The following is a 48317-nucleotide window of genomic DNA, read 5'->3' as shown; positions in this document are numbered from 1 at the left end:
AGAAAATATTCAGAAAACTTGTAATAGTTTAAATGCACAGATTTCCAGTTTGTCTGGCATAAAAAGCTTTGAAGAAAAAATTGCTCCAGAATATAGAAAGTTTAGACATGAAGCTGTAACAGTATCTGTAAAGTCTGAAATTGCTGTAAAAGGTCTTTATTCCAATATTGTTCCCTACATCAAACAAGATGCGGATGATTCTCTATATCCCACCTCAGGTGAAGGACGCAAGAAATTATTAGTGTATTCTATTTTTGATTTGCTTTCTAAAGAGGAAGAAGATAAGAAAATCAATTTGTTTTTAATAGAAGAGCCTGAAAACCATTTGCATCGCTCTATGCAAATTGCATTATCGCATGTATTATTTTCTGAAAACAAGTATCAGTATTTATTTATAACAACACATTCACCGTATGTACTGGCAGAAATGGATCAGGTGAATCTAGTTCGCATATACAATGCTGATAAAATCGTAAGCCGCAGTGTTCTCTATGTTGTTCCCGAAGAATTCAAAGATCAGCGCAAGATGCTAAATCGTGGATTGACAGAAGCTATTTTTGCCGATAAAGTTTTGCTCGTTGAAGGACCTTCTGAAATGGTTTTATTCGGAAAAGTTCTTTCTGAAAAGAATCCATTTTATGAAGCTGATGGAATTTATATACTCTCAGTGGGTGGATTTGGATTCAAGCCTTATCAATCAATATTGAATGCATTAAAAATTTATAATGTTGTGAAAACAGATAACGACTTAAGAAAGCCGCGTAACAAAGAGACATATAGCGTGTTAGGTTTTATGCGATTAAATGGTCTTATTGGTGAAACTATTCTTCCAGAAGATCCTGTAAGTGAAAAGAGTGTTGCGGTAAAGCGCGAACTATACGATAAGAATAGAGAAACACTGGATCGAATTAGAAGCAATTATTCACTCTATTTGTCGAGATGCAGTTTGGAAGAAGATTTGGATGAAGTTATTCATGATAAAATGGTTGAATACCTTCCATCAGCCGATGGAAATGTGATTGGCTATCTGCAGGAAGCAAAGAACAATCACATGGTTGAACTTGCCGAAAAACTCACCAAAAACGACTGTGAACTTATTTTTGAACACTACAATTTTGCTTGTCTAAAGAGGATTGCCGAATGATGTTATCGCCGATACAAAAAGAAATTGTTGAAACATCTGGGAACTTAATTGTTCGCGCGAGTGCTGGAACGGGAAAGACACATACCATGGTTTCTAAAATCATGCACGACATAGAAGAAAATCACACTCACAAGGTAGTAGCTGCAATTACGTTTACAATTAAGGCCGCTGCCGAAATTAAAGAACGTCTAAATATTGATGTAAGCAATCATTTCATCGGAACCAACAATAGTTTTGCCATCGAAGAAATCATCAAGCCATTTATGAAAGATGTCTATGGTAAAGACTATAAACTCGATATGAGTACAGACTACTCTGTGAAAGTGGGTACTCTTGATGAGGGAATAGAAAAAATAAGAACGGAGCAAATCTTATGCTCATATATAAACAGCAAGAAAAATTTTATATTTCAACTGGCACTTGAAATTCTGAAAAATTCAAGTGCGTGCCAGTTATATTTGAAATCCAAATATTTCAAAATTTATGTAGATGAATATCAGGACTGCGATAAAGACATGCACGCACTGTTTATGTATCTATGTGAAACTCTGAAAATAGATACTTTCGTTGTTGGCGATGAAAAGCAGTCGATTTATATGTGGAGAGGTGCATATCCTGAAGCGTTTATGAGTATTTGGACTAGAGGTGATTTCTCTAAAAAAGTTATGACGGATAATTATAGATCCTGTCAGCAGATACAAAACTATTCTAATTTGCTTTGCGATGAGACAAGACCTCTTTATAAAAAGGTCAATGATTTGTCTTCGGTAGTTATGCTATGTACTACAACTGCAAATTGGGTTTCGGCTGTAGTACCTTATTTAGACAAGAACAAAAGATGTGCTCTGTTAAGATACAGCAACGCAAATTCTGAGATTGGTGCAAAAGAACTAACAGAAAAAGGAGTAGAATTCACATATGTTCCTCAAACTCCAATCTCGGATATTACTACTGAAGCAGCATGGCTTTATAACGCTATTGCAAAGCACTTTATTCTCCCCACATATTCGGCCTACGACCTTAGAGATGAAAACCCTAATGAGGTAGTAGGAAACAAACATATTTTGCAGACCATTAAAATTTCGTTGAAGCATTTGGATGAATATCTTAAGCAAGCGGATAAGGATAGCTTTGCCAAAGAAGTTGAGCAATTAGCAAATTCTTTGGGTTACTCTACGAAAGATGAGCATTGTAAAAAAGTGTATGAAACCATTTGCGACAAAAAATTTCATCCGGCATTTAATATAGATGGACTACAACGAATTGCGATTACGTTTCATTCCTCTAAAGGGTTGGAATTTGATCAGGTTGTTTTATTTACATCGGATTATCGATTGGCAACGGAACAAGATATTTGCAACCACTATGTTGCGGCTACACGAGCGAAATCAAAACTAATTTTAATCTATATTTCTGACGATAAAAATGCTGAGATATATGCTAAGAACATTATCAGTCTTCTGGCTAAATCACATTTAAAAATGAGAGATATTGCAACTGTCGTCAATTGTAAGAACTGTTTGAAGGTCTAAAATCAAAAACGCAACATCCATTTGATTAAAATAGATGTTGCGTTTTTTCGCAGAGATATTTGGATTTTCATTCAATACACTGTCTAAGAACATTGCAGAATGCCATATCATCATCTACGGCAGCGATTGCGGCGTTAATCAAGGTTTCCCGGTCAGTGTTGCCCCAGTTAATATGCAGACCATATTCCAACGCCATGCAGCGAATCAATTCACGGGTGCTACGGCCATTTCCCTCGCGGAAGGGATGGATGATGTTCAGCTCTGCCATCGTCTGCGACAGATTTTGAATCTGCTTTTCTTCATCTTGTTCGGCAAGCAGCTTCTTGGAGTGAATAGTTTTGAACACCCGCTCTAATTCTCGGTCAATCAGGTCTGGCGGGTAGAACATCGTGTCGCCCTTGCTGATTTGTTCCTTGCGGATATGTCCTGCAAAGGGGTACACATCTTCAAAAAGGAAACGGTGAATCCGAAACAGGTGAGTTTTGGTAAAACGTCCCTTGATTGGCTCCTGCAACAGAGCCATCTGCTTGACTGCAGTAAATTCTTCTTCGGCCTGTTTAAGTTCTGCTTTGTCACGGATGTCCAGCTTGTTGATCAGAACATCCGTATCCGGGTAGCAGTACATGGACTGCACTGTGGTGTAGACATCATACTTCGTGAACATAATCAGCCCTTCTTCGCGTACTTTGCGCGCAGTTCATTCACAACCTGCTGATAGCTGACCTGACCGCTGCCAATGCGGTCAAGGTTGCTGCGCGTATCTTTGCTGATGGTCATGCCCTCGATGGCGAAGGTGCCGTACACATTGCGGAGGTTGCTTTTGTGCTGGGCAGGGGTGGTGTGCTTGGCGCTCATGGTTTGGCCTCCTTCTGATTTACAGGATACTATATAAAGTTTATCGTGTATGAGTCCTATTGTCAATCTACAACTTGTTGTCAAATGTAAAAAGCGCAGCTTCCATTCATTCAAAGTTGAAGTTGCGCTTTTACGGTATATCGTATTTTATTGTGAATTGGGATGCGATACATCTGAACCCCATGTGAGCTATATCTCAAGGGCCTGTAGCTCACTTGTCCGCCAACCACATTACATCCCAAATCGCTTCATCCTGAAAATCAGCGGCTTGGTGGTCGTACTTACAGTCAGGAAAGTCCATTGGGATGGCAGGGCATTTTATATGGACGAATATACGTTGATTTTTCTTTTCTCGCAGTGCATAAGGTGTGCACAAAAGCGATATTGCTGGGAGTGCAAGCGTATCGCTTTTGTGCCCCACAGAGTTGTGGGCATTCAAATGGGGAGTATGTCGGTTGGTCGCCCAACCGAGTCACGCCCCTAAATATGGGCCTATAGCTCAGCTGGGAGCGCAGGTGTCCACCAACAAATCTACGATCTGATAGATGGTGTCCTCATCATCCGGGCAGAGCCGGAGCAGAAGGTCTATCTCCAAAGACTGAGAAAAATATTCTTCCAGTTGGGTGCGTTTGCTCATCCCATCCGCTTCTTCAGAATAGAATGGATCAGTCTCACTCATTTCAGTATCATTCTCTTTAGTCTTATTACATCGTGATTTTGAAGGGTCTTGACTTGCGTTTTTGAAGCCTCCAGAATCGTGAAAATCACGATTCTGGAATATTGATCTTGACGATTCTGCTGAAAAGTTCTTCACATACACCAAGCTTGGCTTTCCCAGACCTCTGCGTTTTCGTTCAATCAGACCAAACTTTTCGAGTTCCCGGAGCAGCTTGGTCGCTTTGTTGTCTGCGCAACACAACGCCCTCTTGACATCCTCTATCGTGAAGATAATGAACACCCGGTTCTGCTCGTCCAGCCAGCCGTTTTTCACGGACAGGCTCATGCGGTCCAGCAGGATACCGTACAGGGTCTTGGCATCGGTTGACAGGCTCTGGAACCGTGGCTCCTGAAACAGAGCCTTTGGAATGCGGTAGAAGGAGAACAGCTCTCCGGCTTGTCCGTAGAAGTAGTCAAGGGTCATGTGGCTTTTTCAACGTTTTGCTCCAGCTTGTGTTCAAAAAATCGACCGCCTTTCGTTTGAAAATAAAAAGCGCACTCTTTTCTTGTTGAAAAGTAGTGCGCTATGTAATATAATGGCTGTATAATTTAGCTATCCAAAAGATAGTCGATGAGATATTCTTTCGGAATCATGAAAGATCGTCCGACTTTCAGGCAGCGAATTCTATGTTGATGGATTCTTCTGATGATGGCAGTCTGGCTTTTGAAACCGAGTAAAGTTGTTGCTTCTTCGACAGACAGCACATCAGGATAGTTCACAAATAATTTTTCATAATACTCTTTTGCTTGATTTTGATTCATTATCCTTGACTTTCCTTTCGTTTTGTGCCTAAGCAGAGGAGCGTTTTGCCCTGCATCCCTCCTGAACATCCCTCCAATTTCCATTTGGGCGGTCCAAACCGAAAAAACAGAGTAGAGGAAAAACGTATCGAAAAATCGTGGATATTTCAAATTATTGTTCGTTGATGCGTGAATTTTGCCTTTGCACAGTGGGGACCAGATATCACTAGATATCACTGGATGACACCAGATGGAAGATGAGGATAAAAACTCAAAATCCCTTGTGCTAATAACACGTGTGGGTTCGACCCCCACCACCGGCATTGAAAAGCAGCTTAGAATCGGAAGATTTTAGGCTGTTTTCTTCATATAGAAAACCACAAGCTATGCTTGTGGAAGAATAGAGCCGTAGCGTTGAAACGGTAGAAAAAGAACCTCCTTTTGCTATAATTAGAAGCGGGTAACGCCAACCGCATACTAAAGCAAAAGGAGGTTCATCCATATGGACGAGAAAAGTTTATCACATACGAGCTGGAATTGCAAACCTAAAATACAAATACGGAAGGAGAGTGTTCTGGGCGAAAGGATATTACGTAAATACAGTAGGTGGAAATGAAACCAAGATCCGCAAATACATTCAGGAACAAGAGTTCAACGATCAGATGTGCGACCAGTTGAGCTTCAAGGAATACGAAGATCCATTCAAGAATGTAGCTGACTTCGATGACGACGATTCGCCAGAAGTGCCTGCAGATAGTATGAGAAAGTAAAAGCGACGTCAGTGTGCGGTTGACATCGCTCATTGTGCGCCTTTAGGCGCGGCTGGTATTATGGCCCCTATGGGGCCGTTCTGCAAACCCCGCGTTTTCACGCGGGGTTATGATATCCTGTGTTATAATGAAAGCAGAAAATGCTGCGAGGTGACATTTATGCCTTTGAACGATCCCATTACCCCGGCCCTTCTGGCCGACCCAGAAATTTTTCAGCAGAACCGCCTGCCTTTCCATGCCCATTTTGCGGACCAGACAAGCCCGGAAATGCCCTTGACTGTCAGCTTGGACGGCAAATGGGCTTTCCGCTATGCGGAGAACCTGACTGCACCCTTTACGGATTGGGATACCCTGACTGTGCCCGGCTTCATCCAGATGCAGAGCCTGCAAAAGCCCGGCCATCCCTATGGCACGCCCCATTATGTCAACACCCAGTACCCGTGGGACGGCCACGAAAAGCTGCACCCCGGCGAGATTCCGCAGGACTATAACCCCATCGGGGAGTATCAGCGCAATTTTACCCTGCCGGAAAACTGGGCAAGCTGCTACCTGCGCCTGAACGGTGCCGACAGTGCCGCCGCCGTCTGGTGCAACGGCGTTTACATCGGCTACACCGAGGATACCTTTACCCCGGCGGAATTTGATATGACCGCCGCTGTCCATCCCGGCGAAAATACCCTGACCGTGCAGGTGTACCGCTTTTCCTCCGGCAGCTGGCTGGAAGATCAGGATTTCTGGCGCATGAGCGGCTTATTCCGCTCGGTGGAGCTGTTTACGAAGCCTGAACTGCATCTGGAAGATGCCTTTGTGAAGCAGGAGTTTGCCCCGGACTTTTCCAGCGCTACTGTCACCTTTGATTGCAGGGTCAGCGGCGCGGGCACCATCTCGGTGGTGTTTGACGGGCAGCAGCAGTCTGCTGAGGTGGGCGAGCCTGCCGAGTACGACAGCGGCGTGGTGTTCGGCAAGGGCGAGGCTGACCCGGACGTGGAAGAGGACGTGCAGGATGTCTCCTTCACCTTTACGGTGGAGCATCCCGCTCTGTGGAGCGCCGAGCAGCCGAACCTGTACGAGGCAGAAATTGCCCTGCTGCGCGAGGGTGATTTGGCAGAGCGCACCAGCCTGAAAGTCGGTCTGCGCAAATTTGAACTGAAGGATCGCCAGATGCTTTTGAACGGCAAGCGCATCGTGTTCAAGGGCGTCAACCGCCACGAGTGGAGCTGCCGCACCGGCCGCACCGTTAGCCGGGAAGAGATGCTGTGGGACGTGAAAAACCTGAAAGCCCACAACGTGAACGCCGTGCGCACCAGCCACTACCCGGACGACCCGTATTTTTTGCAGCTCTGCGATGAATACGGCCTGTATGTCATCGGGGAGACCAATCTGGAGACCCACGGCACATGGCAGAAGCTGGGCGCAGATGGCTCGGACGAGTGGACCCTGCCCGGTGCCCGCCCGGAGTGGCGGGAGAATGTGCTGGCCCGTGCCGAAGCCATGCTGGAGCGGGACAAAAATCATCCTGCCATCCTGATTTGGTCTTGCGGCAACGAGAGCTACGGCGGCAAGACCCTGTGGGAGATGAGCGAATATTTCCGCCGCACCGACCCCAGCCGCCTTGTGCACTATGAGGGCATTTTCTGGAACCGGGAATACCCCGCCACCTCCGATATGGAAAGCCAGATGTACACCCCGGTGGCAGATATCAAAAAGTTTCTGGCAGAGCACCCGGAAAAGCCTTTTATTATGTGTGAGTACAGCCACGCTATGGGTAACTCCAACGGCGGCATTACCGACTACACCGAGTATGCCTACGAAGAGCCGCTGTATCAGGGCGGGTTTATCTGGGAGTACATGGACCACGGCATCGCGGTGACTGACCCGGATGGCAAGCCCGGCTTTGCCTACGGCGGTGACTTTGGCGACCGCCCCACCGACCGGGAATTCTGCGTGGACGGCCTTGTGCTGCCCGACCGCCGCAACACCCCCAAAATGGACGCAGTCAAGGCGGCCTACGCACCCCTGAAGATCACCCTGACCGACACCGAAGCCGTCATCGAGAACCGGAACCTCTTTACCGACCTGAACGCCTATGACCTTGTGTTTGCGTCCTCGGTCAACGGCAAACCGGAACGCCGTGCGGTGCTGCGGGCAGACTGCAAGCCGGGTGAGACGGTGCACATCGCGTTCCCGTTTGCTCTGCCGGAAGCAGGGCTTGCCTGCATGACTGTTGCCGCTGTGCAGCGGGCTGTGCTGCCCGGCATCCCGGCGGGCTATGAAGCTGCTTTTGGGCAGATATGGTACAAATACGCCGAAGCACGGCTCACCGCTGCCGCGCCGGAATTGGTGGAAATGGACTGCAACATCGGCGTAAAGGGCAAAGGCTTCGAGTATATTTTCGGCCGCGGCAAGGGGCTTGTGTCCATCCGCTATAACGGCGTGCAGCTGCTGGACGATACCGTGCGCCCCAACTTCTGGCGGGCCCCCACCAACAACGACGAGGGCTGCGCAGAACCTTTTGCATTTGCCTTCTGGAAAACCGCCGGACTGTATGCCCGCTGCGATAATCTGACTGCTGAAACAAAGGGTGGCTTCGTCACCGTCCGCGCAAACTACACCCTGCCGGATGGGCAGACGCTGCCCATTGATTTTGCCATCGACTGCGCAGGCCGCTGCGACATTACGATGACATGGCAGGGCGAAAGGGCAGAAGTACCGGAGTTCGGGTTGCTCTTCCCGCTGCGCCGGGAGCTGACCGAGGTCTCCTATCAGGGTCTTGGCCCCCGGGAGACCACCGCCGACCGCACCGCAGGCGGCAAGATGGGGGTGTGGAACTACAATGTCCGGCAGGATTTTGCCCAGAACAGCCCGGTCTACCCGCAGGATTGCGGCAGCCGCACCGGCGTGTACAGTGCAACTGTCACCGGCAGCATCCCGGGCATCTGCTTTGCAGGGAACGGAATGACCTTCTCGGCGCTGCCCTATACGCCGCATGAACTGGAAAATGCCCGCCATCTCTACGAACTGCCCCGCGATGACAATAAGACCATCGTGCGCTGCGCTGCCTTCCAGCGCGGCGTGGGCGGCGACAACAGCTGGGGCGCAAAGCCCCATGCGGATGCCTGCTTTGCGGTGGAGAAGGGCATGACGTTCTCGTTCTCCATCCAAAAGCAGAATGGATAATTTATAAAGACCAAAGAGGATGCTGCACTGGTTTCTACCCTTGTGCAACAGCCCCTTTTGACTTCAACTGTATGATGAGCCTGTTCTGCCGACGATAGGTAAATTTGCGTTTGCGCAGCGGCGTTGACGGAAAGTCGGTATCACGTTTGGGCGGCTCATGGGAATTTCAAGATGAATACGCAATCACCGCTCTGCTGATACACCTCTTTCAGATGGGCGGAAAGCTTCATGTTTTCGCTGTAATCCACCGGCACCACAATGACGCTGGGTACCGTCTGCCGGAAGGCTTCCTCGAGGGTGGGGATGAGATCGGCTGCCTTTTCCACCCGGTAGCCCTTGCAGTGCATGGCCTCGGCCAACAGCTTGAAGTCGGGGTTCGTGAAGTCTACGTAGCAGTGCTCGCCGCCGAACTGCTCCTGCTCCTTCCATTTGATGAGGCCGTAGCTGGAGTCCTCCCAGATCAGGGTGACGAAGGGCACCTTCTCGCGCACGGCGGTCTCCAGCTCCTGACTGTTCATCATAAAACCGCCGTCACCGCAGACGGCCAGCACTTTTTTGTCCGGGTTCAGCAGCTTGGCCGCAAAGGCACCCGGAATGGAAAAGCCCATGCTGGCAAAGCCGTTGGAGATCAGACAGGTGTTGGGGGTGTAGCAGTCGTAGTGGCGTGCAATCCACATTTTGTGGGCACCCACATCGCTCACAAGGATATCTTCCCGGCCCATGACCTTGCGCACATCGGCAAGGATGCGGGCAGGCTTCATGGGGCAGCTGTCATCGTCTGCCATGGCGGCGTGCTCGGCCACCATGGTCTCGCGCAGCCGGAGTGCGAATTCCGGTTCGCTGTCCCGGTGGGCGCAGCGCAGGATCTCGTAGATGCTCTCTGAGATATCGCCCACCACTTCCACAGCGGGCTGATACCGCTTGTTGACATCTGCCGGGGCATTGTCGATGTGCAGGATGGTCATATCCGGCCGTGCGCCCCACTTGGCGGGGGCACATTCCACGATGTCGTAGCCGATGGCAATGACCAGGTCGGCCCGGTCGAACAGCTGGTTCACATAGTCTTTCTGGGGGATGCCGATGGTCCACAGGCTGTATTTGTCGTCCATGGGGATGATGCCCTTGGCCATCATGGTGTTCACAACCGGAATGTGCAGCCGGTCTGCCAGCTCGGTGACATCGGCGGCGGTATCAGCGCAGCGGAGGCTCTGCTGCCTGCGATTCAGGCCGAGTTGGATTGGCTGTTTGAGCGCTGCACAGTCATGCCGACGGTCAAGCCGGAGCTGGTGCGCTGCCGCTATGGCAACGATGCCAACCTGATCGGTGCCCTGAAGCTGTTCTTTGAACAGAACCCCGCCTGAACCAGAACAAAATAGGATAGGAGTAGAAACTTATGAGCGTTTTCCGTGATGATTTCCTATGGGGCGGTGCTTGTGCAGCCAACCAGTTCGAGGGCGCATGGGACGTGGATGGCAAAGGCCCCAGTATCCCTGACCTGTGCACCAATGGCTCTCACACCAGCCCGAAATGGGTGACAACTGCTGTCCGCTCCGACCGGCTGTATCCCAGCCATGAGGCCATCGACTTCTACCACCACTACGAGGAGGACATTGCTCTCTTTGCCGAGATGGGCTTCAAGACCTTCCGCACCTCCATCAACTGGACCCGCATTTTCCCCACCGGTATGGAGACCGAGCCGAACGAGAAGGGCCTTGAATTCTATGACAAGGTCTTTGACTGCTGCAAGAAACACGGCATCGAGCCGCTGGTCACCATCAGCCACTATGAGCTGCCCTATGCGCTGGTGGAAAAATACAACGGCTGGGCCAGCCGGGAACTCATCGAGTTCTATATGAACTACTGCAAGGCTATTTTTGAGCGGTACAAGGATAAGGTCAAGTACTGGCTGACCTTCAACGAGATCAACTGCGGCACCATGCCCATGGGTGCGATCCTGGAAACAGGCACCATCCGGGGCTTTGAAGGCCCTACCGACAAGGTGCCGGACAACAAGCAGGAGCGCTTTCAGGCGCTGCATCACCAGTTTGTGGCCAGTGCAGAGGCTGTTCGGTATGCCCACGACCACTACCCTCAGTTCAAGATGGGCTGCATGATCTGCTTTATCACCAGCTACGCACTGACCTGCGACCCGGCCGACGAGATCGCCAACCAGAAGGCCATGCAGATCAGCAACTGGTTCTGCTCTGATATGCATGTCCGCGGCGAGTATCCTTCTTACATGAAGCGCTATTTTGCCGAGAATAACATCACCATCCGGCAGGAGCCGGAGGATGCTGCCATCCTGAAGGCCGGTACTGTCGATTTCTACACCTTCAGCTACTATATGTCCAACTGCATCACCACCCACAAGGATGCCGATGATGTGGGCGGCAACATCATTGCTGGTAAGAAGAATCCTTACCTGAAAGCCTCCGACTGGGGCTGGCAGATCGATCCCGTTGGTCTGCGCTACACCCTCAACGCGATCTACGACCGCTACCGCATTCCCCTGATGGTGGTGGAAAACGGCCTGGGCGCTTACGACAAGAAGGATGCAGACGGAAAGATCCACGACAGCTACCGCATCGACTACCTGCGGGCACACATCGAGCAGATGGCTGAGGCTGTAAAGGACGGTGTAGACCTGATGGGCTACACCCCCTGGGGCTGCATCGATCTGGTGAGTGCCTCCACCGGTGAGATGGCAAAGCGCTACGGCTTCATCTACGTCAACAAGTTTGACGACGGCACGGGTGATCTGAGCCGCGAAAAGAAGGACAGCTTCTACTGGTATCAGAAGGTCATTGCCACCAACGGCGAAGATTTAGGATAACAAAAACAGACCTCCGGGTGCCATGTTTGCAGTACCGGGGGTCGGTCTTTTTGAAAGAAGGAGGTCATTTATGGAAAAGGCATTTTGCTGTGCGCCGGATTTCCCGGTGGTTCAGACAAATTATGGTCCGGTGCGGGGATATCGCTTCCGGGAGATCAGCAGCTTCAAGGGCATCCCGTATGGGCGGGCGGTGCGCTTCCATGCACCCCAGCCGCCCCAGCCTTGGACAGAGCCGCTGGACGCTTCCAGTTACGGCTGCGTCTGCCCTCTGCTGAGCATCGACAAGCCCAGCGGCGAACTGCGTGTGCCCCACCGCTACTGGGTGCAGGATGAGGACTGCCTGAACCTGAACATCTGGACCCCGGCCTGCGATGCCCAAAAGCGGCCGGTGCTGGTCTGGCTCCATGGCGGCGGATTTTTTGCCGGCTCGTCCATTGAGCAGGTGGCCTACGAGGGCGGAAACATGGCGCGGGAAGGGGACTGCGTGGTGGTGTCACTGAACCACCGGCTGAACATCCTGGGCTACTTGGATCTCTCCGATTTTGGGGAGGAGTACGCAAACTCCGGCAATGCGGGTGGGGATGATATCATCCTGGCACTGCGGTGGGTGCGGGACAATATTGCAGCGTTTGGCGGCGATCCCGGCTGCGTGACGGTATTCGGCCAGTCCGGCGGCGGTGCCAAAGTGACAACGCTGCTGCAGACCCCGGCAGCAGATGGCCTGTACCACAGGGCGATGATAATGAGTGGTGTGCTGGAAGGTTTGCTGAACGACAGTGTCGGCAGCGGCAGGGACTGCGTGCAGGCACTGATGCAGGAGCTTGGCGTGCAGACAGCACAGCAGCTGGAAACCGTGCCCTACCACCAGCTGGCGCAGGCTTACCGGAACGTCAGCCCGGCTCTGAAAGCAAAAGGCGCGAATGTGGGCCAAAGTCCCCACCCGAACCGCTTCTATCTTGGAGATCCGCTCCACAACGGCAGTGGGTTTCGGCCCGAGACTGCGGACATTCCGGTGCTGATCGGTACGGTTTATTCGGAGTTCTACGGTTTCTTTGATGGTCTGAAAGGAGTCGGCCCGGAGGAAGCAGTGGGCCTGTCTGCCGCAGAGACCCTGCGGGAGCAGTTCCGCACTGCCTACCCGCACCGCCCGGAGGAAGACCTGCTGCTGGCAGATACCAGCTTCCGCGCCCCCACGATCAAATATGTCCGGGAGCGTGCCAAGGCGGGCGGAAAGGTGTACAGTTATCTGTTTGATCAGGACTTCCCTCTGATGGGAAAAAGTACCCCGTGGCACTGTGCGGATATCCCATTTGTGTTCCACAACACAGAGCTTGTGCCAGTGTGTGCCTTTGAGGGAGCAAAGCAGCTGGAAGCGGAAATTTTTGGCGCTGTGATGCAGTTTGCCCGTACCGGTGCGCCGGGCTGGGCTGCCAGTACGGAGGATGTGGAACAGACCATGCTTTTCGGCCCCCAAAGCCGTCTGGTGCAGAACCACGATCACGCACTGATCGAAGCATTGGCACCCTTCACAGATTTACGGATGAAAAAAGCGACCCGGGCAGGCGGACAGATCCAGCATTAAAAGCGCCGATCAATACGCGGGAATTCCGGGAAACAGAAAGCAGAACAGGCATCCTGCGTTACCGCTTGGCGGTATCGGGCAGGATGCCTGTTCTGCTATGATGATCTTCATTGCATTTTCTATATCCGCAACAGCCTGACGAGATTTCTGGCAGAGTTCATAGCAGATAAAAACAGCGTGCAGCTTTTCTGCATTTTTGCTTGCTGCCTTATCTGTGCGGAATGGATGCTGCACGCGGCATTCAAGGGTCAAACCGGTCTGCATTCTGTAATTGCCACTTGACCCAACCCGTGGTATAATGAAAGAATCGAATACTATGGGAACAAAGGACAGGGGTCAGAACAGAAAATGGCAAAACGAAAGCGAAAAACAACTGCAAAGCGCGCGTCTGCACGCAGAAAAAGCCGGGCCGAGGAGCGGATGCCGGCGGGGCTGGGCACCCTGTTTGTGGGGCTGCTGCTCATCGTGCTGGCGTTCGTGGAGGGGGACTCCGTCTGGAAGAGCGCCCACCAGATCCTATTCGGGCTGTTCGGCTGCGGCAGCTTTGTGCTGGGCGCGGCGGTGTGCTATCTGGCCATCCTCTACACCCGGGGGCAGGACCTGCTGATGCAGGTGTTCAAGCTGTTGCTGGGGCTGATCTTTGCCAGCGGCACGGTCATCGTGTTTTCGGATATCCCCGCCGACCTGACCGCTGCCCAGATGATCGCTGCCTGCTACCAGAACGGCGCAAACGCCTGGCTGGGCGGCGGCGTGCTGGGCACTCTGCTGGGCGGCAACCTGCTCCTGCTCTGCGGGCGGCCTGCGGCCAATCTGGTCATGGCGGTGCTGGCCCTGTGCGCCAGCCTGTATATTTTTGATATCACCCCTGCCGAGTGCTGGCAGTGGCTCTGCAATGTGGGCGGCGGTGTGCATGAAAAAGGCGTGGCGGTCTATGAACAGAACGCCGCCCGCCGTGCTGAGCGCCTTGCGGCCCGGCAGGCGGAAGAGGAGTACTGCGCCGAGGAGCCTGCGGACGATTACGATGACAGTTCCGATGAGGAAGACGTGCCCGGCGGCATTCCGGTGCCCGGGTGGCTGTCCGGCGTGTTCAGCTGGGGCCACAAGGTGACCAAGGAGATGGAGGGCGAAGCGGAACCTGCTCCCGTGGACGATTCTCTGGGCTACGAGCCGCCTGCGCCGGTGGAGCCGGAACCGGCTCCCGCCCAGCCTGCCCCAGCCTTTGAGCCGGTCAAGGTGACCTCCAACCATCCCCGCGCGGCGTTTGATATTGATCTTGGGCCGGATACCTCTGTTTCCGAGGGCGGCAGCGAGCCCATTGAGCCCATCATCATCGGGCCGGGCGGGACCTTTGGGCAGGACCCGCTCCAAAAGGCCCCGCCCCGGGCCATCGTCAAACCGGTGGTGCCGGATGCCGTGGAGACTGCCGCCGAGGATTTCTTCGCGCCCGCCGGATCGCCTGCTCCGGCCCCGGTGGTGAATCCCACCGTGCCGCCTGCGGCCCCGGAAGCCCCTGCGGCTGCACCGGCAGAGCCCGTGCAGCCTGAGATGCCGGTGTTCCAGACCCCCACCCTGCCCACTACGGATGAGCCGGTGGTGCCGGTGCGGGTCAGCGCGGAAAACGCGGTGGCCATGCGCAGTGAACCGGACGAGGACGGCTGGATCAGCATTACCAGCGAACCGGTGGAGGAAAAAGACCTGAACACGCTGGTGGCGGCTGCCATGGAAAAACCCGCCGCAGGCGAGCAGGCTGCCGCCACCGCCCCGGCCGAGGAGCCGGAGGTGGTGGAGACCTTCCAGTATCAGTACCCCAGCATCGAGCTGTTTGAAAAGTCTGCCGAGGAGGGTGACCCCGGTGCCCAGGACGAGCTGAAGGCCAACGCCCAGAAGCTGGTGGACACGCTGGAAAGCTTCGGCGTGCGCACCCGGGTGCTGGATATCTCGCGGGGTCCCTCTGTTACCCGATACGAGGTCCAGCCCATGGCGGGCGTGAAGATCAGCCGCATCACCTCGCTGGCCGATGATATCGCCCTGAACCTTGCCGTGGCCGATGTCCGCATGGAAGCACCCATCCCCGGCAAGCCTGCCGTGGGCATCGAGGTGCCCAACCACAAAAAGACCCCCGTTTTTATCCGCAGTGTCTTTGAAAGCCAGGCCTTCCTGCGGATGACTTCGCCCTTGGGCGTGGCGCTGGGCAAGGACATTGCCGGTGTGGCTCAGGTGGCCGACCTGTGCAAGATGCCCCATCTGCTCATCGCGGGCAGCACCGGCAGTGGTAAATCTGTTTGTGTGAACAGCATCATCATCAGCATCCTGTTCCGCTCCAGCCCCGAGGACGTGAAGCTCATGCTCATTGACCCCAAGGTGGTGGAGCTGGCTGAATACAACGGCATCCCCCACCTGCTGATGCCTGTCATCACCGAGCCGAAAAAGGCAGCGGGTGCTCTGAGCAGCGCGGTGCAGGAGATGGAGCGCCGCTACCACCTGTTTGCGGAAAACAATGTCCGTGACATCAAATCCTTCAACAAGCTGGCGGCCACCGACCCCATGCTGGAAAAGATGCCCTATATCGCCATCATCATCGACGAGCTGGCCGATCTGATGATGGTCGTGGGCAAGGACGTGGAGGATTCCATCTGCCGGATTGCCCAGAAGGCCCGTGCCGCCGGAATGCACCTCATCGTTGCCACCCAGCGCCCCAGCGTGGATGTCATCACCGGCCTGATCAAAGCCAACATCCCCAGCCGCATTGCCTTTGCCGTGTCCAGCCAGGTGGACAGCCGCACCATTCTGGATGGTGCCGGTGCCGAGAAGCTGCTGGGCCAGGGCGATATGCTCTTTATGCCTGTGGGCGCGCCCAAGCCGGTGCGTATCCAGGGCACCTTTGTGCGGGATGAGGAGATCAGCCGCGTGCTGGACTTCATCAAGCAGAGCGCCACCGTCCAGTACGACGAGGCCATGATCGAAGCCATGGAAAAGCACGCCATTCAGGATGGCAAGAAGGGCGCATCCTCTGCAGATGCGGATGAGGAGACCGGCAGCGACCCGATGCTCAAGCAGGCCGTTGAGGTGGTCATTGATGCCGGGCAGGCATCCACCAGCCTGCTGCAGCGCCGCTGTAAGCTGGGTTATGCCCGCGCCGCCCGCATCATGGATGAGATGGAGCAGAAGGGCATCATCGGCCCCTATGAGGGTGCCAAACCCCGCGCAGTTCTCATCAGCCGCCAGCAGTGGCTGGAAATGCAGATGAATCAGCCGGAGGAATAAGAACACAAGCAACACTTCTCTTGGCTCCCTGTCAGGGGAGCAGGCAGAGAGGTTTAACCAGTGAGGAACACTATGGACAACTCTTCCCCAATCTACACCGAATTTCTTCCTATCAGCCGGGCGGACATGGAAGCCCGGGGCTGGGATCAGCTGGACTTTGTGGTGGTGGGCGGCGATGCCTACGTTGACCACCCCAGCTTTGGCACCGCCATCATCAGCCGCCTGCTGGAGGCCGAGGGCTATAAGGTCGGCGTGCTGGCCCAGCCCCGTTATTCCGACTGCGAGGACTTCAAGCGGTTCGGCAGGCCGAAGTACGGCTTTTTCATCGGCGGCGGCAACGTGGACAGCATGGTGAGCCACTACTCCGTGGCAAAAATTCCGCGTGCCGAGGACGAATACTCTCCCGGCGGCATCGGCGGCGCGCGGCCTGACCGCAGCGCCACCGTTTACACCAGGCTGGCCAAGGAGGCCTACCCCGACCTGCCTGTGATCCTGGGCGGTCTGGAGGCTTCTCTGCGCCGGTTTGCCCACTACGATTACTGGCTGGACACCGTTCTGCCCAGCATTGCGGAGGACTCCGGAGCCGATCTCATCAGCTTTGGCATGGGCGAGCACCAGACCGTGGAGATCGCCCGGCGGCTGGCGGCAGGGGAGCCGGTGGAGTCCATCACCGATGTGGACGGCACCTGCTACCTGACCGACTTCGACCACCTGCCTGAAAAGTATGTGGAGTGCGCCGGTTTCCGGAAAGTGGCCTCCGATAAGGTGGCCTACGCCAAAGCCTGCCGCATCCAGATGGACAATCAGGATGTGGTCAGCGGCCAGATCATTGTCCAGAAGCAGAGTGAAAAGTATCTTGTGCAGAACATCCCGGCAAAGCCGCTGGTGCGCTGGGAGCTGGACAAGGTGTATGCGCTGCCCTACACCCGCCGCTACCACCCCATCTATGAGAGCATGGGCGGCGTGCCTGCCATCCGGGAGGTGCAGTTCTCCATCATCCAGAACCGCGGCTGCTTCGGCGGCTGCAACTTCTGCGCCATCCAGCTGCATCAGGGCCGCCGGGTTACCAGCCGCAGTGCCGACAGCATTGTGGCCGAGGCCGAGCGGATGACCCACGAGCCTGATTTCAAGGGCTACATCCACGATATCGGCGGCCCCACCGCCAACTTCCGGTTCCCGTCCTGCCGGGAACAGATGCTGCGGGGCATGTGCAATGGCGGCAAGCACTGCCTGGCCCCCACCACCTGCTCCCACATGATCGTGGACCACAGCGATTACCTCAAGATCCTGCGCCGTGTCCGGGAACTGCCCGGCGTGAAAAAGGTGTTCATCCGCAGCGGCATCCGGTTCGATTACCTGATGGCTGACCCGGACGACACCTTCTTCAAGGAGCTGGTGGAATACCACGTTTCCGGCCAGCTGAAGGTGGCCCCGGAGCACTGCGCCCCCAATACACTGGCCTACATGGGCAAGCCGCCCATCCAGACCTTCAACAAGTTCAAGGATAAGTTCTATGAGCTGAGCAGGAAGGCGGGCAAAAAGCAGTACCTCGTGCCCTACCTGATGTCCAGCCATCCGGGCAGCACCCTGAGCGATGCCGTCTATCTGGCCGAGTATCTCTACAAAAACCACATGCGCCCCGAGCAGGTGCAGGATTTCTATCCCACCCCCGGCACGGTGAGCACCTGTATGTTCTACACCGGCCTTGACCCCTACACCCTCAAGCCTGTGTTCGTGGAAAAGACTGCGGAGGGAAAAGCGCTCCAGCGCGCCCTGCTCCAGTATTACGAGCCCCGCAATGCCGAAAAGGTCATCAAGGCGCTGAAAATGACCCGCAGGGAGGACCTGATCCCGCTGCTGGTGCCCGCCGAGGGCCGCCGCGCGGTCCAGCGCTCTGCCCGCCGGGCCGAGCCTGCCGAGGTGACCATCCACAACGACGGCACCTATACTGTCCGCCCCAACAAGGGCAGGGGAGGCAGGAATCAGAGCCGCGGAACCGCCCCGGCCCGCACCGCAGGCGGCCGCCAGCCCAGCCCCGGCGCACGCTTTGCGCCCAACGGTACGGCACCCCGTAAGCCGAAGAACGATCAACAGAAAGAGAATACAGTGTGGAAAACTTCAAAAAAGAAAAAGTAAGCCTCTGGCGGCGCATTGCCGCTCTGGCTCTTGCGGCGGCGCTGGCCCTTGGCCTTGCCGCCTGTGATGCCTCGGCGGTGGTGCCGGGCAGCAGCACCCCTGCGGTCAGCACTGCCCAGCCTGCCGGAGACGGCCAGACCGCCAATTTTGAGATGCACTTCCTGGATGTGGGGCAGGCCCTGAGCGTGCTGGTGGAATGTGACGGCCAGTATATGCTCTACGACGGCGGCAACGTGGACGATGGCAGCTATGTCGTCTCCTACCTGCAGAATCTCGGTGTGGAGGAGCTGCAGTATGTGTTCTGCTCCCACGCCCACGAGGATCATGTGGGCGGCCTGTCCGCTGCGCTGGCCTATTTCCCGGCAGACCATGTGTACAGCCCCGTGACGGAAGCCTCCACCAAGTGCTTTCAGGACTTCGTCAAGTACACCCAGCAGCAGGGCCTGCAGGTGGAAGTGTCCGCTGCGGGCACAGTCTGGCCGCTGGGCAGTGCCACTGTGACCATGCTGGGCCCTGTGGCGCAGTATGATAATACCAACGATACCTCCATCGTTCTGCGGGTGGATTACGGCTCCACCAGCTTTCTGCTCACCGGCGATATGGAATCGGATGCGGAGCGCGACCTTGTGAACAGCGGTGCCAACCTGAAGGCAGATGTTCTGCAGGTGGGCCACCACGGTTCCGGCACCAGTACGAGCTACATCTTCCTGAACGCCGTCCTGCCCGAGATGGGCATCATCTCCTGTGGTGTGAACAACAAGTACGGCCACCCCCACGAGGAGACCCTGAGCATCCTGCGGGATGCGGGCGTGGATGTTTACCGCACCGACCTGCTGGGGGCCATCGTGATCGGTTCCGATGGACAGAACTATACCATCCGCACCGAGAAAACGGCCACCGATGCCGAGCTTAACCCCACCGACCCGGCGGCAGCGTCCACCGCGCAGCAGGGGTATATCGGCAACGTGAACAGCAAAAAGTTCCACCTGCCCAGCTGTGCCAACCTCCCTGCGGAGAAGAACCAGATCCTCTTCTCCAGCTACGAGGAGGCCATTGCGGCAGGGTACAGCCCGTGCTCGAGCTGCATCAAGTAAAAGCATATCAAACAAGCAGCGCCCTGCCGGGGTAAACCGGCAGGGCGCTGCTGTTTTCTGGGATCATTTTTTTCGCTTCTTGAAATCGACCGGCAGAGTTGTCCACCGCTCCCGGAAGAGGTACGCCGCATCCTTGGGCTGACGCTGGCGGGGGAAGATGCCTTTTTTGTTGCCGTCCACCCGCAGGATGCCCTCGGTGGTCTGGAAATCGGCAAAATTCCACACCAGCTCACCCTGCACGAAATCGTAGTGGTCGAACACGGCGTGGGTCATCTCCAGATATTCATTCTGGTACTCGGCGCTCCACATCACACTGGGGAGCTTGTGTGCACCGCTCAGGTTGTCGGTGCCGTACTCAGTGAAGATGAGCGGGCGGCCATGCAGGACTTTTGCCCAGCCGTCCATTTCATGGCGGAAGGCGGCTTCGGCATCTGCCAGCCCGGCCCCGCCCAGTACATACCAGCCGTAGTAGCGGTTCAGGCTGACGAAATCGGCAAAGCGCTGGCCCTTGCTGGTGTCGGGCAGGCTGGTCATCAGGACCGTATAAGTACGGGGGCGCTTCTGGGGGTCGAGGCGGCGGGCCAGCTCGAACAGGGGCTTGAAGTATTCCTCGGTGCCCGCGCTGGTGCACTGAGGCTCGTTGAGCAGGCTCCATGCGATGACCGAGGGGTGGTTTTTGTCCCGGTCGATCATATCGGTCAGGGCTGCCTTGTGGTTCTTGAGCAGCGCAGGCGTGGTCTCCTTCTCAAAAAAGCCCTGCTGCCTGCCGTTGCCCTGATTGGCGGCCAGGAAGTTGGCTGTGCTCTGCATAAAGCCCACGGCGGGGACTTCGTCAATGATGAGGAAGCCCTCCTCATCGGCCATCTGGTAGATCTCCTCGGCGTAGGGGTAGTGGCTGGTGCGGAAGCAGTTTGCGCCGATCCACTTCATCAGCTCGAAATCCCGCTTGACGGTGGGCAGGTCGAGCCCGCGGCCCCGGATGTCGGCATCCTCGTGCCGGCCGAAGCCCCGCAGATAGACCGGGCTGCCGTTGAGCAGGAAACGCCCGTGCCGGATCTCAAAGGTGCGGATGCCGATCCGGTCCAGATACTCGTCCACCACCGCGCTGCCCTCGTGGATGCGGATGACCAGATCGTAGAGATAGGCGGCGTGGACATTCCACAGCTTGGCGTTTTTGACCACCAGCGTGCCGGTGGTGCCGGAGCTTTCGGCCACCCGGGTGGTGCCGTCGTAAAGCTCCACAGTCACGGGGTGGGGGCCGTTGGTGGACACGGTATAGTCGATCTCGGCCCCGGTCTCGGTCAGGCGGTATCGGGTGGAATAGTCCAGCACCCGCTCCTTGGGCAGGGCCATCAGCCAGACGGGCCGGTGGATGCCGGCGTAGTTGTAAAAATCAAAGTAGGGTGCGGCGATCTTTCTGCCGTCTGCAAGGGTGCGGGTGGTGCCTGCGGGCAGCATCGTCTCGCTGAGCTCGTTGTTCGCCAGAACACTGAGCTTGTTGAACTGATTGTAGCGCACGATGTTGGTCACGGTGGCATCAAAGGGCAGGAAGCCGCCCTCGTGCTGGGCCACCTCCACGCCATTGACGAAGACCCGGGCCCGGTGGGTGACCGAGCCAAACCGGAGAACGATGTCCCAGCCGCTCCATTCCGCAGGGACAAAAAAGCTGGTCTCATACCAGAAATCACCGCAGTATTCGCGGGAGGCCTTGTCGGTGAACAGGTCGCAGAAGGAGGCGGGCACCGGCATGGAAAGAGAGGAGGGTAGGTCGAGCGCCCATCCGGCCTCCACACCCTTGCTCTCGGGGTCGAAGCTGAAACGCCACATCCCGTCCAGGCCGATGAGACGGCGGGTGGTGGTAGCGCGGGGATACAGCAGGGAGCGGTTCATCAGGATGACCTCACATTCATCAGCCCGGCGGCATTTTGCGTGCCACAGGGGCGTTTATTGTCTTTGTACCCAGTATGACAGAAATTTTATAAAAGGGATAGAAAGATTTTTGAATAAATCCAGACTTTTTTCAGGAAAACAGGCGCTGCTCTGGGCAGAATACCTATTATCTCCGGCTTGGTTTAAAAACTTCCGTAAAGAGTGCCACAAAAAGTGAATGCTGGGAAAAAGCGGAAAAAACAGAATGTGAACGAACTGTGAAAATGTACAAAAACAATACCTTAAAATTGTACGAATTCACCTAAAAAATATTCTAACATTTTTTGATAAAAGTTTGTCATAATATTGGAGTACAAACTTGGATACAGCAGAAGAAACGCTGTACCGTTTGAATTGACCACCGAAGGAGAATACAATGGCAAATGAAATGCAAAAGACCACCCCGTTTGGGATGCGGGACAAGGTCGGCTATATGTTCGGCGATTTCGCCAACGATTTTACTTTTATCCTGTCGTCCAGCTTCCTGATGAAGTTCTATACCGACGTGATGGGCGTGAGCGCCGGTGTTGTGGGCATGATCATGATGATCGCCCGCTTTGTGGATGCCTTTACCGATGTGACCATGGGCCAGATCGTGGACCGCTCCAAGCCCACCAAGGACGGCAAATTCCGCCCCTGGCTCAAGCGGATGTGCGGCCCTGTGGCCATCGCATCCTTCCTCATCTTCCAGTCCGGTCTGGCCGGGATGTCCTACGGCTTCAAGGTGGCATGGCTCTTTGTGACCTATATCCTGTGGGGCTCCATCTTCTACACCTCCGTCAACATCCCTTACGGCTCCATGGCCTCCGCCATCTCCGCTGACCCCAAGGATCGCGCAGAGCTGTCCACCTGGCGTACCATCGGCAGCACCCTGGCCAGCCTTGTGATCGGCGTTGGCACCCCCATGGTGGCTTACGTCACCGTCAATGGTCAGACCGTCCTCTCCGGCAGCCGCATGACCATCATTGCGGGCGTTTTCTCTGTCTGCGCCATCCTCTGCTACCTGCTCTGCTTTAACCTGGTGCGTGAGCGTGTGGATGTGCCTGCCAACAACAGCAAGATGGACATTGGCAAGATGCTCAAGAGCGTGTTCACCAACCGTGCCCTGCTGGGTATCATTGCTGCCGCCCTCTTCCTGCTGCTGGCCATGCTGACCATGCAGGGCATGGCAGGCTATGTGTTCCCCAACTTCTACGGCAGCGCCGCCGCCCAGTCTACCGCTTCTCTGCTGAGCAGCGTGCTGATCCTGCTCGTCTGCGCACCCTTTGCCTCCAAGCTGGCCAGCCGGTTCGGTAAAAAAGAGCTGGCCACCGTATCCTGCATCGTGGCCACGGTGCTGGAGGTCATCTGCTTTGTTCTCAAGCCCACCAATGTCTGGGTCTATGTCGGCTTCTTCTGCGCCGCCTTCATCTGCCTGGGCTTCTTCAACACCATCATCTGGGCAATGATTACCGATGTCATCGATGATTCCGAGGTCCGCAACGGCATCCGTGAGGACGGCACCATCTATGCGGTCTACTCCTTTGCCCGCAAGCTGGGTCAGGCGTTCTCTTCCGGCCTGACCGGCGGCCTGCTGACCATGATCGGTTACAGCGCTGCCACTGCCTTTGACCCGGAGGTCACCATGGGCATCTTCAACATCTCCTGTATTGCCCCCGCCATCGGCTTCGTGGCCGTGGCCCTGAGCCTGTTCTTCATCTACCCCCTGACCAAACAGAAGGTGGAAGAGAACGTGGCCGCACTGGCACAGCGCCATAATAAGTAAGGAAACGGATCAAGCCGCCCACGGGAAATTCCTGTGGGCGGCTTGTTTCTGCTTCAAAATTGATGTATACTAATATATCAGGAATGACACAATGGCACGAGCGGAACAACAGGAAAAAGGAGCGGTGTACGATGCGGGTGGATCCTTTGCAGATCCTTACAAAGCTGGCAGCGGTGCAGAATATCCCGACCCGGCGGGTTACCCCGCCCTTTGAGGGGTTGGAAGAGTTTGACTACGGCCTGCGGCGATCGCTGGACCCCCAGTTCGACTGGCAGGAGTTCGGCCAGCTGCTGCTGGACAGCACCCCTGAAAATACCCTGCTGCTGGTGGAGGGCACCTTTGAGCTGCACTTTGCCCTGTTCCGCATCCCCGATGAAAAAAACACGGTCTTTCTCATTGGACCCTGGACGGTGGGCCCCCGCACCCCGAGCGCCCGCAAATGGGTCAGGCGCTATCTGGGGGAAGCCGGAGAGGCCGCTGTGCAGGAGTACTACAACGGCGTGAAGATCCTGGAGGCCAGTGATTTCTATGGAGCCTTGCGGGTTGTGGTGGATACGATGTTCGGCTGCACTGTCCCGGTGCAGGAGCTGAAGGAATTCCTGCCCTTCCAGTTCCACCCGGATACCCGCTATTTCCACGAGCCGGAGTTCCAGAAGGAGATCCCGGTCACCATGCTGGAGCAGCGGTATGAATCGGAGAACCGCATTCTGGACGCGGTGGCCCGGGGCGATGAGGAAGCCGCCATCGAGGCCATGCATCAGCACTCCCGCTTTACCTATGGCGGCCGGTTCGAGGGGACGCTCTACCAGCAGAAGAACAAGATGATCGTGCTGAACACCCTGCTGCGCAAGGCCATTGAGCCCAGCAAGGTGCATCCTTATTATATTGATGCCATTTCCAGCAAGTACAGCCGCATCATTGAGGAAGCCAACGAGGTGCCCAACGAGATGATGTGGCAGATGACGCGGGATTACTGTGCCTATGTCCGCCGCTACTCGCTGAAGGAGTATTCGCCCGCGGTGCAGAAGGTGATGAACTACGTCAACCTGAACGTGGCCGAGCCGCTGACGCTGAAAAGTCTGGCCGCCATGTGCTTCATCAGCCCATCGTACCTGTCGGCATTGTTCAAGCAGGAGACCGGCAGCACTCTGATCGATTATATCAACACCCAGCGCGTCAACCGCGCGGCCCAGCTGCTGGTGCAGAACAACCACACCATTGCCGCTGTGGCCGAGGAAGTGGGCATTCTGGACGTGAATTATTTTACAAAGATCTTCAAAAAGACGCTGGGAGTCACCCCCACCCGCTACCGCCGCGAACACAAAGAAAAGTGAAAAATGAAAAAAATGCCCGGTTTTTCCCGGAAATGTACGTTTTGTGCAAAACTCCCGGGAAAAAACGGGCATTTTCTGTACGGAGAAATTTGTTGCATGAACAGAACGATGTTGTAACCATTTTGAAAGGATTTATGGATTTTTGGCATGGAATTTGGATGTATGTTGCATTTTCGACTGATTTTGTACTTGATAGCAAAAAGAATGTTGTACACAACAATATCAACTGTGAAGAATGCACAAAGAAACGACCGGAATCTTGTGAACTTGTCCCATTGCGAATGATTTTCCAGACGGTTATAATACAAACAGAAACCATGGAACATACATGTAAGTATATCCCATGAGATGCTGTGATATGCGAATGAAGGAGAACAAGATTATGAAAATGATTTCCCGTCGTGACTTTATGAAGGCTTCTGCTGTTGTGGGTGCTGCCGGCGTTCTGACCGCCTGCGGCGGCTCCTCCAGCTCCACTGCTGCTTCCTCCACCGCTGCTTCTTCTGCAGCTGCTTCTGCAGCTGCTTCTGAGGCTGCAACCGGCAGCGCAAACGTCGGTGTCTGCATCTATCAGTTTGCTGATAACTTTATGACCCTGTACCGCACCGACCTGGAAGAGTACCTGAAGGATAAGGGCTACGCCGTGACCATCGTTGATGGCAAGAACGACCAGAACACCCAGACCGAGCAGATCAACACCTTCCTGCAGCAGGGCGTTGACGTTCTGATCATCAACCCTGTTCAGACCACTTCTGCACAGACCATCGTGGATACCATTTCTCCCTCCGGCACTCCCATCGTCTTCATCAACCGTGAGCCCGAGAAGGCTGTTCTGGATTCCTACGCAGGCAAGTGCTGCTACGTTGGCGCTGACGCACGTCAGTCCGGTACTTACCAGGGCGAGCTGATCCTGGAGACCGAGACCCAGGGCGATATCAACGGCGACGGCAAGATCACTTACATCATGTGCAAGGGCGACCCCGAGAACATCGATGCTCAGTACCGCACCGAGTACTCCATCAAGGCTCTGACCGATGCCGACAAGGAAGTGGAGTGCCTGTACGAGTACCTGGACAACTGGGATCAGACCACCGCACAGCAGGACGTTGCAAACGCTCTGGCACAGTACGGCGAGAAGATCGAAGTTGTGTTCTGCAACAACGACGCAATGGCTCTGGGTGCTCTGCAGTCCATCGAGCAGGCTGGCCGTACCGTTGGCAAGGACATCTACCTGGTCGGTGTTGACGCACTGAAAGAGGCTGTCCAGAACGTTGTTGACGGCAAGATGACCGGTACCGTTCTGAACGACGACGTGGGCCAGGCTACCAAGGCTGCCGAGGCTACTCAGCTGTTTGTTGAGGGCAAGGACGTTGAGGAGTACTACTGGGTCGACTACGTCAAGGTTACTACCGAGAACGCAGCACAGTACCTCTAATTCCTGTAGCACAAAACTCACGTTTGCAAGGTACGCAGTGAGTCCTATGGCTTGGTAAAAGCTTAAAAGCGCGTGCGTGCGAGATTTCTCTCGGGCGCACGCGCCTTCTTTTGGAAAGGACGCACCGCGCGGCCTGCAAATTGCAAGATAAGGAGGCTCTGCGGAATGTCAGAATACCGTCTGGTAATGAAAGGCGTGGTCAAGACCTTCCCCGGCGTAAAAGCGCTGGACCACGCGCAGTTGGAGCTCCGCCCCGGTAAAGTTATGGCCCTGATGGGCGAAAACGGTGCCGGTAAGTCCACCCTGATGAAGTGCATGTTCGGCATTTACAAGATGGACGAGGGCGAGATCGAATACGAGGGAGAAAAGGTCGTTATTGCGAACCCGTTGGAAGCACTGGGCCGCGGCATTGCCATGGTGCATCAGGAGCTGCAGCCCATCCCGGCCCGTACCGTGGCTGAGAATATCTGGCTGGGCCGCTACCCCACCAAAAAGGTTGGCCCCATCACCATTGTGGACCACAGTAAAATGTATGCCGATACCGATGCACTGCTGAAGAAGCTGAAGCTGCAGATCAATTCCCACGCAAAGCTGGGCAGCCTGAGCATTGCCCAGATGCAGATGGTGGAAATTGCAAAGGCTGTTTCCGCAAACTGCAAGGTGCTGATCCTGGACGAGCCCACCTCCTCCCTGACCGCCAACGAAGTGGAATCGCTGTTCCGCATCATGCGCGAGCTGAAGGAGCAGGGCGTTGCACTGGTTTACATCAGCCACAAGATGGATGAGATCAAGGTCATTGCTGACGAAGTGACCATCATGCGTGACGGCCATTACATCGGCAAGTGGGACGTTGCCAACATGACCAAGGAGCAGATCATCGCCAAGATGGTCGGCCGTGAGCTGTCCAATCTGTTCCCGCCGCTGGAGAACCACCCCTCCGAGGAAGTGATGATGAAGGTGGAGGACTTCACCTCCATCCATCCGCGCTCCTTCCGCCATTGCAGCTTTGAGCTGAAAAAGGGCGAGATCCTGGGCGTGGCTGGTCTGGTGGGCGCACAGCGCACCGAACTGATGGAAGGCATCTTTGGTCTGCGTGCACACACCTCCGGCAGGGTGTGGATCAAGGGCGAAGAGGTCCACATCAAGCAGCCCCGCGATGCCATCCGGAAGAGCGTGGCTCTGCTGACCGAGGACCGCCGCGCAACCGGCATCATGGGTGTGCTGAGCGTGGCCGATAACATCTCCATTGCATCGCTGGATGCCCTGCGCAAGGGCCCCATCATGCTGGATGACAAGAAGATTTTGGATCTGGTGGCGACCAATAAGGAAAAGATGGCCATCAAGGTGCCCAGCCCCAAGACCCAGATCAAGAGCCTGTCCGGCGGCAACCAGCAGAAGGTGCTGATCGCCCGCTGGCTGGCAAATAACCCCGATGTCCTGATCCTGGACGAGCCCACCCGCGGCATCGACGTTGGTGCAAAGTACGAGATCTACTGCATCATTGCCGATCTGGCCAAGCAGGGCAAGAGCATCATTATGATCTCCTCTGAAATGAGCGAGATCATTGGCATGTCCAACCGCGTCATGGTCATGTGCGATGGCCGCGTCACCGGCTTCATCGACGGCAAGGACGCGACCCAGGAGAACATCATGGAGCTGGCTACCCAGTTTGAGACCGCGCCCGAAACGGCAGCGGCCAATCAGTAAACAAGGAGGCTGTCTATTGTGGAAGCTACCAAGAAATTAACGGGTAAATCCGTAAAGAAATGGCTGGGCAACAACGCCATTATCGTTCTGATGCTGCTCGTCTCTCTGTTCGTCGGCATCATCCATCCGAACTTTTTTGCACCTGCAAACCTGATCAACCTGTTCAAGAATGTGTCCATCCGCTACATCATCGCGCTGGGCATCTCCGGCTGTCTGATCACCACCGGCAACGACCTGTCCGCAGGCCGTCTGGCTGGTTTTGCTGCCTGCCTGGCCTGCATCTTTGCGCAGACCGAGGGCGCTGCCGGTAAGTTCTACCCCAACATGCCCACTCTGCCCACCCCTGTGGTGTTCATTCTGGTCATTGCCATCTGCGCCATTGTGGGTCTGTGCAACGGTCTGGTCGTTTCTTACCTGAAGGTCCAGCCCTTTATCGCTACCCTGGGTATGCAGCAGGTCGTCTACGGTATCTGCCTGGTCTACACCGGCGGTACCCCCATCGGCTCCCTGAACAAGAACTTTACCTCTCTGGCCTCCAACACCATCCTGAAGGTCCCCGTGCTGATCTGGATCGCCCTGGTCGTGGCTGTGTGCTTCTGGTTCCTGTACAACAAGACCCGTCACGGCAAGTACATGTACGCCATCGGCGGCAACGAAGCTGCTGCTGAGGTTGCCGGTGTCAACGTTTATGCCACCAAGATCCGCATCTACATCCTGGCCTCCTGCATGTTCGGTCTGGCAGGCTGCCTGCTGGCTGCAAAGTCCGGCGGCGCATCCGTCAACACTGCAATGGGCTATGAGCTGGATGCCATTGCGGCTTCTACCATCGGCGGCGTTTCCACCACCGGCGGTGTCGGCACCGTGCCCGGCATCCTGGTCGGCGTTCTGGTCTTTGAGCTGATGAAGGTCGCTCTGCAGTTTATGAACGTCAACTCCTCTTACACCTATATCGTCCAGGGCCTTGTCATCATCGTGGCTGTGGCCATCGATATCCGTAAGTACCTGGCAAAGAAGTAACCCCTCATTCGCATACAGCAGAAGCCCCCCCGCCGGTTCTCCCGGCGGGGGGGCTTCTGCTGTTATTTTCCCAGCTGCCGCTGCTGCAGGCGGTATTGGCGGGGTGTCAGCCCTTCCTGCTGCTTGAACAGGCTTCCAAATAGCCCTCCGCGTTTTCTCGCCCACTCTCCGAAAAAAGTTGGAGAACTTTTTCTTTTTCGTTGAATTGCACAAGAACGTGCCTCCTTGTTTGGCAGTTGCGTTGAATTTATGAACGTTCTTTGAATTTTGATATTTTCCTTCAATTTATTATAACATAGCTCCCGGAAGAGTGGTATACTACAAGCCAGAAACAGTGCTGTTATGTTCGGAAAACAAAGATCGGTGAATGAGGTGTGTCTTATGAGTGTTTACGAAAAAATTTCCGGTTTTGCGGATGAGATCAGCCAGGACTTTGACCAGCAGCTCAAAACTGTGACGGATCTGGGGATGAAGTATATCTGCATCCGCAGCGCCGAGCACAAGGGCATTGCCGATTACACCCCCGAGGAAGTACGCACCGTTCTTCTGCCAAAGTTACAGGCCGCAGGTGTGGGCGTTTCCAGCCTGGGTACGGCCATCGGCAAGGTGGAGGTGGACGATGAAGAGGGCTTTGCCAAGCAGCTGGAGCAGCTGGAAACACTCTGCGAAACGGCCAAGCTGCTGGACTGCTCCTTCATCCGGATGTTCAGCTTCCTCATCCCCAAGGATGCCGATGCAGACAGCTATACCGATGTGGTGCTGGATAAGCTGCGTCAGTTTATCCGGATCGCGGAAAAGCATGACATTGTGCTGCTCCATGAAAATGAGAAGGGCATCTACGGCGACACCGGTGCCCGCTGCAAATTGCTGTTCGACCGGCTGGCCTGCCCCCACTTCAAGGCGGCGTTCGATTTTGCCAACTTTGTTCAGTGTGAGCAGGACACCGCGGAGTGCTGGGAATTGCTCCATGACCAGATCGCTTATATCCACATCAAGGATGCTCTGCCCGGCTACCTGCTGAATGTGCCCGCAGGCACCGGCCTTGGCAAGATCCCTGAGCTGCTTCGCCGTGCTTTCTGCGAGGAGGGCTACCACGGCTTCCTGACGCTGGAGCCCCACCTGGCAATGTTTGATTTCTTTGCACCAGGAGCCAAAGGCGGTAAGAGCCAGAAACTCCAATTTGAGAATAACCCGATCGTCGAGAAGATGAAGTCCGAGATGGCCGAGCCGGGCCGCCCCAAGGACGGCGCAGAAGCTTACGCCACCCAGTATCATGCACTGGTCGAGATCCTGAATCCCATTCTCAATTGATATCCACTCTCCGTTTACCATAAGCTGCCACAACAGAAGCCCCCCGCCGGGAGAACCGGCGGGGGGCTTCTGTTGTTTGCGGCAAAAAAGCTGGGCCCCATGCTGTCAGCAGCTTTTCATTTGGAATATGGCAATATTTTGCGGCTTGTCAGTCACTGGCAGGCCGCTTTTTTCTTTGTCAAAGGCAGTTTCGTGAAAATGACCGAAAGAGGAACCCTGATTTGTGAATATCAACAAAAGTTTTCAAAATACTTGATTTTAATTTAGGGGGGGGGGGGTATAATGAAATGACAAAAAATTCCTTTGAGAACAAAGCACTCAGCAACCTGGCTGAGACCTGCAATGCGGAGAATGGAACCTACAGGGGAGGTGACAGTGCGGTAGGAATCTGGAGGGTTCCTTGCGGGGAATCCGTTGCAAAAATGCAAATAGTGATGAAAGGAATGAAGAAAGTTGAAACAGAAAAGTCAAAACCGGTTTTTTGCGGCCCTGCTGGCAGTGGCAATGATGCTTCAGATGCTTCCCATGCTGGCTTTTGCGGATGGCACGACCGGCACCGGAGAAACGTATGTAGCATGGAACGAAAGTAAGAAAAATAAGGGCTATACGTCTTTGGAAGATGCTGTGAAAGAGGCAGATAGCGGTAATACCATCATCCTTGGCGAGGGCAATTATACACTGTACAATATCCCCAGCGATGGTACGACCAAGAATAAAGACCTGACCTTTGTGGGTAAGGGGCCTGACAAAACGACCTGGCGGATCGGTCCTACGGTGCTGAACCCGGCGTTTTTTGGCAAAGAGTATAACGGCGATTACAGCTTTGATGGTGCCGGAAAAATTACCTTCAAAAATATGACGCTTGGCACCGGCAGCGCAGATTATCTGGGCTTCATCCGTCCGGATCAGACTGTGGTGGATCACTGCGAAATCTACGGCAAGACCTTCTACTGGGGTTATACCAGTGCAGTGTTCACTGATACGACCTTCTATGCTCCAGATAAAGATTATGCGATCTGGACGTATAGCTCCCCGACCATGATATTTGATAACTGCACCTTTAATACAACGGGAAAAGCAGTCAATGTTTACACGGATTTCAGTGCAGGAAAACATGACATTACGGTTTACTTTAACAACTGCACCGTGAATTCCTCCATCCTCAATAAACAAGCGCTGAATATCAACGACAGCAACATGCGTCCCTATAAGTACATCATTCATATCGACAATCCCCAGACCATTGATGCAGCCCTGAGTAATACGACCTGCTCGCAGCTGTTCGGCTTTAAAGAGGACAAAAGCACTGGCTTTACGGGCAACACTGGCTATACGGACGTGTATCTGGGCGGCGATCTGGTCTGGACAAACGGCAAGATGAAGACGCACTCCTATACCGTTGGTGAGAAGGAGGATGCCTATGAAATTACCGGCCGTTCGGATTGGACACCGAGCGTTGAGCGTGTTGATGAGTGTGAAGTGACAAAAACCTGCAAGTACTGTGGCTGGACGAAAAAAGAATTGGAACATGCCAGTGTGTACCGCCTCCAATACAACCTGAATGAAGGCGTTGGCGACGAAACTGCCAACTACAACGATGCTTTCTACCGTGAAAATGAGAGCGTGACGCTTGCAGCGAAGCCCACACGAGAAGGCTACCAGTTTGCTGGATGGCTGAGCCTTAACGGTAAGCTCTATAAAGCTGAGAGTGAGCTTGTCCTGACGGGTGATGAAGTGTTTACGGCATACTGGAAGAAGGATGAGCCTGTCGTCAATCATACCCTGACCGTGACCGGCGGCACCTTTGCTGTGAAAGACGGCGACATTGATGTGACCGATACACTGGAAACCAGCACCGATGAGGCCAGCGGCAAGCAGACCTGCCTTGTGCCGGATGGCGCAGAAGTCACCGTGACGCTGGACCAGACGAAGGTTCCCGAGGGTATGGTGTTTGATCTTTGGTCTACCGGCAAGTTTGACCTGCCGCTGGATCAGGATTGCAAGGCAGAGTCCATTACCTTTACCATGAATGGTGATGTGGATGTGGCCGCACAGTACCGCAGCGCTGACATTGAGGATGGTTCTGATGTTGTTGGCCCCATCATTGTCGGTACGGCTGTTGTGGCTGGCGGCGCACTGGTCGGCTACACGCTGGGCACCGATCTTGTGGGCCAGATGTGGGGTCTGCCTTACTTCCCCAGCAACCGCAGTGCTCTTGCAATGATGCTGTGGGAGGATGCAGGCAAGCCTATGCCGGAATCTGAGATCCTCTACCCCGATGTTGGCCAGGAAGAACAGGATATGGATCTGCAGCATGCTGCCCGCTGGTCCATGGAGCACGACCTCATGCCTGACCTGAACGATCAGGATACAGAGCTGCCCCCTGAACAGGTGAAGTTCTATCCGGACAACATGGTTACCAAGATCAGCGTGTTGCGTGCTTGGAAGAAGGCACAGGACCTCAAGCAGAACGCGCAGTAAAATTTGACATCCTCTGATATTTCCCAAACACGGCAGGAGCGCCCCACCGGGTCATACCGGCAGAGCGCTCCTGCTGTGTTTCTGTTAAGCTTCAGGAAAGGGGAACACACCCCACTCAGCGGCCCACGATGAGGTCGCGGCGGCAGCGCAGGCCGACCGTCAGGAAAGCGCTGTCGCCCAGCTGCCGCAGCACCACCCGCTGGGTGTCGGTCTGGCCCTCGCACAGCAGGGAAAGGTTCAGGGTGGTGGAGCCCTTCTCCGTGGTGAGCACCAGCGTGGACACGCCCTGCTCCATCAGGGCCTTCATGTCCTGAATGGTGGTGCGGAAGGTGGCGGCGCAGTCCGGCACGTCCAGCGTCAGGACACGGCCCTCCTGCCGGGCGGTGTAAAGGACCTGACGGCCCAGCAGACCCTTGACGGTGTACCGGGCTTCGGTGGTCTTTGCCCCGTCAGCGGAGATCAGCATGATGTCGCCCTGAATGGGGTCACCCTCCGGTGCGCCGTAGCCGCCGTAGGCGGGGTCGGTCTCGCCCACGGCAACGTCACCGCTGTGCAGCGCGATCTCGCCCTGAAGCATTACGCTTTCGTCCTGCGGGGGCAGGTAGCCTGCAACAACGGTGTCATCGGCGGCAGCCGCAGCGGCAGGCTCCTCGGCAAATGCGCCGACGCTCATGGGGATGGCAAGGGACAGCACCAGGGCTGCGGCAATGGCCTGACGGCCCAGCATTGTATTCAGAATCTTCATAAAAAATATACCTCCTGTACTATGGACGAAAAACCGCCCGTTCTGTAATGAATACGGAACGGGCGGCTTGTTTATTGCAGGGGGATTGAAAAATTTAGCGGGCTCGCCCTCTCAGTCATTGCTCCGCAATGCCAGCTCCCCCAAAGGGGGGAGCCAAGAGCGGGTTCAGGGCGGCATCAGCTATCATTTCGGTTTAAGATCTCCATGAACTCGTCACCGGTGATGGTCTCTTTCTGGTACAGATACTGGGCCAGCTCATCCAGCTTTGCGCGGTTGTCGGTCAGGATCTGCACAGCCTTGGCGTGCTGGGCCTTGACCAGCTCCACCACCTTCTGGTCGATCTCGCACTGGGTCTGGGCAGAGCAGGCAAGGGAAGTGTCGCCGCCCAGATACTGGTTGTTGACGGTCTCCAGTGCCACCATGTCAAACTCATCGCTCATGCCGTAGCGGGTCAGCATGGCGCGGGCCAGCTTGGTGGCCTGTTCGATATCATTGGAAGCACCGGTGGTGATGGAGTGGAACACCACTTCCTCGGCGGCACGTCCGCCGGTGAGGGTGGCGATCTTGTTTTCCAGTTCCTCCTTGTTCATCAGGTAGTGGTTGCCCTCGTCCACCTGCATGGTATAACCCAGAGCACCCGAGGTGCGGGGGATGATGGTGATCTTCTGCACGGGGGCGGAGTGGGTCTGCTTGGCGGCGACCAGAGCGTGGCCGATCTCATGGTAGGCTACGATGCACTTTTCGTGGTCGGTCAGGATGGAGTTCTTCTTCTGGTAGCCTGCAATGACCACCTCGATGCTCTCCTCCAGGTCAGACTGGGTCACGCTCTTGCGGCCTGCACGGACGGCCCGCAGCGCGGCCTCGTTGACGATGTTGGCCAGCTCGGCACCGGACGCACCGGAGGCCATCCGGGCCACGGTGGTAAAGTCGATGCCCGGGGCCAGCGCGACCTTCTTAGCGTGGACCCTCAGGATCTCCTCGCGGCCCTTGAGGTCGGGCAGCTCCACGGGCACCCGGCGGTCAAAGCGGCCGGGGCGGGTCAGGGCAGGGTCAAGGGATTCGGGGCGGTTGGTGGCGGCCAGAATGATGACACCGGTGTTGCCCTCAAAACCATCCATCTCAGTCAACAGCTGGTTCAGGGTCTGCTCGCGCTCATCGTTGCCGCCGTATTGGCCGCCGCTGCGCTTTTGGCCAATGGCATCGATCTCATCGATAAACACGATGCAGGGGGCTTTCTCCTTGGCCTGCTTGAACAGGTCGCGCACCTTGGAGGCACCCATGCCCACGAACATCTCCACGAACTCGGAGCCGGAGATGGAGAAGAAGGGCACGTTGGACTCACCGGCCACAGCCTTGGCCAGCATGGTCTTGCCGGTGCCCGGAGGGCCCACCAGCAGGATGCCCTTGGGCATCTTGGCACCAATGCTCTCATACTTGCTGGGGTCATGCAGATAGTTGACGACTTCCTGTAAGTTTTCCTTGGCCTCGTCCTCGCCGGCCACATCCGCAAAGCGGATGCCTGCCGTGGACTGCACATAGACCTTGGCGTTGGATTTGCCCATGCCGCCAAACATCATGGAGCCCGGGCCGCCGCCGGCCTTTTCCATCAGCTTTTTGTTCATCTGGTTGCCGATGGCCGAGAACAGGATGATAGGCAGGACGAACCAGATCAAAAAGTTCAGCACCGGCGAGGACTGCTCCACGATCTCGCTGGAGAAGGTGGCTCCGGCATCGTACAGCCGCTCGGTCAGGCCGGTGTCGTTCATCAGGCCGGTCTTGTAGACCTGCGTCTCGTCCTTATCGGTAAAGATGATCTGGTTGGATTCAATGTCCACACGGCCGATGTTCTTCTCCTCGGTCATGGTCATAAAGGTGCCGTAGTCTACCTCTTTGATCTGGCGCTCCTCCATCCACGGCAGCAGCACAAGGTTGAGGAGCAGCAGCATCAGCAGCACGAGGGCGTAATAGATCGCCAACGGCTTGCGCGGTGTCTTGACTTCTTTCATAGGATTTCCTCCTCGGTAAACGGCCTCGCCCTCTCAGTCTGCTTCGCAGCCAGCTCTCCCAAAGGGAGAGCCTTTGACAAATCGGTCAGGGGCCTTATTCTTTCGATAAGCTTATCTTAACACAACGAAAATTAACAAAAAAGCTTTTCGAGGGCTTGTTTCCAAAAACTTCCCAGATTCTTAACAAACCCCGAAGCCTGGCGGGAGGGAAGCGGGGGAATGCCCTAAGCAAGTGTCCGCTGGGGTGGGACCCTGTTGCCGCAGGCAATAGGGCGGGCGATGGAATGGCCTGCAACGACAGCGACCGCCGCCAGTGGCGGATGCAGGGAACTGTTGTTGGGGCCGCGGCCAGCAAGACGCAAGCGTAAGCGATGCGAATGCTGGGAGCCGCAACCCGATTTCACTTGCGTGGGCATCTCCCGCTTTCCCAGCGCTCTACGATTCGATGCGGAAAGCGCAAAATTTGGAAAATTGTGCCGCTCCTGATGTGAATTTGTTTCATTTTTGATATGAGCCAAACTTCTTGACAGCAAATCCGACGTTTGGTACAATAAGCTCACTTTGAAACACAAAGACCAAATGCGTTGACGGGGAAAAAACGATCTTCTTCTGCTTCAGAGAGCTGCCGGGTGGTGCAAGGCAGTGCGGAGGGTTTCGGTTACTGGCCCCTGAGCGGCAGAGCTGAACGGAGAGTAGGCTCTGACGGATGCCCACCGTTACCGGGGCAGCGATTCGCCGCCAAAAGCTGATCGTGTGAGTGGCTGGTTTTCCAGCAAAGAGAGTGGTACCACGGGTGCTCTGTTAGAAAAATGACAGGCCCTCGTCTCTCAAGGCTTATCGCCTTGGAGACGAGGGCCTTTTACTTTAATTGTAGGATCTGGAGGAAACGAGAATGATGGACGCAACCAAGTACGCACCGGGATATTACCCTGTCCCCGCCGGTTATGACAGCTGGGTGAAGAAGGATCACATTGAAAAGGCCCCGGCCTGGTGCAGTGTGGATCTGCGCGACGGCAATCAGGCCCTGATCGTGCCCATGAGCCTGGAGGAAAAACTGGAGTTCTTCCAGATGCTGGTAAAGATCGGCTTCAAGGAGATCGAGGTGGGTTTCCCCGCCGCCAGCGATACCGAGTACGAGTTCCTGCGCACCCTGATTGAGAAAAACATGATCCCGGAGGACGTGACCGTGCAGGTGCTGACCCAGTGCCGCGACCACATCATCCGCAAGACCTTCGAGGCCGTCAAGGGTGCTCCCCGCGCAGTCATCCACTTCTATAATTCCACCTCCGTGGCCCAGCGCGAGCAGGTGTTCCACAAGAGCAGGGAAGAGATCAAGAAGATCGCCACCGACGGCGCAAAGCTGGTCAAACAGCTGAGCCAGGAGTACGAGGGCAACTTCCTGTTTGAGTACAGCCCCGAGAGCTTTACCGGCACCGAGGTGGACTATGCTGTGGAGGTCTGCAACGCAGTGCTGGACATCATGCAGCCCACCCCTGACCGCCCCATGATCATCAACCTGCCCGTCACGGTGGAAATGAGTATGCCCCATGTCTACGCCAACCAGATCGAGTATTGCGACAAGCACCTCAAGTACCGCGACAGTGTGATCATCTCTACCCATCCCCACAACGACCGCGGCACCGGTGTTGCCTGCGCCGAAATGGCCGTTCTGGCCGGTGCCCAGCGCGTGGAGTGCTGCCTGTTCGGCAACGGTGAGCGCACCGGCAACGTGGATGCCGTGACTCTGGCTATGAATCTGTACAGCCACGGCGTAGACCCCAGGCTGGACTTTTCCGATATGCCCGCCATCTGCGCTGCCTACGAGCGCGTGACCCGGATGCACATCTACGAGCGCACCCCCTACGCCGGTCAGCTGGTGTTTGCAGCCTTCTCGGGCAGCCATCAGGATGCCATTGCAAAGGGCATGGCCTACCGCAAGGAGCGGGGCGAGCACCGCTGGACCTGCCCCTACATCCCCATCGACCCCCACGATATCGGCCGCACCTATGATGCCGATGTCATCCGCATCAACAGCCAGAGCGGCAAGGGCGGCATCGGCTTTGTGCTGGAGCAGAACTACGGTTATAATCTGCCCCCCAAGATGCGCGAGGTGCTGGGCTACAAGGTCAAGAGCGTGTCCGACCACAGCCACAAGGAGCTGAGTGCAGGCGAGGTGCTCCGCATCTTCGAGGAGAGTTTCCTCAACCGTGAAAAGCCCCTTCGTGTGGTGGAGGCCCACTTTGCACAGGTCAACGGCATTACCGCCACGGTCACCCTGGATCTGAACGGTCAGCGCAAGGTGGTCACTTCGGTGGGCAATGGTCGTCTGGATGCTGTGGCCAACGCCATCCAGAGCGCCACCGGGATGGACTTCCATCTGGAAAGCTACTCGGAGCACAGCCTGGACGAGGGCAGCACCTCCCGCGCGGCTTCTTATGTGGGCCTTGCCTGGGGCGATGGCAGCGTGACCTGGGGTGCCGGCACCGACACGGACATCATCGTCGCCGGCATCAGGGCGCTGGTTTCGGCAATTAACAGTAAATGATGAACGGATACTCTGTTCAACCTCTCCGTCAATGCTAACGCATTGCCACCTCTCCTAGTAGGAGAGGCCTTGGCAAAGAGGCAAGGCTTTACGCAATGCCAAGGGCTCCCCTACTAGGGGAGCTGTCGAGCGAATGCGAGACTGAGAGGTTGTACGAAGGACAGCGTGACCATGGAAAATAAAAGGAGAGAGTATTATGGGAATGACTCTGACGCAAAAAATTCTGGCCGCACATGCGGGTTTGCCGGAGGTCAAGGCAGGCCAGCTCATCAATGCCAAGCTCGATATCGTGCTGGGCAACGATATCACCACCCCGGTCGCCATCAACGAGTTTGAGAAGGCAGGCTTTGACGGCGTGTTCGACAAGGAGCACATTGCCATCGTGCTGGATCACTTCGTCCCCAATAAGGACATCAAGAGCGCAACCCAGTCCAAGCAGTGCCGCGAGTTTGCCAACAAGTATGATATCCTCAACTTCTACGATGTGGGTCAGATGGGTGTTGAGCACGCCCTCCTGCCCGAAAAAGGCATCGTGACCGCCGGTGACTGCATCATCGGTGCCGACAGCCACACCTGCACCTACGGTGCACTGGGCGCATTCTCCACCGGTGTGGGCTCCACCGATATGGCCGCCGGTATGGCCACCGGCATGGCATGGTTCAAGGTACCCTCTGCCATCAAGTTTGTACTCAAGGGAAAGTTCAGCCCCTGCGTATCCGGCAAGGACCTGATCCTGCACATCATCGGCATGATCGGTGTGGACGGCGCACTGTACAAGTCCATGGAATTCACCGGCCCGGGCGTGGCTTCCCTGACCATGGAGGATCGCCTCTGCGTCTGCAACATGGCCATTGAGGCCGGTGCCAAGAACGGCATCTTCCCTGTGGACGAGGTCACCAGAGCGTATCTGAACGGCCGCAGCCAGCGCACCCCGGTCTACTACGAGGCTGACCCGGATGCCGAATACGAAAAGACCATCGAGATCGACCTGGACAAGCTGGAGCCCACGGTCAGCTACCCTCATCTGCCGGAGAACACCCACCCCGCCAGCGAAGGAAAGGACATCCGGATCGATCAGGTGGTCATCGGCAGCTGCACCAATGGCCGTCTGGAGGATATGGAGGCCGCTTACAACATCCTCAAGGGCAGACACATTGCCAAGGGCGTGCGGGGCATCATCATCCCGGCCACCATGGCGGTTTATAAGGAGTGCATCCTGCGCGGCTGGACCGAAGCCTTTATTGATGCGGGCTGCATCGTGTCCACCCCCACCTGCGGCCCCTGCCTGGGCGGCTACATGGGCATCCTGGCCGAGGGGGAGCGCTGTGTCTCCACCACCAACCGCAACTTTGTGGGCCGCATGGGCCATGTCAAGAGTGAAGTCTATCTGGCAAGCCCGGCCACTGCCGCAGCCAGCGCCCTGACCGGCTATATCACCGACCCCCGCACGGTCTGATCGAAAAGGAGAAACAACGATGAACGCAAAAGGTTCTGTTTTCAAATACCCGGATAACGTGGATACCGATGTCATCATTCCGGCCCGCCACCTGAACACCCAGGACCCCAAGGAGCTGGCCAGCCACTGCATGGAGGATATCGACAAGGACTTTGTCCGGAACATCAGGGACGGCGATGTTATGGTGGGCGGCTGGAACTTCGGCTGCGGCTCCTCCCGTGAGCACGCCCCCGTGGCCATCAAGGCCGCGGGCATCTCGGTGGTCATTGCCAAGAGCTTTGCCCGTATCTTCTACCGCAACAGCATCAACATCGGCCTGCCCATCATGGAGTGCCCCGAGGCTGTGGATGCCATCAGCGCAGGGGATACCGTCAGCGTGGATTTTACTACCGGCCTCATCACCGATGAGACCACCGGCAAGACCTTCCAGGCGGAACCCTTCCCGCCGTTTATCCAGAAGATCATTGCCGACGGTGGCCTGATGAAGTCCATCAAAAATAAGAAGTAAGGAGCTTTCCCATGGAAAAAAACATTGCTGTCATCTGGGGCGACTGCTCCAGCCCCGAGATCGTGAAACAGACCATCCGGGTGCTTGATAAGGTGGCTGAAAAGTACGGCCACACCTTCCACTATACCGATGCCGCCATGGGCGGTGAAGCCATTGACAAGTACGGCGACCCGCTGCCTCAGCACGAGCTGGACAAGTGCCTTGCTGCCGACAGTGTCCTGCTGGGTGCCGTGGGCGGCCCCAAGTGGGAGGGCCTGCCCGGTGAGCAGCGCCCGGAAAAGGGTCTGCTGCGCCTGCGCGCGGGCATGGGCCTGTACTCCAACAACCGCCCCGCCAAGATCTGGCCCCAGCTGGCCCCGGCCAGCCCCCTGAAGCCTGAGATCGTGGCACAGGGCATTGACTTCATCATCGTGCGGGAGCTGATCGGCGGTGTGTACTTCGGCAAGCACGAGACCCACACCCTCGAGGACGGCGAGAAGCAGGCCATCGACTCCATGCCCTACTCTGAGCACGAGATCGAGCGCATCGGCCGCATCGGCTTCGAGACTGCCCAGAAACGCCGCAAAAAGCTCTGCTGTGTGGATAAGGCCAACGTGCTGGACACCAGCCGCCTGTGGCGCAGTGTGATGCACCGCCTGCAGGCCGAGTACCCGGACGTGGAGTACAGCGAGATGTTCGTGGACAACTGCGCCATGCAGATCGTAAAGAACCCCGCGCAGTTCGATGTCATCGTCACTGAGAATATGTTCGGCGATATCCTCTCCGATGAGGCCTCCATGATCACCGGCTCCATCGGCATGATCCCGTCCTCCTCTCTGGGTGATGGCACCCGGGGCCTGTACGAGCCCATTCACGGCTCGGCCCCCGACATTGCGGGCAGGGATATCGTCAACCCCACCGCCTGCATCCTCTCTGCCGCCATGATGCTGCGCTACTCCTTTGGCATGACTGAGGAAGCCGATGCCATTGAGAATGCTGTGAACAAGGTGCTGGACAAGGGCCTGCGCACGGCAGACAACATGAGCGAAGGCTGCACCTGCCTGGGCTGCACCGCCATGGGTGATGCGATTTTGGCCGAGATCTGATCTGAAATGAATCGCCCTCTCCGTCAGCGTGAACGCGCTGCCACCTCTCCCGAAGGGGGAGCTGGCAAGGCCTGCGGCCTTGACTGAGAGGGCATTTTCGTTCTCCCAAAAACAAAAATGCAAACTTTTTGCAAATTCCTCTTGCAATTTGCATCCGAAGCGTGTATAATCTCCCTTGCACGAAAATGCAAATTGATTGCAATTTACTGCAATGAAGCACATTACAGTTGTTTTTGGAGTATCAAATGGAATTGTTTCTGGATGTTCTGGGCGAATCTCTGGTGGACACCGCCAAGATGCTGCCCTTCCTGTTTTTGGCCTATCTGTTCATTGAATATGTGGAGAACCGCCACGGCGAGCGCATCGAAGCCATCCTGGCGGGGGGCGGGCGCTGGGGCTCTGTTCCGGCGGCACTGCTGGGCTGTGTGCCCCAGTGCGGTTTCTCTGCCATTGCGTCCAATTTCTATGCGTCCCGGGTCATCAGCCTGGGCACATTGATGGCCGTGTTCCTCGCCACCAGCGATGAAGCGGTTCCGCTGCTGGTCTCCATGCCTGCTTACTGGGAGAAGCTGGTGCTGCTCATGGTCATCAAGGTGGTGTACGCCATTGCGGTGGGCCTGGTGCTGGATTTTGTCCTGCGGGGCGTTCTGCCCAGGAGCCTGCGGGGCGGCTATACCGGCAGCGTCGATGAGATCGACTGCCACGAGGAGCACAGCGATGAGGAGGGCAAGCCTGCCCCCATCTGGAAAGCCGCCCTTCGCCACACGCTGGAGATCTTCGTGTTCATCTTTGTGTTCAGTCTGGTGTTCGGCCTCATTGTGGAGGGCGTGGGCGAGGATGTCTTTGCCGACGCTCTGGGCCGGATGGGCTTCTTCCAGCCGGTGGTGGCCGCACTGGTGGGGCTGATCCCCAACTGTGCCGCCAGCGTCCTGCTGACCCAGCTCTATGTGGAGGGAGCCCTCCGCTTTTCCAGTCTGGTGGCAGGTCTGTGCACCGGCGCGGGCGTGGGCCTGGCCGTTCTCTGGCGGGCAAACCCCTCCTGGAAGCAGAACCTCTTTATCACCGGCCTGACCTGGGCTGCCGGTGCGGCTGTGGGTGTTGGGATCCAGATCGTAGTAGCCATTTTCGGTTAAAGTAAAATATTCAGTCAAAACGCCGTTTCGGGATATCCCGGAGCGGCGTTTTGTGTTATACTAGACAGTATCAAAACGATAAAATGGCTCACCCTCTCCGTCATCGCTTGCGCGATGCCACCTCCCCCAAAGTGGGAGGTCTTGACAGTCTTTGGGAAGTTTCCGATTATGTCAAAAGCTCTCCCTTTGGGAGAGCTGGACGCGAAGCGGCCTGAGAGGGTGAGGATGCTGAAATAGGAGCAACTATGCAATATAAACTTCTGGCAAGCGATTTCGACAATACCCTTGTTCCCTTTGGTGAGCCCTGCCCCCGCCCGGCGGTGGTCAGGGCCGTGAAAAAGATGCAGGCCGCAGGCGGAAAATTCGTGCTGAGCACTGGCCGCGGCTACTGCGCGATCAACAAGCAGCAGCTGGGCGGCATCCGGTTCGACTACGCCATCACCAACAACGGAGCCTGCGTGGTGGACAGGGACGGCGCGATCATCGCCGAGCACCCGATGACCAATGAGGAAATGTACGCACTGGTGGATTTCTGCGAGGATTACAACTACCCCCTGCAGTTCAATTTCCGGGATGGCTACTATGCCTACTGCGAATACGAGAGCCTCCGGGATTTCTACGCCCAGCTGAGCGGCAGCGGCCTGACCTGCAAGGACGGCGAGGATCAGGACCGCCATCTCATCGATATGCCCCATGCCGCCTTTGCCTGCCTGCCCGATGAGGCGCTGGAGGCGTTCAACCGGAAGTACGGCCACCTGAACCTCCGTTTTATGATGGTGGGTGCTGTGCGTGAGGGCAGCTGGCACTGCTATGATATCGTCCGGGAGGGCATTGATAAGGGGGTGGGTCTGGCTGACCTGTGTGAAACCGTGGGTCTGACACTGGCCGATGCCGTTTCGGCGGGCGATTCCGCCAATGATGTGGGAATGCTGAAGGCGGCGGGACTGGGCTGCTGCATGGCCAACGGTTCGGACGATGCCAAGGAAGCCGCAGACCGCATCATCGGGGATGTGCGGGAGGACGGCCTTGCCGCCCTCATTGAGGAGCTGTGGTTCAACGGCCCCCGTGCGGAGCCCTCGGGCCATGAACTTGGCTCCCCCTGGGGCCAGATGGAAGCTGCGGAGGAAAAGCAGTGAGCTTTGCACCGGTCTACAACGAGCACAGCCGGGCGCTGATCCTGGGCACCTGGCCCAGCCCCAAGAGCCGGGAAATGTCCTTCTACTACGGCCACCCGCAAAACCGCTTCTGGCCCATGCTGGCGGCCCTGACCGGGGAGCCTGTGCCTGCCCGGGAGGACATCGAAGCGAAGAAGCAGATCATCCTGCGCCATGGGCTGGCCCTGTGGGATACGCTGGAAAGCTGTACCATCACCGGCGCGTCGGATGCGTCCATCCGGGATGTGGTGCCCAATGATATTGCCGGTCTGCTGGCAAAAGCGCCCATTGAGGCTGTTTTTTGCAATGGGGCTACGGCATATAAGATCTATACAAAGTATCTCGAGCCGGTCAGCGGCATTCCGGCGGTCAGGCTGCCCAGCACCAGCCCCGCCAATGCTGCCTGCAGGCCGGAGAAGCTGCTGGAAATCTGGAAGAAAGAATTGTCGAACTGGATTCTGCCTTGAATGCCGCGCGGACTTACCCGATCTGCCAGGGGCTCCCCTATGAGGGGAGCTGGCGTGCAAGCGCCTGAGAGGTTTGACATTTCGATTTCAAACCTGTAAATAATTCGTGAAACGCTTGCGCCCCGCTGGAAAAGGATTTATTATGGAAGATACAGGGGGCGCAGCTCCCGGAAAAGGAGGAACCCATGAGCAAGATCATTCGCACCCGGAAGCCCAGCGTCCTGCCGTACTACGCGGCGGCGCTGGCATTTGTGGTGCTGTGCGCTGTGCTTCCGGTCTATCGGCTGTGGGCACTGCTGGCGGCGCTGGGCGCGGCTGTGCTGGCCTTTGCCGGGGCCAAAAAGATCTGCCCACCCCGGGTGGTGGAGACGGAAGTGCCTTTCCATACCGGTGTGGACGATGTGGATGCCATGCTGACCGAGATGCAGCAGCAGCTGGACACCCTCCACGCCCTGAACGAAGCCCTGCCGGACCCGCAGCTCTCCGCCGCCATGACTCGGATGGAAAAGGCAGGCCGCTCCATTGTGGAAACGGTGGAAGCAACTCCCGCCAAGGCAAAGCAGGTGCGGCGGTTCGCCAATTACTATCTGCCCGATGCCGTGAACGTGCTGCAGCAGTACGCCAAGCTGGCAAAGCAGGGGGTGCGGGGCGAGAATGCCGCCTCCATCCGCGCGGAGGTGGAGCACAACGCAGCCTCCATTGCCACGGCATTTGAAAATCAGCTGGATGCCCTGTATGCTGCCGAGAGCATGGACCTCTCGGCAGACCTGACCGTTTTGCAGAATATGCTGAAAGGGCAGGGATTGTAACAACCCTCTCAGTCAAAGCCTGACGGCTTTGCCAGCTCCCCCGAAGGGGGAGCCCTTGGCAAACCGGTTAGAAAATAGCGCACGCCGATAGGCGGCAGGCGCTGTCGTAATTGGAAAGGATGGAATCAACAATGGCTGACAACAACACTCTGAACTTCGATCTCGATGCTCCTGCAGTGCCCACCCTGACGCTGGACCCCACCCCGGAGGCCGCGGAGGAGAAAAAGCCTGAGCCCGCCCCGGCGGCCCAGCAGCCGGAGGTGCAGCTGACCCCCGAGGAGCAGGCAATGGTGGATTCCTTTGCGGAAAAGATCGATATCACCAACAGCCAGCAGGTGCTGCAGTATGGCTCCGCCTGCCAGAAGAAGATCGGCGATTTCTCCGAGGCTGCTCTGGCCAAGGTGTCCACCAAGGATCTGGGCGAGGTGGGCGATATGATCACCAACCTCATCGGGGAGCTGAAGAGCTTTGATGCCAATGAGGAGCAGCAGAAGGGCATTCTGGGCTTCTTCAAAAAGAAGGGCAATGAGCTGGACAACCTGAAGACCAAGTACAACAAGGCCGAGACCAACGTGGAGAACATCCAGTCCATGCTGGAGGGCCATCAGGTGCAGCTGCTGAAAGACATCGCCATGCTGGATAAGATGTACGAGCTGAACATGGCCTACTTCAAGGAGCTGAGCATGTATATCCTGGCCGGCAAGAAAAAGCTGGCCGAGGTCCGTGCAAACGAGTTGCAGCAGGCCATGGACAAGGCCAGGCAGTCCGGCCTGCCCGAGGATGCTCAGGCCGCCCGTGATCTGGCAGACCAGTGCGAGCGCTTTGAGAAAAAGCTGTACGATCTGGAGCTGACCCGGAACATCAGCCTGCAGATGGGCCCCCAGATCCGCCTGCTGCAGAACAACAACACCATGATGGCTGAGAAGATCCAGTCCACCATCGTCAACACCATCCCGCTGTGGAAGAACCAGATGGTGCTGGCGCTGGGTCTGGCTCACACGCAGAAGGCCATGCAGGCCGAGCGTGCCGTTACTGACATGACCAACGACCTGCTCAAGAAGAATGCCGATGCCCTCAAGATGGGCACCATCGAGACCGCCAAGGAGAGCCAGCGCGGCGTGGTGGATATCGAGACCCTGCAGCAGACCAACAAGAGCCTGATCGAGACCCTGGACGAGCTGAACAAGATCCAGACCGAGGGCCGCGCAAAGCGTGTGGCTGCCGAGCAGGAGCTGACCCGCATCGAGGACGAGCTGAAACAGAAGATGATGGAGATCCGGAGCTGAAATGGCAAACGCTGATTTTTCCAGAGAACAGAATCAAACGCCCGGCGGCTTTGACAGCGGTAGCTACCGTGAGGCAAAGCACCCGGACACTGAGGCAGTGCGCCTGACCCCCTTGCAGCAGAAGCTGGCCGGGCTGGAAAAGGCGCTGCCCGCCGCACTGGCAAAGCAGGGCACAGCCCTTGTGCTGAGCGTGGTGGTGATGCTGGCGGCGTTCGTGGGCTTTGGCGGTGCCAAGGTCAGGGGGAAGTATAACGAGGCCCGCCAGTGGTTCACCACCGGCGTTTCGGCCGACAACGGCTATGCCCTGAGCGAGGAGCTGACCACCCGTGCCAACACGGCGGCAAATATCATCACCACCGGCGCAAACACGCTGGGGGCTGACAGCGCCGAGGTGCAGGCCGCACAGGCAGCGCTGGATGATTTCTCTGCCTGCCTGGAAGCAATGCAGAACGGCAGCAAAAAGCAGTCCCTGACCTCGCTGCCCTATTATCAGGGCAGTGCCATGCACGCCCTCTGTCAGGCCAATGAGGCTTTGGGCACTGTGATCGACCAGCTCTATGCAAAAATGCAGGAGCAGGCCGCTGACCCCATGAAGATGGGGGCAGTGCAGGGCCAGTACGGCCAGTTCAACAGCGCAGACACCATCATTGGTAATCTGCAGTACAATGATGCAGTGTATGAGTATCAGAACGATGTCGGTGGCTTCCCGGCCAGTATGCTGGGCAGGCTGTTCGGCGTACAGGAGGTGGAACCCTTCGCATGAAAACGATGAAACGATTTGCCGCCCGCATCTGCGCCCTGTTCGTGGTGCTGACCGTCAGCCTGACGGCTTTGGTGCCCGCCGCCTTTGCGGCCACCAAGGCCCAGCTGCCCGATCTGCCCAGCAGTCAGTGCGTGGTGGATGATGCCAACATCCTGAGCAGCAGCACCAAAACGGCCATTGAGAACCTGAATGCACAGCTCACCCAGCAGTGCGAGGGTGCACAGATCGGCGTATTGACTGTGGATTATACGGGAAGTTTATCCACGGAGGATTACGCCGTGCAGGCCGCCAACACCTGGGGGCTGGGCAGCTCCAGCAAAAACAACGGTGTGCTGATCCTGCTGGTCATGCAGTCCCAGCAGTACGCCGATGGCGACTATTACCTTGCCACCGGTGACGGCTTCCGCAATACCACGCTGGAAAAGCAGGCCAGCGCCATTGCCCAGACCATGGAGGATTCCTTCGCGGCGGGCGATTATGACGCGGCTGTGACCACCTGTGCCAACAATGTGGCCAGCACCATTGCCGATCTCTACGGTGTGACCCTGAGCGGGACCACCGGCACGGTCAGCAATGGCAATACGGATGGTTATAACAACGGAAATGATTACTATGAGGCCCCGGCAGCATCCTATCAGTCGCCCTTCCTCACCCTTCTGGCAGTGGTGATCGTGGTGTTTGCCCTGACCTCCATCTTCGGCGGCATCCGGCGCGGCTTTGGCGGCGGCGGGTTTGGCCCCTTCTTCGGTTTCGGGCTGGGCTACGGCTTGGGCAGCAGACGGCGGCGCAGACCTCCGTATGATGATTGGGGCCCCGGCGGCCCCCGTGGCCCGCGCGGGCCCAGACCGCCCCGCGGCGGCGGGCCGCGTCCTCCCCGTGGGGGCGGCGGCTTCGGCGGTGGTTCCTTTGGCGGCGGCATGGGCGGCGGACGCTCCGGCGGCAGCTTTGGCGGGGGCGGCAGCTTCCACGCAGGCGGCGGCTCCTTCCATGGCGGCGGCGGTGGCCGCGGGCGGTAATATCTGAGTAAACAAAAAGTGGGCGGTTCGTGTGAACCGTCCACTTTTTGTTGATTCAGATTTACTTCGTGCCGTAGATGCGGTCGCCGGCATCGCCCAGGCCGGGAACGATGTAGCCGTTCTCGTTCAGGTGGTCGTCCTTAGCGCCCAGGTAGATGTCAACATCGGGGTGAGCCTTGTGCAGGGCCTCAATGCCTTCCGGAGCAGCGATCAGACCGATGAACTTGATGCGCTTTGCGCCGTGCTTCTTGATCTGGGTAATGGCATCAATGGCGCTGCCGCCGGTTGCCAGCATGGGGTCCAGAACCAGAACGTCACGCTCGGCGATATCCTGGGGCAGCTTGCAGAAGTATTCCACGGGCTGCAGGGTCTCCTCGTTGCGGTACAGGCCGATGAAGCCGACCTTTGCAGCGGGCAGCAGGGTCAGCATACCGTCCAGCATACCCATGCCTGCACGCAGGATGGGCACCAGAGCCAGCTTGCGGCCTGCCAGCACCTTGGTCTTTGCCATGGTGATGGG

At 56.4% G+C, this 48317-nt stretch carries 37 protein-coding genes, 2 pseudogenes and 1 other annotated feature (1 of these 40 only partly in view); of the genes and pseudogenes, 28 read left to right on the top strand and 11 right to left on the bottom strand.

Annotation, left to right across the window (positions count from 1 at the left end):
- Together J3353_RS01785 and J3353_RS01780 are read left to right on the top strand one after the other, a co-directional pair.
- Nucleotides 1-1144, top strand: a 1144-nt coding sequence (locus tag J3353_RS01785) for an ATP-dependent endonuclease (RefSeq protein ID WP_207683976.1), incomplete at its 5' end; no start/stop codon positions are given.
- Complete coding sequence (locus J3353_RS01780) at nucleotides 1141-2676, top strand: UvrD-helicase domain-containing protein (protein WP_207683975.1); 1536 nt, start codon at nucleotides 1141-1143, stop codon at nucleotides 2674-2676. The genes J3353_RS01785 and J3353_RS01780, both read left to right, overlap by 4 nt.
- Nucleotides 2677-2743: 67 nt before the next feature.
- Here J3353_RS01780 and J3353_RS01775 read toward each other — a convergent pair whose 3' ends face one another.
- The 4 genes and pseudogenes from J3353_RS01775 to J3353_RS01760 form a co-directional block, all read right to left on the bottom strand.
- Complete coding sequence (locus J3353_RS01775) at nucleotides 2744-3340, bottom strand: Fic family protein (protein ID WP_156072842.1); 597 nt, start codon at nucleotides 3338-3340, stop codon at nucleotides 2744-2746.
- A gap of 2 nt (nucleotides 3341-3342) precedes the next feature.
- Nucleotides 3343-3531 (bottom strand): antitoxin VbhA family protein, encoded by a 189-nt coding sequence (locus tag J3353_RS01770; protein ID WP_120121195.1) that lies wholly within the window; start codon nucleotides 3529-3531, stop codon nucleotides 3343-3345.
- A 508-nt stretch (nucleotides 3532-4039) separates the two neighbouring features.
- Nucleotides 4040-4672, bottom strand: a pseudogene (locus J3353_RS01765) (replication initiator protein A); the annotation flags it as partial.
- 125 nt (nucleotides 4673-4797) lie between these two features.
- Nucleotides 4798-5094: a helix-turn-helix domain-containing protein gene (locus J3353_RS01760; protein ID WP_207683974.1), complete on the bottom strand. Its 297-nt coding sequence runs from the start codon at nucleotides 5092-5094 to the stop codon at nucleotides 4798-4800.
- Between the two features lie 395 nt (nucleotides 5095-5489).
- Between J3353_RS01760 and J3353_RS01755 the strand changes: the two genes are divergently transcribed.
- The gene (locus tag J3353_RS01755; protein WP_263286040.1) at nucleotides 5490-5759 is read left to right on the top strand and encodes a transposase; all 270 of its coding nucleotides are present in this window, start codon (nucleotides 5490-5492) and stop codon (nucleotides 5757-5759) included.
- Nucleotides 5760-5918: 159 nt separating this feature from the next.
- Nucleotides 5919-8936: a glycoside hydrolase family 2 TIM barrel-domain containing protein gene (locus J3353_RS01750; protein WP_207683973.1), complete on the top strand. Its 3018-nt coding sequence runs from the start codon at nucleotides 5919-5921 to the stop codon at nucleotides 8934-8936.
- 155 nt (nucleotides 8937-9091) lie between these two features.
- Here J3353_RS01750 and J3353_RS01745 read toward each other — a convergent pair.
- Nucleotides 9092-10123, bottom strand: a pseudogene (locus J3353_RS01745) (thiamine pyrophosphate-dependent enzyme); the annotation flags it as partial.
- On the opposite strand from J3353_RS01745, the gene J3353_RS01740 reads away from it, so the two are divergent.
- The 3 genes from J3353_RS01740 (at nucleotide 10088) to J3353_RS01730 (ending at nucleotide 13351) form a co-directional block, all read left to right on the top strand.
- Nucleotides 10088-10297: a hypothetical protein gene (locus J3353_RS01740; protein WP_242700809.1), complete on the top strand. Its 210-nt coding sequence runs from the start codon at nucleotides 10088-10090 to the stop codon at nucleotides 10295-10297. The pseudogene J3353_RS01745 and the gene J3353_RS01740 sit on opposite strands and share 36 nt — an antisense overlap.
- A 32-nt stretch (nucleotides 10298-10329) precedes the next feature.
- A complete protein-coding gene (locus J3353_RS01735; RefSeq protein ID WP_207683972.1) occupies nucleotides 10330-11769 on the top strand; it encodes a glycoside hydrolase family 1 protein in 1440 nt (479 codons plus the stop codon).
- A 70-nt stretch (nucleotides 11770-11839) separates the two neighbouring features.
- Nucleotides 11840-13351 carry a carboxylesterase/lipase family protein gene (locus tag J3353_RS01730; protein ID WP_207683971.1) on the top strand — a complete coding sequence of 504 codons (1512 nt, stop codon included), beginning with the start codon at nucleotides 11840-11842 and terminating at the stop codon, nucleotides 13349-13351.
- A 9-nt stretch (nucleotides 13352-13360) separates the two neighbouring features.
- Here J3353_RS01730 and J3353_RS01725 read toward each other — a convergent pair whose 3' ends face one another.
- The gene (locus J3353_RS01725; protein WP_154276762.1) at nucleotides 13361-13615 is read right to left on the bottom strand and encodes a hypothetical protein; all 255 of its coding nucleotides are present in this window, start codon (nucleotides 13613-13615) and stop codon (nucleotides 13361-13363) included.
- A gap of 84 nt (nucleotides 13616-13699) precedes the next feature.
- Here J3353_RS01725 and J3353_RS01720 point away from each other — a divergent pair, with 84 nt between their 5' ends.
- From J3353_RS01720 to J3353_RS01710, 3 genes are all read left to right on the top strand, one after another.
- Entirely contained in the window at nucleotides 13700-16615 is a 2916-nt protein-coding gene (locus tag J3353_RS01720) for a DNA translocase FtsK (RefSeq protein ID WP_156063954.1), read from the top strand.
- A 72-nt stretch (nucleotides 16616-16687) separates the two neighbouring features.
- Nucleotides 16688-18751 (top strand): YgiQ family radical SAM protein, encoded by a 2064-nt coding sequence (locus tag J3353_RS01715; protein ID WP_207683970.1) that lies wholly within the window; start codon nucleotides 16688-16690, stop codon nucleotides 18749-18751.
- A complete protein-coding gene (locus tag J3353_RS01710; protein WP_207683969.1) occupies nucleotides 18724-19845 on the top strand; it encodes an MBL fold metallo-hydrolase in 1122 nt (373 codons plus the stop codon). The genes J3353_RS01715 and J3353_RS01710 overlap by 28 nt, the downstream gene beginning before the upstream one ends.
- A 63-nt stretch (nucleotides 19846-19908) precedes the next feature.
- On the opposite strand, the gene uidA is transcribed toward J3353_RS01710, so the two are convergent.
- Complete coding sequence (gene uidA, locus J3353_RS01705) at nucleotides 19909-21735, bottom strand: beta-glucuronidase (protein ID WP_207683968.1); 1827 nt, start codon at nucleotides 21733-21735, stop codon at nucleotides 19909-19911.
- 415 nt (nucleotides 21736-22150) lie between these two features.
- Here uidA and J3353_RS01700 point away from each other — a divergent pair, with 415 nt between their 5' ends.
- The 5 genes from J3353_RS01700 (at nucleotide 22151) to J3353_RS01680 (ending at nucleotide 29032) form a co-directional block, all read left to right on the top strand.
- Nucleotides 22151-23539 (top strand): MFS transporter, encoded by a 1389-nt coding sequence (locus tag J3353_RS01700; protein WP_207683967.1) that lies wholly within the window; start codon nucleotides 22151-22153, stop codon nucleotides 23537-23539.
- Between the two features lie 131 nt (nucleotides 23540-23670).
- Entirely contained in the window at nucleotides 23671-24873 is a 1203-nt protein-coding gene (locus J3353_RS01695; protein ID WP_156058488.1) for an AraC family transcriptional regulator, read from the top strand.
- Between the two features lie 382 nt (nucleotides 24874-25255).
- Nucleotides 25256-26308 carry a substrate-binding domain-containing protein gene (locus tag J3353_RS01690; RefSeq protein ID WP_242699369.1) on the top strand — a complete coding sequence of 351 codons (1053 nt, stop codon included), beginning with the start codon at nucleotides 25256-25258 and terminating at the stop codon, nucleotides 26306-26308.
- 165 nt (nucleotides 26309-26473) lie between these two features.
- Complete coding sequence (locus J3353_RS01685; protein ID WP_207683966.1) at nucleotides 26474-28015, top strand: sugar ABC transporter ATP-binding protein; 1542 nt, start codon at nucleotides 26474-26476, stop codon at nucleotides 28013-28015.
- A gap of 18 nt (nucleotides 28016-28033) precedes the next feature.
- Nucleotides 28034-29032 carry a beta-methylgalactoside transporter gene (locus J3353_RS01680; protein WP_005931572.1) on the top strand — a complete coding sequence of 333 codons (999 nt, stop codon included), beginning with the start codon at nucleotides 28034-28036 and terminating at the stop codon, nucleotides 29030-29032.
- Nucleotides 29033-29094: 62 nt separating this feature from the next.
- On the opposite strand, the gene J3353_RS01675 is transcribed toward J3353_RS01680, so the two are convergent.
- A complete protein-coding gene (locus J3353_RS01675; RefSeq protein WP_207683965.1) occupies nucleotides 29095-29316 on the bottom strand; it encodes a hypothetical protein in 222 nt (73 codons plus the stop codon).
- 97 nt (nucleotides 29317-29413) lie between these two features.
- Between J3353_RS01675 and J3353_RS01670 the strand changes: the two genes are divergently transcribed.
- Together J3353_RS01670 and J3353_RS01665 are read left to right on the top strand one after the other, a co-directional pair.
- Nucleotides 29414-30343, top strand: a complete 930-nt coding sequence (locus J3353_RS01670) for a sugar phosphate isomerase/epimerase (protein ID WP_242700808.1) — start codon at nucleotides 29414-29416, stop codon at nucleotides 30341-30343.
- 453 nt (nucleotides 30344-30796) lie between these two features.
- Nucleotides 30797-32824 (top strand): InlB B-repeat-containing protein, encoded by a 2028-nt coding sequence (locus J3353_RS01665; RefSeq protein WP_207683963.1) that lies wholly within the window; start codon nucleotides 30797-30799, stop codon nucleotides 32822-32824.
- A 115-nt stretch (nucleotides 32825-32939) separates the two neighbouring features.
- On the opposite strand, the gene J3353_RS01660 is transcribed toward J3353_RS01665, so the two are convergent.
- Together J3353_RS01660 and ftsH are read right to left on the bottom strand one after the other, a co-directional pair.
- Nucleotides 32940-33569: a transcriptional regulator, IclR family protein gene (locus J3353_RS01660; RefSeq protein ID WP_207683962.1), complete on the bottom strand. Its 630-nt coding sequence runs from the start codon at nucleotides 33567-33569 to the stop codon at nucleotides 32940-32942.
- A 176-nt stretch (nucleotides 33570-33745) separates the two neighbouring features.
- Nucleotides 33746-35575: an ATP-dependent zinc metalloprotease FtsH gene (ftsH, locus tag J3353_RS01655; RefSeq protein ID WP_207683961.1), complete on the bottom strand. Its 1830-nt coding sequence runs from the start codon at nucleotides 35573-35575 to the stop codon at nucleotides 33746-33748.
- Between the two features lie 575 nt (nucleotides 35576-36150).
- Nucleotides 36151-36406 (top strand) — a binding site (T-box leader).
- Between the two features lie 61 nt (nucleotides 36407-36467).
- Here ftsH and J3353_RS01650 point away from each other — a divergent pair.
- From J3353_RS01650 to J3353_RS01600, 11 genes are all read left to right on the top strand, one after another.
- Nucleotides 36468-38120 carry a 2-isopropylmalate synthase gene (locus tag J3353_RS01650; protein WP_207683960.1) on the top strand — a complete coding sequence of 551 codons (1653 nt, stop codon included), beginning with the start codon at nucleotides 36468-36470 and terminating at the stop codon, nucleotides 38118-38120.
- A 196-nt stretch (nucleotides 38121-38316) separates the two neighbouring features.
- Entirely contained in the window at nucleotides 38317-39576 is a 1260-nt protein-coding gene (leuC, locus tag J3353_RS01645; protein ID WP_097773499.1) for a 3-isopropylmalate dehydratase large subunit, read from the top strand.
- Between the two features lie 19 nt (nucleotides 39577-39595).
- Nucleotides 39596-40084 carry a 3-isopropylmalate dehydratase small subunit gene (gene leuD / locus J3353_RS01640; RefSeq protein WP_207683959.1) on the top strand — a complete coding sequence of 163 codons (489 nt, stop codon included), beginning with the start codon at nucleotides 39596-39598 and terminating at the stop codon, nucleotides 40082-40084.
- Nucleotides 40085-40095: 11 nt separating this feature from the next.
- Complete coding sequence (gene leuB, locus J3353_RS01635) at nucleotides 40096-41169, top strand: 3-isopropylmalate dehydrogenase (protein WP_207683958.1); 1074 nt, start codon at nucleotides 40096-40098, stop codon at nucleotides 41167-41169.
- Between the two features lie 245 nt (nucleotides 41170-41414).
- A complete protein-coding gene (locus J3353_RS01630) occupies nucleotides 41415-42302 on the top strand; it encodes a putative manganese transporter (protein WP_207683957.1) in 888 nt (295 codons plus the stop codon).
- 245 nt (nucleotides 42303-42547) lie between these two features.
- Nucleotides 42548-43438, top strand: coding sequence for a Cof-type HAD-IIB family hydrolase (locus J3353_RS01625; protein WP_207683956.1), 891 nt, complete (start codon nucleotides 42548-42550; stop codon nucleotides 43436-43438).
- Nucleotides 43435-43923, top strand: a complete 489-nt coding sequence (locus tag J3353_RS01620) for a DNA-deoxyinosine glycosylase (protein WP_207683955.1) — start codon at nucleotides 43435-43437, stop codon at nucleotides 43921-43923. Before J3353_RS01625 ends, J3353_RS01620 begins: the two co-directional genes overlap by 4 nt.
- 185 nt (nucleotides 43924-44108) lie before the next feature.
- On the top strand, nucleotides 44109-44732 hold the full coding sequence (locus tag J3353_RS01615; RefSeq protein ID WP_097770456.1) for a 5-bromo-4-chloroindolyl phosphate hydrolysis family protein: 624 nt from the start codon (nucleotides 44109-44111) through the stop codon (nucleotides 44730-44732).
- A 131-nt stretch (nucleotides 44733-44863) separates the two neighbouring features.
- Nucleotides 44864-46018 carry a toxic anion resistance protein gene (locus tag J3353_RS01610; RefSeq protein ID WP_207683954.1) on the top strand — a complete coding sequence of 385 codons (1155 nt, stop codon included), beginning with the start codon at nucleotides 44864-44866 and terminating at the stop codon, nucleotides 46016-46018.
- A 1-nt stretch (nucleotide 46019) separates the two neighbouring features.
- The gene (locus tag J3353_RS01605) at nucleotides 46020-46781 is read left to right on the top strand and encodes a LemA (protein WP_207683953.1); all 762 of its coding nucleotides are present in this window, start codon (nucleotides 46020-46022) and stop codon (nucleotides 46779-46781) included.
- Nucleotides 46778-47797: a YgcG family protein gene (locus J3353_RS01600; RefSeq protein ID WP_098924618.1), complete on the top strand. Its 1020-nt coding sequence runs from the start codon at nucleotides 46778-46780 to the stop codon at nucleotides 47795-47797. Before J3353_RS01605 ends, J3353_RS01600 begins: the two co-directional genes overlap by 4 nt.
- A gap of 61 nt (nucleotides 47798-47858) precedes the next feature.
- On the opposite strand, the gene upp is transcribed toward J3353_RS01600, so the two are convergent.
- Nucleotides 47859-48317, bottom strand: the 3' portion of a protein-coding gene (upp, locus tag J3353_RS01595) for a uracil phosphoribosyltransferase (protein WP_035393712.1). 168 nt of this gene lie beyond the right edge of the window; 459 of the gene's 627 nt are visible here — the last part of the coding sequence; the start codon falls outside the window, past its right edge; the stop codon is at nucleotides 47859-47861.

The organism is Faecalibacterium sp. Marseille-Q4137, assembly GCF_017377535.1.
In the GTDB taxonomy this organism is placed as follows: domain Bacteria; phylum Bacillota; class Clostridia; order Oscillospirales; family Ruminococcaceae; genus Faecalibacterium; species Faecalibacterium duncaniae.
Note: the sequence above shows the minus strand (reverse complement) of the source record. Positions and strands in the feature narration are given on the sequence as shown.

What these genes read in the sequence shown, in the direction of transcription:
- J3353_RS01610 (WP_207683954.1), top strand. Translation starts at nt 44,864, where the DNA reads ATGGCTGACAACAACACTCTGAACTTCGATCTCGATGCTCCTGCAGTG.
- J3353_RS01700 (WP_207683967.1), top strand. Translation starts at nt 22,151, where the DNA reads ATGGCAAATGAAATGCAAAAGACCACCCCGTTTGGGATGCGGGACAAG.
- J3353_RS01670 (WP_242700808.1), top strand. Translation starts at nt 29,414, where the DNA reads ATGAGTGTTTACGAAAAAATTTCCGGTTTTGCGGATGAGATCAGCCAG.
- J3353_RS01730 (WP_207683971.1), top strand. Translation starts at nt 11,840, where the DNA reads ATGGAAAAGGCATTTTGCTGTGCGCCGGATTTCCCGGTGGTTCAGACA.
- J3353_RS01780 (WP_207683975.1), top strand. Translation starts at nt 1,141, where the DNA reads ATGATGTTATCGCCGATACAAAAAGAAATTGTTGAAACATCTGGGAAC.
- J3353_RS01775 (WP_156072842.1), bottom strand. Translation starts at nt 3,340, where the DNA reads ATGTTCACGAAGTATGATGTCTACACCACAGTGCAGTCCATGTACTGC.
- J3353_RS01630 (WP_207683957.1), top strand. Translation starts at nt 41,415, where the DNA reads ATGGAATTGTTTCTGGATGTTCTGGGCGAATCTCTGGTGGACACCGCC.
- J3353_RS01750 (WP_207683973.1), top strand. Translation starts at nt 5,919, where the DNA reads ATGCCTTTGAACGATCCCATTACCCCGGCCCTTCTGGCCGACCCAGAA.
- J3353_RS01690 (WP_242699369.1), top strand. Translation starts at nt 25,256, where the DNA reads ATGAAAATGATTTCCCGTCGTGACTTTATGAAGGCTTCTGCTGTTGTG.
- J3353_RS01715 (WP_207683970.1), top strand. Translation starts at nt 16,688, where the DNA reads ATGGACAACTCTTCCCCAATCTACACCGAATTTCTTCCTATCAGCCGG.
- J3353_RS01605 (WP_207683953.1), top strand. Translation starts at nt 46,020, where the DNA reads ATGGCAAACGCTGATTTTTCCAGAGAACAGAATCAAACGCCCGGCGGC.
- leuC (WP_097773499.1), top strand. Translation starts at nt 38,317, where the DNA reads ATGGGAATGACTCTGACGCAAAAAATTCTGGCCGCACATGCGGGTTTG.
- uidA (WP_207683968.1), bottom strand. Translation starts at nt 21,735, where the DNA reads ATGAACCGCTCCCTGCTGTATCCCCGCGCTACCACCACCCGCCGTCTC.
- J3353_RS01600 (WP_098924618.1), top strand. Translation starts at nt 46,778, where the DNA reads ATGAAAACGATGAAACGATTTGCCGCCCGCATCTGCGCCCTGTTCGTG.
- J3353_RS01660 (WP_207683962.1), bottom strand. Translation starts at nt 33,569, where the DNA reads ATGAAGATTCTGAATACAATGCTGGGCCGTCAGGCCATTGCCGCAGCC.
- ftsH (WP_207683961.1), bottom strand. Translation starts at nt 35,575, where the DNA reads ATGAAAGAAGTCAAGACACCGCGCAAGCCGTTGGCGATCTATTACGCC.
- J3353_RS01770 (WP_120121195.1), bottom strand. Translation starts at nt 3,531, where the DNA reads ATGAGCGCCAAGCACACCACCCCTGCCCAGCACAAAAGCAACCTCCGC.
- J3353_RS01725 (WP_154276762.1), bottom strand. Translation starts at nt 13,615, where the DNA reads ATGCAGACCGGTTTGACCCTTGAATGCCGCGTGCAGCATCCATTCCGC.
- J3353_RS01695 (WP_156058488.1), top strand. Translation starts at nt 23,671, where the DNA reads ATGCGGGTGGATCCTTTGCAGATCCTTACAAAGCTGGCAGCGGTGCAG.
- leuD (WP_207683959.1), top strand. Translation starts at nt 39,596, where the DNA reads ATGAACGCAAAAGGTTCTGTTTTCAAATACCCGGATAACGTGGATACC.
- J3353_RS01760 (WP_207683974.1), bottom strand. Translation starts at nt 5,094, where the DNA reads ATGGAAATTGGAGGGATGTTCAGGAGGGATGCAGGGCAAAACGCTCCT.
- J3353_RS01625 (WP_207683956.1), top strand. Translation starts at nt 42,548, where the DNA reads ATGCAATATAAACTTCTGGCAAGCGATTTCGACAATACCCTTGTTCCC.
- J3353_RS01720 (WP_156063954.1), top strand. Translation starts at nt 13,700, where the DNA reads ATGGCAAAACGAAAGCGAAAAACAACTGCAAAGCGCGCGTCTGCACGC.
- J3353_RS01735 (WP_207683972.1), top strand. Translation starts at nt 10,330, where the DNA reads ATGAGCGTTTTCCGTGATGATTTCCTATGGGGCGGTGCTTGTGCAGCC.
- J3353_RS01650 (WP_207683960.1), top strand. Translation starts at nt 36,468, where the DNA reads ATGATGGACGCAACCAAGTACGCACCGGGATATTACCCTGTCCCCGCC.
- leuB (WP_207683958.1), top strand. Translation starts at nt 40,096, where the DNA reads ATGGAAAAAAACATTGCTGTCATCTGGGGCGACTGCTCCAGCCCCGAG.
- J3353_RS01615 (WP_097770456.1), top strand. Translation starts at nt 44,109, where the DNA reads ATGAGCAAGATCATTCGCACCCGGAAGCCCAGCGTCCTGCCGTACTAC.
- J3353_RS01685 (WP_207683966.1), top strand. Translation starts at nt 26,474, where the DNA reads ATGTCAGAATACCGTCTGGTAATGAAAGGCGTGGTCAAGACCTTCCCC.